The sequence below is a fragment of the Mycobacterium sp. OAS707 genome (assembly GCF_014873705.1).
Classification (GTDB): Bacteria; Actinomycetota; Actinomycetes; order Mycobacteriales; family Mycobacteriaceae; genus Mycobacterium.
Window position 1 is genome coordinate 1,254,003 of record NZ_JADBDS010000002.1, and the last position, 56,608, is coordinate 1,310,610.

Consider the following 56,608-nt stretch of genomic DNA (forward strand, 5'->3'; position numbering starts at 1 on the left):
CATCCAGGTATGCGGGGAATGTTCCTGATGGTCGAGGCCGTCAGGCAGCTTCGCGGGGAATGCGGGCCAAGGCAGGTGGACGACGCGCGGCTGGCCTGCGTGCACGGGATGGGCGGCTTCTTCACCCACAGCGCCACGATGATTCTCGGGAGGCATTGATGGCGAGCCCCGATAGGCCGATCGTCGACACTGACAGCGAATCCTGGTGGGCCGCTGTGCAGGATCGCCGACTGATGCTCAATCTCTGCACTGCATGCGGGCGCAATTCGTTGTATGTGCGGCCATTCTGTCCGCACTGCTGGAGCGAAGACGTCACGTTGACGCCTGCCAGCGGACGCGCCCGCCTCTACACGTGGAGCGTCGTTCACCAGAACGCCGCTCCCTTCGACGCCCACACGCCCTACGTGGTCGCGATGGTTGATCTTCTCGAGGGACCGCGGCTGATGACGGTCATCGAGGACTGCCCTTTCGAAAAGCTGCGCCCAGACATGGGACTCGCGATCGCCTTCCGCGAAGACGACGACGGCTTCGTCGTTCCCATCTTCCGGCCGGCAGGCGAGGACTGATCAGGCGAGGCGGTCGGCGAGCGCCCGCGGTCGTCCGGCAGAGCGAGCATCGAGCTTGTTGCGTTCCACCTTGCCGTTGGCGTTGAGCGGCAGCGGTTCATTCCAGAAGACGAGTTCTTCGGGCAGCTTGTATTTGGGCAGTCCCGCCGTCACGAGCGCGTCGGTGACGTCGGACAGCGTCAGCTCGACATCGGCGTCGAGCACCATCGCCACCGCCAACCGCTCGCCGGTGGTGGGGTCGGCGACCGAATACGCCGCGGCGTCGCGCACTCCGGCGATCCGCGTGACAGCCTCTTCGACTTCCGCCGCGGGGATCTTCAGACCATTACGGATCACGATGTCCTTGATGCGCCCGACGACCCGGACCCGGCCCTTGGAAATCTCGGCGACATCGCCGGTGCGAAACCACTCGCCGTCGAACGCTGCGGCGTCGTCATCTGCGTCGGTATACCCGAGGAAAGCGTGCGGACCACGGATGCAGCATTCGCTCGGATCGCCGGCCGACCCCACTCGCACGTCCACATCGTCGAGCGCAACCCCGTCGTCGGCATGACGCACCGCTCTTGGCTCGGCGCGCAATCCTGAGGTGCTCACCGGCACCTCGGATGACCCGTAGGCGCGCATGACGATGATGCCGAAGTCATCTTCGATGCGCTCGACGATGCGGCGGTCGAGCATCGTCCCGCCGAGATAGACGGCACGCAAGGGGATCTCGTCGCCGCGCGCGACTGCCTCGTCTAGCAGCCGCTCCAGCAGCCGGTCGGGTCCGCCGTACCATGTGGCACCGGACGACACGAGCAATTCGCTCGTGCCGGCCGGATCCCAGCGATCCTCGAGGATCACCGGCGCGATCAGCATCGGGCCGATGAACACCGCCTGCAGCACACCCGTCACCGACCCCAGCGGGCTGATCAGAAAGATCCGATCGTCGTCGGTCAGCCCCGCCGCGGCGATGTAGTTGGCCGAAGATTTGATCAGCGTGCTGAGCGAGTGGATCACGCCTTTGGGCGCCGAGGTGGTGCCCGATGTGTACAACACGAAACAGGGTTCGTCGGCGCCGCGCCGCGCCCGGTGCGATGTACCCGAGGTCCCGTCCGGCCCTATCCACATACACCGCCCCGACAGCTCGGATACCTGCGGCCAGTTCGGTGCCGTGCCAATGGCGGCGCCCGTGCGAGCCAGAATGTCGCCCACCTGCGCCGAGCCCGCGCTGCGCGGCACCAGCAGCACCACGGCATCCCGGCGCAAAGCTGCGTGGACCGCGATGACCGAATCCACATCGTTTCCGACCACGACGACGATCGGGGTTTCCGCATCGACGCCCGCCTGTGCCATGCCCTCGCACGCAGCGTCGACGCGTCGGTCCAGCTCGGCGTACGTGAGCTCACCGGTCCTGTCGATCAACGCGAGACGCTCACCAGCCCGCTCGGCGGCCGAGCGCACGACGTCGACGGGCTCATGGGTCCACAAGCCGGCGGACCGGTAGGCGTCCCTGCGCGCGACAGCGCGCTGCCGGGCCTGTCTCAGCAGGTCAGTCGGTCCGCTCATCCGTCCTCCGATGCAAATGATCGTTCTCTTTTAGGCAAATGTAGCCTCTCACCCATGGGTGCAATGACTTTCGATGATCAGGTAGCCATCGTCACTGGTGCTGGCGGTGGCCTAGGACGCTGTCATGCGCTGGAACTCGCGCGTCGGGGTGCCCGCGTAGTGGTCAACGACCTTGGCAGTGCTGTTGACGGCAGCGGCGGATCGATGTCAGCGGCCCAGCGCGTAGTCGACGAGATCACCGCCGCAGGAGGAACTGCGATCGTCAGCGGCGACTCGGTCGCCACCGAAAGCGGAGGGGCGGCGATCGTCTCAGCAGCGAAAGACGCGTTCGGACGCGTCGACATCCTGGTGAACAACGCCGGCATCCTGCGTGACGCGGCGTTCAAGAACATGACCGCCGAGCAGTTCGACGCCGTCATCGCCGTGCACCTCGCGGGGACATTCAACGTGACCCGCGCGGCGTGGCCGGTGATGCGCGAGCAGAACTACGGCCGGATCATCCACACTAGCTCGGGCACAGGGCTTTTCGGCAATTTCGGGCAGGCCAACTACGGTGCGGCGAAGATGGGCGTGGTCGGCATGATGCATGTGCTCGCCATCGAGGGTGCACGCAACGGTATCGCCATCAACGCGATCGCACCCATCGCCCGCACCCGCATGACAGAGACCATCATGGGTGAGGCCGGCAGGGCAATGGACCCTGAGCTCGTCACCCCCGTGGTCATCTACCTTTCTCACCGCAGCTGTGACCGCACTGCGCACATCTACTCGGTGGGCGGCGGGAAGGTGTCGCGGGTTTTCATCGGACAGACCAAGGGCATCGAGGATGTCGAACTCACCGCCGAGTCGGTGGCCGAGTCGATCGATCAGATCGATGACAGTTCCACGTTCACCATCAGGGGTGGGCCCAGCTAAAAACCCTGGAAACGCGGCTTGCGGCGCTCAGCGAAGGACCGCAGCCCCTCCTGCAGGTCGTCGGTGCGAGAAACCACCTCTGCAGCCCAGGCCTCCTGTTCGAACGCGCGGTCGCGGCCGGACTCCGACGACACCGAAAGCAGTCGCTTCGTCAACGCGAGCATCACCGTGGGCCCCCCTGCCAACCGGACCGCGATCTCGTCGGCCATGGCGTCGACCTGCTCCGGGGCGGCGAGCCGGTTGACCAGGCCGAGACGCTCGCAGGTCATCGCGTCCACCGGCTCGCCGAGCATCAGCAGTTCGGCCGCCTTGCGTAGGCCCACGATCCTCGTCAGTAGGTGGATCGCGCCCGAGTCGGGCAGGATCCCGCGGTGCACGAAAGCCTCGACAAGCGTTGCCTGCGTGGACATGACGACCAGATCGCATGCCATCACCAGACTTGCGCCCGCGCCGACTGCCGTCCCGGTCACGGCGGCGACGACCGGTTTGTCGCAGTCCAGGACGGAGCTGACCAAACGCTGCCAGCCGTGCTGCAGCATTCGGGCGATGTCGCCGGGACGCTTGTCGCGAACCGGTTGCGCGTCGGCAGGTTGCGAACCCAGCCCGGCGCCGGCGCAGAAGTGCCGTGTTCCTGCCGCCGACAGCAGCACCGCGCGGACTTCAGGATTACTGTCGGCTTGCACGAAGGCTTCGGTCAATGCGTCACGTGCCAAGGGTGACAACGAGTTTCCGACGTCGGGGCGATCAATGAGTATCCGTTGAACACCATCGTCGCCGACCGTGACAACGATGCCTGGTACTTCTTCTGTCATCTGTTCATCCCTGCGTTAACGGCGTTTCCGCTTTTCGGGTATCTTAATTTCCATGTCGGATCCGGGTCAGATAACCGACGAAGGGCTGGGCAGACTTCGAGCCAGCATCGGCATCGCCGTCCCGCACACCCAGTCGCCGCACTACCTTCGGCCCAACGAGGACACGTTCCGCCATGTTGCTGAGAGTTACGGCGACGCCAACCCCTTGTGGGCAGATCCGGAATACGCCGCCAAATCCGTATGGGCCGAATCGATCGCACCACCCGCGCTGGTCGGGGGGGACACGTTGATCGGCGAGGATGAGGTCACCGAACTATCCGATGAAGATCGCGCATTGACCAAAGGCGATCCGCTGCGCGGCGTTCATGCGTTCTACGCATCGTCCGCACGGGAGTGGTGGGCTCCCCTGCGGGCCAATCACCGGGTGTTCCGACGCAATGCTCTGGTCGCCGCACTCGACAAGAGCAGCGAGTTCGCGGGCCGAGCCATTCACGAGTGGTCAGCCCAGGTGTTCCGGGACGACGAGGGCACCATCCTCGGCGGCCAATACCGCAACATGATCCGTACCGAGCGCAGCAAGGCGCGGGGACGCAAGAAGTACGAGTCGGTCGAGCTAAAGAATTGGCCGCCCGACGAGATCGCCGAGATCGACGAGCGTTATGCCCGTGAGACGCCGCGCGGCGCCCAGCCACGCTGGTGGGAAGACGTCAATGAGGGTGACGCGATCGGGGCGCTGACCAAAGGTCCGCTGACTGTCACCGACATGGTGTGCTGGCACGTCGGCATGGGCACCGGCATGTACGGTGTGCGGCCATTGCGGCTCGCATGGCGCAACCGGCAACGCATCCCCCGGTTTTACACACCGAACGAACATGGCGTGCCCGATGTGCAGCAGCGCGTGCACTGGGACCCGATCGCCGCTCAGAATGCGGGCAACCCAACGACTTTCGACTACGGCCGGATGCGCGAGACGTGGCTGATTCACCTGTGCACGGACTGGATGGGTGACGACGCCTGGCTGTGGAAGCTCGACTGCGAGTTCCGGCTGTTCAACTACGTCGGTGATCTGCACACCATCACCGGCACGGTGGTGCGCAAATACCTCGCCGACGGCGACCGTCCGGCCGTCGACCTCGAACTCGCGGCGACCAATCACCGCGGCGAGGTCACCGCGCCGGGGCACGCCACCATCCTGCTGCCCAGCCGTGACCGCGGACCTGTGCGGTTACCCGATCCGCCGGGCGGGGCGACGAACTTGACCGACCTGCTCACTGCCGTTTCCGCCGAGTTCGCCGAACGCTGAGCCGACGATGAGCTACTCGAGCGTTCCCGGGCTTCGGGCAGAACAGCAGGGTCCGGTGCTGTGTCTGACCCTGGATCGCGCCGACCGCCGCAATGCCGTCAACGACGTGATGCTCGACGCGATGATCGAACACCTCGCCGCGGCGGGCACCGATGAAGCGGTCAGGGTCATCCGCATCGACGCTGACGGTCCCGACTTCTGCGCCGGTTCCGACCTCGTCGCCAACAACGCCAGGTCAGAGCGCAAACCACGAGTCGGCAGCATCCAGCGTCGGCTGCCAAACAAGGCGAACCGGCTCATCCCGTTGATGCTCGAGACTCAAGTGCCGATCGTCGCGGTGGTCCGCGGATGGGCGGCCGGCCTGGGCTTCCACATCGCGTTGTCGTCCGACTTCTGCATCGCCGCCGAGGACGCCCGATTCTGGGAGCCGTTCCTGGCGCGCGGTTTCACGCCGGATAGTGGGGCGGCTTGGCTCCTACCCCGCCTGATTGGCATGGTGCGCACCAGACAGCTGCTGATGCTCGGCGAAGAGATCTCCGGGACCACCGCCGCAGAATGGGGCATCATCCACGGCACCGCCGTCGCTGACCAATTGGATTTAGTCGCAAGCAAACTCGTCACCACACTCAGCGAGGCACCCACCGTCGCCCTCGGACTCACCAAGTGGCTGCTGCACAGCGGTCACGGGCTCGACCTCGACCGCCATCTTCAGAATGAGGCGTTGGCACTCGAACTCTCCAGCCGCAGTGACGATTTCAAAGAGGGCCTGGCAGCCTTCCGCGACAAGCGCGACGCGAAGTTTCAGGGCCGATGACGCTTTCCATCACCGCCGACACCTCCGCCGCCGACGCTGTCGACGCTGTACGCGAGTGGGTCGAGGAAGCGGTCCCGGTCGCCTGGCGTTCAGCCGCCGCCGAAGGACCTGCCGCACTACGAGCCGTACGCAGTCCAACCGACTACCGCGACTGGTACCCGGTATTCGCAGATTCGGGGTTGGTTGCGCCGACGTGGCTTCCCGAGCACGGCGGCCTTGGCATCGGAAACGACGTGGCGCGCGCCATTGACCAGGTGCTCACACCACTACGCCTGACACGGCTGAACCCGTTGGGGCTCAATAACACAGCCGCGGCCCTGTTCAGCCACGGAACAGAAGAGCAGCGTCTCCGCTTCCTTCCGCGCATCGTCCGCAACGACGAGAAGTGGTGTCAGCTCTTCAGCGAGCCCGGGGCTGGCAGCGATCTCGCATCGCTGGCAACCAGGGCGGTGCGCGACGGCGATCAATGGGTGATCTCCGGCCAGAAAGCCTGGACCACGTGGGCCGATGAGGCCGACTTCGCGATCCTGCTCGCTCGCACCGATCCCGAGCAGCCGAAGCACAAGGGCATCACATACTTCCTGCTCGACATGCATCAGCCCGGCGTCGAGGTGCGGCCGCTTCGCCAGATCACGGGTGAAGCGGAATTCAACGAGGTGTTTCTCGACGGCGCCCGGGTACCCGACGCGCATCGTGTCGGAGACATCAATGACGGTTGGCGGGTCAGCGCGTCGACGTTGTCCAGCGAGCGGCAGATGGTCTCGGGTTCAGGGTCGGGCGGCATGGGCCGCCTCGGTGGCTCGAGCGCAGAGCGCCTGATCTCCCTGGCCCGGGAAACGGGACGGTGGGACGACCCAGTCGTGCGGGCCAAAATCATGCGCCTGTGGGCTCAGGAGCAGATCCGTGGCTGGACCAACGCGCGTGTGCGCGCAGCGCTTTCGGCCGGCCAATCCCCCGGTGCCGCATCATCGATCGGAAAGGTGCATCAGGCCACGCTCAATCAGCAGATTCAGGATTTGATGGTTGACCTGTTGGGTACGACCGCGGTCGCGTGGCCCGCCACTGAAGATCCAGACGCGTTGCCGCGCGAGGTGCAGGGCATGATGCGCAGCTTGGCCAACGCCACCGAGGGCGGCACGACCGACATCAACAAGAACATTCTCGGCGAGCGGGTGCTCGGCCTACCCAAGGAACCCGACCCGTGGAAAGGCAAGCCTTGGAAGGACATTCCACGCTCGTGACCGGCTACGAGCGCCTGATCGTCGAAAGGTCCGACGGCGTCGGGTGGCTGATTCTGGACCGGCCGGACGCAGGCAACGCGTTTGATGCGCTGATGCTCGACGAACTCGAAGCGGCATGGGGCCAACTTGACGCCGACCCTGAGGTCCGCGTGATCGTGAACACCGCCAACGGCAAGGCGTTCTGCACCGGGATGGACGTGGTGCAGATCGCGCGCGACAAGGCGGCGATGCGACGGCACTCACGCCGGACTCGGGATGCGGAACTGAAGATCTCGTCGTGGCATTGCGAAGTCTGGAAGCCGGTGATCGCGGCGGTCAACGGGGTGTGTGCCGGCGGTGGTCTGCACCTCGTCGCGGACGCCGACATAGTGATCGCGGCCGAGGAGGCTTCCTTCGTCGACCCGCACGTTTCGGTGGGGCAGGCCGTCGCATACGAGGCGATCACGCTGCTTCGCAAGTCGCCGATGGAGGCGATCACCCGAATGGCGCTGAGCGGCAAGGGCCAACGAATCTCAGCGCGGCGCGCATACGAGTTGGGCATCGTCTCCGACGTCGTATCGGCCGATCGCCTCCGCGCGGCGGCCGGACACCTTGCGGCCGCCGTCGCCACCAACTCGCCCACCGCGATGCGCGCGACCAAGAAAGCATTGTGGCATTCCCTGGAGGTTGGTCTGTCGTCAGCCAGAGATAGTGCGGCCGAGGATATCTGGCGGTTGCGCAACCATCCCGATCATGCCGAAGGTGTTCAGGCTTGGCGCGAGAAGCGCCCGGCCAGTTGGCAGCCGCTGGAGGTGTCATGACGTATCAGAGGCTGATCGTCGAGCGGCGCGGCCCCGTGGGCTGGATCATCAACAACCGGCCCGAGCGACTCAACGCGTACGACGCGGTTATGCGCGAGGAGTTCGGAAAGGCGTGGACGGAATTGGACACCGACCCCGACGTGCGCGTCATCGTTCACACCGGCAACGGAAGGGCGTTTCAGGTGGGCGCCGACGTCGACGATCTCGACGGCGAGGCGGTGCAACAGTTTCAAGAGACGATGCGCACGCTGGACCTCAAGCTGACGGCCTGGCACTGCAATGTGGGTAAGCCTGTCATCACCGCTGTCAACGGAGTGTGCGCAGGTGGTGGACTGCACTGGATCGCCGACGCCGACATCGTCATTGCGTCGTCGGACGCCAGTTTCGTCGACCCGCACGTCTCCATCGGCCAGGTCAGCGCGCTGGAAACCATCGCGCTGATGCGAAAGATGCCCGCCGAGGCGGTATTACGGATGGCGCTCGTAGGCAGTCATGAACGTCTCAGCGCTCAGCGCGCCTACGAGCTCGGCATGATCAGCCAGATCGTTGACCCACCCGACAAGCTGCGCGACGTCGCGCAAGAGCTGGCCGAGAGGATTGCCAAGAACTCCCCGGCAGCGATGCGCGCGACCAAGCGCGCATTGTGGGGAGCACTCGAGTTCGGCCTGACCGATGCGTGCCGGGTGGGCGCCAAGCATTTGACCTCCATGTGGGGCCATCCCGACCAGGACGAGGGGCCGAAGGCGTTCGCCGACAAGCGGACTCCCGATTGGCAGCCGCTGGAGGCGGAGCCATGAGTCTCGCCGAGCTGCTCACCGATCTGCCCGACACGGCGGTGCATACATTGGTCGACGATGTCTCGCGCGAAGATCTGGTCGCTAGCGCGAATCGACTGAGTTCCATGCTCACCGATGCTGGGCTGGCGACCGGACAGGTGGTCGCGGCGATGCTGCCCAACGATGCCACCACGGTGGCCGCGCTGTTCGGGACATGGCGCGCGGGCGGCGTTTACACGGCGCTCAATCCAAGAGCCGCCGATGCGGAATTGGCTTCTCAACTTGCCACCCTGCGGCCGGTCGCCATCATCACGACACCCGACCTTGCGCAGCGGTTCTCGGAGTTCAGCCTGCCCGTCGTGTCGGGTGCCGAACTGAAGTGGTCCCTCATGCAGTCCTCCACGCAAGCGGAGGACTCGCGGCAGTACGACCCCGACGTGGCCCTTTTGCAATTCACCTCGGGTACCACGGGACCGCCGAAACCGGTGCCACTTCGGCATGCCACGGTGCTGGATTTGATCGACCGGCTGCTGGCCAAGCTCCGCGGCGCCAAACCTGGCGCGGCTCAGCCGAACCGCGCACCGATGCCCAATCTGGTCCCTCTCTCGTTGTCCTTATGGGCAGGCATCTACCAGGTGCTGTTCGCGTTCCGCGCGGGCTCCGGAGTCGTATTGATGGATCGGTTCTCACCGGCGGACTTCGCCGTGCTCGTCAAGCGACACCAATTGCGGTCCACGGTGTTGCCGCCCGCCGCGTTGACGATGGTCCTGCACGACGAGTCCGTCACAGACTTGTCGCCGCTGAAAATCGTCCGGTCGATCACCGCACCGCTGTCCCCTGTGCAAGCCGGCCGCTTCCGCGACAAGTTCGGCGTCATCGTGCTCAACTCTTACGGCCAAACGGAACTCGGCGGTGAGGTCGTCGGATGGTCAGCCGCCGATGCGCGTGAGTGGGGCGAGACCAAGCTGGGTTCTGTCGGGCGGCCGCTGCCTGGCATCGATGTCACGATCGCTGACGACGAGGTAATGGTTCGCACTCCGACGACGGCTGCCCGCAAGATCGACCCGGCTTTCCTCGACAGGCTCACCGTTGACGGCTGGTTCCACACGGGCGACCTCGGCTGGTTCGACGACGACGGGTTCCTGTGGCTGGACGGCCGGGTGTCGGACATGATCAACCGCGGCGGGCTGAAGGTGTTTCCGGGCACAGTGGAAGACGTCCTGCTCGCCGCCGACGGTGTCCGCGAGGCGGCGGTGGTGGGGATACCCGACGAGCGCCTTGGCGAGGTGCCATGGGCATTCGTTGCCCGTCAGTCCGACAAGCCATCCGAAAGCGATCTGATTGCGTGGTGCCGTGAGCACCTCACGCCATACCGCGTGCCCGTGCGAGTGATATTCGTCGACCAATTGCCGCGCAATGACGTCGGCAAGGTCGTCAAACGTGAACTCGTCACAATGGCCGACGCATGATCATTGTCGTCGGCCCCGGGGAAACGCTGTCGCGGGCGCTGGCCGATACGTTCGGCGATGTCGCTGTCATCGATGGCGACGCTGCGGTCGACGAGATCCTGTGGCACTGGTCAGACCCTCGGCGTCGACGGCGGGCATTTCATGAATCTGTGAACCCGGTGTCCGGTGGATACCGCCGTTTGCTATGTTGAGAATCAACATTCTCACACATGTTGGAGGCGCCGGTGGAGAACACGAGAGCATTCGAGGTCTGGGATGCCGACAACCACATGTACGAGACGATCGACGCATACACGAGGTACCTGCCGGAGAAATACTCGGAAGCGCTCAAGTTCGTTGACGTGAAGGGGCGCAAGAAACTGCAGATCCTCGGTGTCGTCACGGAATGCATCCCCAACCCGACCTACGAGGTGATCCCCACCCCCGGCGCATGGGCCGATTACTACCGCGGGATCAACCCCGAGGGCAAGACGCTGCGAGAGCTGGCGGAACCGATACGGTGCCCCGACGAGTTCCGGCGGCCCGACCTGCGGTTGGCGCTGATGGACCGTCAGGGCGTCGACGGCGCCGTGATGTTCCCGACCACCGCCGGCATGCTCGAGGAGCGGACGAAGTCCGACACCGAGCTCACTCATGCGGTAACCCATGCGTTCAACCGCTGGCTGCTCGAGGATTGGACGTTCAACTACCAGAACCGCATCTTCCCGGTGCCCGCGATCTCACTCAACGATCCGGCGTTGGGCGTCCGCGAACTGGAATGGTGTCTCGAAAACGGCGCGAGGACGGTCCTGATCCGGCCGGCACCGGTTCCGCGGGAGGACGGGACCTCGCGGTCGGCGGCGCTACCGGAGTTCGACGATTTCTGGCGACTGGTCGAGTCGTCGGGAATCTCGATGCAGATGCACAATTCGGATTCCGGTTACGACCGCTACGTCGACGACTGGGAAAGCCCCAGCGAATTTCAGGGCTTCGCACTCAGCAAGCTGCGGGGATTCATCTACGAGGAGAGCCGCAACATCTTCGACACGCTGGCGGCGTTCGTCGCGCACGGGGTGTTCGAACGGTTTCCCGGCGTGCGCATCGGCGTGGTGGAGAACGGCGGCTCGTGGGCGCATCGCCTGATGGATGTGTTCGACCGGGTGTATCGGAAGAAGCCGGGGGATTTCGGCGAGCATCCCTGTGACACCTTCCGCAGACACATCTGGGTCAACCCCTTTCACGAAGAGGACATGTCGCATCTCGTCGAGATCCTCGGCGCGGATCGCGTGATGTTCGGATCGGATTTCCCCCACCCCGAGGGGCTCGCGGAGCCGGCAGAGTTCATCAATGAACTCTCCGGTCTTCCTGCGGACACGACCGCACGCGTGATGGGCGGCAACTTGAAGGAACTGATCGGCATCTAGCGTTGCGCGCCGAAACGGGCACGCAATTCGTTCTTCATCACCTTGCCCGTGAGGTTCCGCGGCAGCGCCTCGATGATTTCTAGCCGCTCCGGGGACTTATGACGGCTGAGGCCCCGCGCTTGGCAGTGTTCGCCCAATGCGGCGAGCGTGATATCGCTACCGGGTTGTGTGACCACCACGGCGCAAACCCGTTCGCCTGTACGGAGATCCGGCACTCCGATGACCGCGACGTCGGCGACAGCCGGATGCGTCGCCAGTACCCCCTCGATTTCCAGCGCCGAGATGTTCTCAGCATTGCGGATGATCGCGTCCTTGATCCGACCTGTCACCACGACGTTGCCGTCGTCGTCGATGCGCCCCCGGTCACCGCTGCGGAACCAGCCATCGGCGTCGAATGCATCGGCGTTCAGCGTGTCGTCGACATATCCGAGGAAACATTGCGGTCCCCGCAGGCGCAGTTCGCCCTCCTCCCCCGCCGCGACCTCTCGTTCGGATTCGTCGACGACACGGACCGATACTCCGGGCACTTGGCGGCCGACGGTGTGGTCGAGCACGTCCGGTTCTCCGTCCGGCGGAGGCGACGTCGCGACAGGAAACTCGGTCAGGCCCCACGAGTTCGCCACCCCTGGCACCGAAAGCGTCTCGCGCACTTGCCGTCCCAGCTCGGCGGTGATCGGCGCGCCTCCACCGAGGCACCCGCGGAGATCCGGAAAGAGTGGCGCGGCGCCGTGCTCGCGCTGTGCGGCCATGAAAGCGACGAAGAAAGGTGTCGCAGAGCCCAGCAGTGTCGGCCGATGGGCAGCGATCGCAGTTGGCGTGCGCACCGGATCGAACTCGTCGAACAACACGATTCGCATGCCGGTCAGCAGGCTCGCCGCCAACATCGCCGCACCACCGATGTGTGAAACCGGAAACGCGATCGGGTTGACGTCATTGCTTGTCGCACCAACCATTCCCACCACCCCCGCCGACCCGGCGATCACAGAGCGGTCGCAGTGCCGCACACCTTTCGGCGCGGCGGTAGTACCGGACGAGTAATAAACCCACCGGGGGTCGGTTGCCGATGGCGGCGGCGGGGGCAGCGATGCGGGGTCGCCGGCGGGGAGTCGAAGACCGTCCATGGGGGCGTCGTGATCAACGACCACCACCGTCATCGGCCGGTCCCTTGCCAGCTCGTCGGCCAGCGCGACGTGGTCGAAGCCGCGCCACACACCCGGCACGATGATCATCTCGGTGCCGAGTTGCGCTGTCACGAACCGCACTTCGCTCTCGCGCCAGATCGGTAGGACAGGGTTTTGCACGGCACCGAGGCGGGTCAGCGCCACCATGACCACCATGGTTTCCAGCGTGGTCGGCAGCTGCCAGGAAACCATCGTGCCGTCGCCCACCCCGCGCTCCGCCAAAGCGGCTGCGGTGCGCTCCGACGCGTCGCGCAACTCTTCGTTTGTCAGACTTCGGCCGTAATCGTCGACGAGGACGATGCGTTCGGGGTGTGTCTGGGCCGCTGCTTCGACCAAGCCCCAATAGGTTCCAGACATCAGCCGCTCGGAAGCAACAACCGACGCTTGGCCAAAATGTTGCGCATCATCTCCGAACTCCCGCCGGAGACCGTATAGGCCCGCGACCACAACCAGGATTCGCGCAGCCGGGCTTTCGCCTGTGAAACAGTCGAATCGACAGCCTCGGTGCACACTGCCGGGGCGAGCTCGGCACCGTACGCCGAAACACGATGATAGGTCTCGGCGAAGCTCAGCTTGGCGATAGAGCCGTCGCCCGGCTGCTCTGCGCCTGCGATGAGTCGTTCGACGTGGTCGTCGATGAACGACTTCGCCACCTCGACTTCGACGGCCAACTCGGCCACTGTCTGCCGGATGTCGTCGTGCTCGAGAACGGGGATGCCTTCAAGGATGGCGTTGCGCGCGACCATCACCAGATCATCGATCAACAGCTCGAGCAGGACTACGTTTCCACCGATTCCGAAACGCTCGAAGTCCAGTCCCGCCATGATGATCGACCAGCCCTGGCCGGCTTCGCCGATCAGGCTCTCGGCCGACACGGTCACCCCGTCGAGGAAGACTTCGTTCACCTCGACCGCCTCGTTGATCGTCCGGATCGGACGAACCTCAACGCCGGGCGCCGACAGGGGGACGGTGAACACCGAAAGGCCATGGTGACGTGACGACGTGGGGTCGGTGCGGATCAGCGCCAATCCCATATCGGCCCAGTGGCCGTCGGTGATCCAAGTCTTCTGACCGTCGATCACCCACGTCCCATCCGGCTGCTGCACACCTCTGCTGCGGACTCCGGCGATATCGCTGCCGGCATCGGGCTCGCTGAGTAACTGACACCACACATGCTCGCTACGCCGCATCGGCGGCAGCAGTGCGGCCTTCTGGTCGTCCGACCCGAAGTGCATCAGCACGTGCGCCGCCAGGTTGACTTGGTCGACGGGCCGCGGGGCGCGAGCGCGCAGGATCTCCTCGCTGACGATGCGGTCGTGCAGCGGGTGGTGATCGGCGCGTCCACCGTGCTCGACGGGCCAGTCGGCGCCGACGAATCCGGCGTCGAACAACGTGGCGAACCACTTACGCAGTTGTGCTTCCTGCTCTGCATTTTCCGGCGCGCGGCGCCCTTCCCTCGCGTCGAACGGTGGTGCGTGTTCGGCAATATGCGCCCGGACGCGACGCCTGAATTCGGTCAACTGCGCTTCGCTGGGCCTGGCGCCGATTGCGCTCACCAGCCGGACCTCTCGGCAACGCGGGCACGGCTGGTGCGGGCCGTTCCGAGCAGATGGCTGTTGGTGAACACCCGACGCAATTCGTGGTGCAGCGGGTATTCCCAGGTGAATCCGATGCCGCCCGACAGTTGCATGCACTCGTCAACCGCAGCGGTCGCGTTGGCGGTGACGAATGCGTGTGCCACGTCGGATAACACAATCGCATCGTCAGGATCGCCGTCACTAGCCAGGGCACGGGCGGCCTTCATGATGACGGCCCGTGCCTTCGCCTCGAACACCACCAGATCCACCAACCGGTGTTGCACAGCCTGGAAACTCGCGATCGGCGCACCGAACGCGATGCGCTCCTTCAGATAGGCAACCAGCCGTTCGAACGTCATCGACACCGCGCCAAGGGAATCCGCGCTGAGCAGGACCCTGGCCGCCGCGAGCACCTGATCGGCTCGCTGCGGGCCCCCGATCAACACGCTGTCCGCGCCGGAGATATCCACCCGCCACGCTGCTCGGGTGACATCGAGAAGCTCATCGTCAGGACGTCTCGGCGTTGCGTCGGATACCTCGAACAGATGAATTCCATTGCGTCCCAGCGTGACCAGGATGTCGATGGCATCCCCACGCACGACGCGCACGGTGTCGCCGGCCAACGCGCAGCCCGCCATCGCGGTTCCGTCGAGCATCGCGGGCAGCCATCGGTCTCGCACTTCCGAGGGCGCCGAACTCAAGGCCGCACCCGACAGAACGCAGCCGAACCACGTCGACAAGTTCTGCGCGCGGCCGAGTTCTTCGGCGATGACCGTCGCCTCCACGGGTCGCCATCCGCTGCCGCCGAGATTCTCGTCGACGAGCAGCCCCGTCCAATCCATGCCCGCAAGCTCTTTGACGGAGTCGTGGGCCACACGGCCGGTCAGAAAATCACGCGCCGCTTCGCGCAACAGATCGAGGTCGACATCGGCTTCGCCTGTGTCCCCCATCGAGTACTAACTCCGCTTCATCATCTGGACAGCATTGTCACGCATGATCCGTTTCTTGGCGGCATCGTCAAGCGGGTCGAGCAGCTTGACGAAATCGGCAGGCTCGGCAAGGCCTTCCGCGTGCGGGTAATCCGAGCCCATCACCAGACAGTCGTCGTAGCCCAACCCGGCGACGATGGCAGGAATATCGTCCTCGGGGTACGGCACCACCCGCACGTATTGCCGGAAGACGGCCGACGGTTTCTCGGTCAGTTTCCCGCCGATCCATGGACCATTCCGGCCCATGCCGCGACTCTTGTCCATGTGCTTGGTGAAGAACGGCACCCACTCAGCACCGTGCTCGGCGACAAGCACATTCAACCCGGGAAATCGGCCGAAAAGGTTGTCGAAAATCAGGGCTGACAGGGTGTCTTCGATCGGACGCTGGCCGTATATGTTCATCCACTGCCATGCCGACATGTGCCACGAGGCAGGATCCGCGTTTTGCCCCCACGCAGGCGAGATCGCATCGAAGTACCAGAAGGGCATGATGTGGAAGACGAGGACGCAGCCTGCTTCCTGCAGTCGCGCATAAATCGGGTCAAAGTAGGGGTCGCCCGGCGACCTACCGTAGGCCGGGCCCGTTGGCAGCAGGACAAACTTCGCACCCTGGGCGATCAGTGCCTCCGTTTCGGCGACGGCCGAGTCCAGGTCGCGCAGTGAAAGCAGCCCGGTCGCGTACACGCGGTCCTCGAAATTGAAGCCCCATTCCTCGTCGAACCATCGATTGAACGACCGGAGGTTCGCGTATAGCGCTGCGGTGTCGTCAACGTAGTGCTCGGCGGCCAGAGCCATTCCGCTCGGATAGATGACCATCCGCTCGACGTTCTGCCTCTCCATGACCGCGAGCCGTGCTGAACGCTTGATGTACTCGGGCTGCATGGGCTGTGGTTCGTAGGACTCCTCTGGGTTGCCCGATCCCATCTGCCTCAGCATTTCTTTGAGCGACCCAGGGCGGTAAGCGACGTCCAGACCAAGCCCGCCTTCACTGTTGAAGGTCGCCACACGATGGCCCGCGAGGATGACCTCGACCCCATCCGCTCCCCGCACGGTGGTAATGGCTCGGTCGTGAAACTCTTTGGGCAGATAGCGGGTAAACGCGTCGCGCGTCTCGTAGCAGTGCGTGTCGCAGTCGAAGATCCCGTAGTCGAGTCTCGTGGCCACCGCGCTTCTCCTTCATGCGAGAATGTGCATTCTCCTATTTCAGAAAAGATACTATCCTCATCCGGGAATGCCTATCCCGGGTTGGGCCGGGCGCACCTGGAGGCAGCACAGCGATGAGTGAAGCCGACGACCTTCGGCACGCGGTGCGGGAGTTCCTGGGGGCGACATCACCGACGACTCGGGTACGCGACCTGATGACCACCGATGAGGGCTACGACCGGGCGCAGTGGCGACAAATGGCCACCGAACTGGGCCTGCATGGCATCGCGGTTCCCGAACAGTTCGGCGGCGCGGGCGCCAGCGTGGCCGAACTCGCGGTCGTCTTCGAGGAGATGGGGGCCGCGCTGTTGTGTGCGCCGTTCTTCTCCACCGTCGCCCTGGCCGCCCAAGCGATCCTCTGCAGCGGCGATACGGCCGCGATGCAGGACTACCTGCCTGCATTCGTCGACGGGTCGATGACCGCGACGCTGATCCTGAACGGCCGGCTCGACGCGTGGGATCCACGGGCCGTCACGCTGACCGCCCACGCCGACGGCGCAGGCCATCGTATTCGTGGGCACGCGGAATTGGTTCTCGACGGCTACACCGCCGATGTTGTTCTGGCCGTGGCGAACACGGACGCCGGCACGTCGCTGTTCGCCGTTGCCGCGGACGCCGACGGGCTGACGCGTGACCCATTGGCCACACTCGACCGCACGCGGAAAGTCGCCCGCTTGCGGCTCGACGATTCCCCGGCCCGACTGATCGGAACCGACGGTGAAGCCGGCCCGGCATTGGCCCGTACCTTTGACCTCGCCCTTGTCGCGCTGGCCGCCGAGCAGGTGGGCGCCGCGCAGCGCTGCCTTGACATGGCCGTTGGTTACGCCAAGGAGCGCATTCAGTTCGGGCGTGCCATTGGCAGCTTTCAGGCGGTCAAGCACCGGTGCGCGGACATGCTCATTCTCGTCGAAGGTGCCCGCTCGGCCGCCGTCCACGCCGCGCAGTCCGCAGGCAGTGACGAGCTGTCAGTCGCGGCGTCGGCGGCGAAAATGGCGAGTTCTGAGGCATTTCTACAAGTCGCGTTGGATAACATGCGCATCCACGGCGGAATCGGCTTCACGTGGGAGCACGATGCCCATCTGTACGTGCGTCGCGCCAAAGCCACCGAACTGATCTTCGGCAGCCCCGACCACCACGCCCAACGCTTGGCGGACCTCGTCACCTCATCGAGTCACTAGCCGGAAGGACGATCGTGCCCATCTCTTACTCCCTGGAACTGCCCACCCAACGGGTTGACGCGGTATCCGAGTTCGTCACCGCCGATGCCATCGCCGAGATCGCCCGTGCCGGCGAGGCAACCGGATTCTCAGCCGTGCATGTCACCGACCACCCTGCACCCGACGCGAAATGGCTCGATCACGGCGGACATCACGCCCTCGATCCCTTCGTCGCACTGTCGTTCGCCGCCGCTGCCACCACGGACGTGAAGCTCCTCACAAACGTCTACATTGCGGCCTATCGCAATCCCTTCCTCGGCGCCAAGTCGATTCAGAGTCTCGCGGTCCTGTCGGGCGGGCGGCTGATCCTCGGCACTGCAGCGGGGTATCTGAAGCCGGAATTCCGGTCGCTGGGAATCGATTTCGACAATCGTGGCGCACTGCTCGATGAGGCGTTGGACGTGTTGAACAAAGTTCTCACCGGCGATGACGTGGCCTACGAGGGCACCTCGTTCGCGGCCAGAGGGGTGCGCCTGTATCCCGTGCCAGCGACCCCACCTCCGATATGGGTCGGCGGCAACAGCAGGCCGGCGGTACGGCGCGCAGTGTCGCGCGCTCAGGGGTGGGCGCCGTTCAACACATTCGGTTACGCGACCGCGTCACGAACCGCGGAGATCTCGACGCTCGAGGAGTTGAGATCGGCGATCGCGTGGGCCAAGAAATATGCCGCCGAGATCGGCCGCACGGAGCCACTGGATATCTGCTTCTCTGCGGGCAACCTGCTCGACGACAGCAAGTCGACCGACGAGCGGCACGCGACGATCGCAACGCTCGAGGACATGGGTGTGACCTGGCTGACCGTCGCACCGCGGGGAGCCACGCGGGCCGAGGTGATCGAGAAGGCGCGTGCTTTCGCCGAGGAGTTCAACGCATGAGGCTGGCGGCCGCGAAGCCGTCGACGCTGATTCGCCGGTGTGTGAAGAGCCACTGCGCATCGACTGGAATCAAGACGTCGCGATAGGAGCCCCAGTGGTCGAGTCCGACATCGGTGTGGACGGCAAAGTAGCTGCTGACCTCGACACTTTCCCGCGTGACGGAGCGGAACCGAACACTCGAAACGTGATGGCGCACATGCGTTGGCCCCTGCCTGGTCGCGTCCGGTGCCATCGCGGCTCGTAGCCCGGCCTCGATGGCCGCGGGGCCGGTGAGCGGCTCGGCTCCGCCCGTGTATTCGAGGACTCCGTCAGGGCCGAAGCATGCAGCCAGAGCGCGAAGGTCGAACCGGTCGGTGGCCGCCGTGTAATCGGAAAGGGTCTGGCGCACCGACTCCCTGACGATGACCTCCCATGCATCCATCTGTTCTCCTCTGGAGCTGGAAAATGCATTCTCATACACGATAACGTGTGTTCTCATGCCACCACCGAGCCTGCTCGATCTGTTGAATCCTGCCACGACTGCTTTGGTCACCCAGGAATGCCAAGGAGGGGTGATCGGCCCGCAGGCCGGCCTGCCCATGCTGGCCGAGGAAGCCGGTCGTGAGGCGATTCCGAACATCGCCGCTCTGCTCGATGCCGCCCGCGCAGCAGATGTGTCGGTCGTGCACTGTCTGATACAGAAGCGCCCGGACAACCGCGGGTCGAACACCAACGCAAGGCTATTCATGGCTGGAAAGTCGTTCGCCGCCGATTTGACTCCGGGTAGCCCCGGCGCGTCGGTGCTGCCCGAGTTCGGGCCAGAGCCAACCGATCTCGTCCTCACCCGCACACACGGTGTTGGGCCTATGACCGGCACCGATCTGGACTCGGTCTTAAGGAACCTGGGGATCACGACCATTGTGGGAGTGGGTGTTTCAGTCAACATCGCAATTCAGAACTTCGTAATGGACGCGGTGAACCGCAGCTATCAGTTCGTACTACCGCGCGATGCCGTGGCCGGATATCCACGCGAGTACGCGGAGTCGATCATCGACAACACTCTCTCGCTTCTGACAACTGTGACCACCACTGATGCCATCGTGCGGGCATGGAAGAAACTCGCCGGATCCTGACCCCATCTGGATGTTGAAACCCCGAAGTGATAACGTCATTCTCACCTGGCGTAAACGGTCATATCCGCCGCTCTGAGGAGGGTTCGCCTCATGTCTCCCCGGTCACTGCCATATCCGGTCTTCGACATCGACAACCACATGTACGAAACCACGGACGCGTTGACGAAGTACCTGCCAAAGCAGCACAGGGGCAAGGTGGGCTACGTCGAAGTCAACGGGCGACCGAAGCTCGTCGTCAAAGACCACATCAGTCATATGATCCCCAACCCCACGTTCGAGCGGGTCGCCCGGCCTGGCAGCGCCGAGGACTACTTTCTGGGCAACAACCCGCAAGGTTTGAACTTCCGCGAATTCATCGGTGAGGCAATGGATGTCATCCCGGCCTACCAGGCGCCCGCGCCGCGGCTCGAGCTCATGGACGAGCTAGGCATCGACCAATGCGTGATGTACCCGACCCTCGCCAGCCTGATCGAGGAGCGCACCACCGACGACGTCATTTTGACTCACGCGATCATCCACGCACTCAACGAGTGGATGTACGAGCACTGGACGTTCAATTACCAGGAGAGAATTTTCGCCACGCCCGTCATCTGTCTCCCGCTGGTCGATGAGGCGATCAGGGAGTTCCATTGGGGCCTCGAGCGCGGTATGAAGACATTCCTGGTCCGGCCTGCGCCGGTGCCCAGCCGCTTCGGCGGTTCACGGTCGATGGGCCTGCCCGAGTTCGATCCGTTTTGGGAAGAGGTGGTGAGGGCCGGCATGCCGGTGACGATGCACGCCTCCGACAGCGGCTATCAGAAGCACCTCATGGAGTGGGAGGGCGGCGACGAGTACCTGTCCTTCAAGCCCAGCGCATTACGCGAAGTCGTGATGGGGCACCGAGCCATCGAGGACACCTTGGCCGCGATGATCTGCCACGGCGCGCTGTCGCGCTTCCCCGATCTGAAGATCCTCTGTGTCGAGAACGGCAGCGGCTGGGTGCGCAATCTGCTCGAGCAGCTCAACACCGCGTACAAGATCATGCCCAAGGAGTTCGACGAGCATCCCGTGGAGGTGTTCAAGCGCAACATCTACATTCATCCGTTCCTCGAGGACGACCTGAAGGGGATCATCGACATCATGGGTGAGGACCACGTGATGTTCGGTTCCGACTTCCCCCACCCAGAGGGCATCGGCGACCCATTGAGCTTTGTCGACCGGCTTGTCGATGTCTCTGACTCCGCGAAGGCAAAGATCATGGGTGGCAACGCCATTGAACAACTGGGGCTCAAGGTCCCCGCGTGAGCCGGGCGCCCACGATCTACGAGGGCATCGCAGCCTTTGAGGCACACATCGGTGAGCACCTCGGCTACAGCGACTGGCGTCAGGTGACGCAGAAGGAGATCGACCTTTTCGCCGAGGCGACCGGTGACCACCAGTGGATACACGTCGATCCAGAGAAGGCCGCAAACGGTCCCTATGGCAAGACGATCGCCCACGGCTATCTCACGCTGTCGCTGGTTCCCATTCTCGTGCAACAGATTTACCAGGTGACCGGGTTGTCGATGCAAGTCAATTACGGCGTCGACAAACTCCGTTTCCCGGCGCCGGTGCCTGTCGACTCCCGCATCCGGGCAGGTGCTGAACTCGTCAAGATCGAGCGGAACGACAAGGGCGGCCGAGCCACCGTACGCGTCACCGTCGAGGTAGAGGGGTCCGGCCGGCCGGCGTGCGTGGTCGACACCATCGCCGCAATGGTCGACTAGGCGTTGAGCAGTCGCTCGCCGATGACCTGATCGTCGCGTAAGGTCGACAGCTCGTCGTCGGACAATCCCAGCGTGCGCAGTACCTCGACGTTGTGCTGGCCGAGCGTCGGCGGTGCGGTGCGGTGGTGGCGCAGTGGTCCGGGACAGATGCGAAAAGGCCAGCCCGGGAATGTCTGTCGGCCCGCGAGGCGATGGTCGACTTCCTGGTAATAGCCGCGTGCCTCGAGTTGATCGACGTCATACATGCGGTCTGGCGTCAGTAAGCGTTCGGCAGGCACGTTGCGCCGACGCAGGGCCTCGGCGGCTTCCTCAGGTGGGTTGACACTCGTCCACGCGGTGAGCGTTTCGTCGAGCGCGTCGTGGTTGGCCAGCCGTGTTTCTTGGGTGGCATATCGCGGGTCGTCGCGCAGTTCGGGGCGACCCAGCGCATCCGCGATCGCTGCCCAATCCGCATCGTCACGTATCGAGATCGCCACCCACTGGTCATCGCCTGCGGCCGGGTAGACGCCCTGCGCGAAGTGGCGGTGCCGGTTTCCCTCACGCTCGCGCACCCGGCCCGTGAGCGAGTACTCGATGACGGGTTCCGCCATGACGGCCGCGCCGACCTCGATCTGGGCGACTTCGATCAGCTGACCCTCACCGGTTCTGCGCTTGTGCTCGAGCGCTGCAAGTAGAGCGACGGTAGCGTGCACACCGACGATCGGGTCTGCAGGCCCCTGCAGGTTGCATGGCGGCCCGTCGGCATAACCGGTGGCGGCTGACATACCCGACAGTTGTTCGAAATTCAGTGCCCAGCCGACGTATTCGCGCCACGGACCTTCCAGTCCCAGGCCCGGCATGCGGACCATGACGACGCCGGGGTTGATCTTCACCAGCGAGTCGTAATCGAGGCCGAACTGCTCGACGACACGCGGTGAGAAGTTCTCGACCACGACGTCGGCCTCCGCGGCCAGCTTCATCGCCAGCTCGCGGCCGGCTTCCGTGCCGAGGTTCAAGGTGATATCGCGCTTGTTGAGGTTGGTGCCCTGCCACATCGGTCCGATCTCATACCAGTCGTCACTGTTGCGCAGCAGCGAGCCGGAGTACCGATGTGCATCGGGACGTTGGATCGACTCGACCTTGACGACGTCGGCGCCGAAAGCTCCCAAATAGCACGTGAGATAGGCGCCCGACCAGAACGTGCTCAGGTCAAAAACCTTCAGACCGGCGAAAGGCACTGCCACATCGGCGGTTTGCGGTGTAGCTCCGGTGCCCCGTCGGCCTTCCCACGCGGTCGCCGCGGCGCCCAGATGAGGTGCCGGACGTGGTTTGCCCACCGGTGCCCTCGAGAACCGAAACGGTGCGCTTGGACGCTTGAATCGCCTAGTGGCATCTTCGATGAAGAATCCGCGCTCGCGGTATTGAGGACAATCCAAGATCGACTGCCCGTCGTTGACCGGTGCTGCAGGAATACGCATCGCCTGGCTCAACTCGACCAGGTCGGCCACTGTCATCGACTCCAGCCAAGGCTGCGCCTTCGCGAAGAACTCGTCACGTTCGGGGCCGCCGATCATGATGGCGATCTGGTGATCACCGAACTCGGGCAGTCCCACCATCGCGCAGACGTCAAGCCAGTGCTGACCGGTCAAGCAGTTGATTCCGACCCAGCCGTCGGCGGCCCGGACGATGCCCAGCATCGGCCCTGCTTTGGAATTCGGCGGCAAACCAAGGCTTTTCAGGCGCTCGGCCATCATCATCGGGTAGGGCAACGTGGATAACATCGCTTCAAAAGCCGAGACGTCGACTTCGACCACCTGGTCGACAGCAGCGTCGGCGACCCGTAGGGCTGTTAATGCGCCGAGTGCGGCGTAGCCGCCTGCGATGTACTCGGGAATACGGGCACCGGCCTGCACCGGCGCGCGGCCCAGTTCGCGAGTGTTCACCCAACCTGAGGCAGCCTGGAGGGTCAGGCCGGTTGACTGGCGATCCCGGCGAGGACCCTCCTGGCCGTAGTCGGAGATGCGAACAACGACCAGATTCGGGTTGATCCGCTGCAGGGAGTCGCGGTCGAGTCCCAAATCGAACCGGTCGGCGGATCCGGCGGGCAGATCCTCGACCAACAGGTCCGCTTTTGCGAGAAGTTCGACCAGCGCGTCGGGTGAAGTGGTCAGATCGACTGTCAGTCCGCGCTTTCCGGCGTTCAGGTACTCGAACAGACCGCCGGCTGTTCCCCAATTGCGTAGCGGATCACCGCAGGGCCGCTCGATCTTGTACACGTCAGCGCCGAGGTCGACGAGCAGCTTCGTGCAATACGGCGCAGCGATGTCAGTGCCGAGCTCGACTACGCGCAGGCCCGCGAGCGCACCCGTCACGCGGGCACTCCGATCGCCTTAAGCTCCATGTATGAGCGCAGTCCCATGACGCCGCCTTCACGCCCGATACCGCTCTGCTTGAATCCGCCGAACGGAGCATCGCCAGGGATGGTGCCGTTGATCGAAATCTGACCGGTTCTGATCCGCCGCGCGATGTCGACTGCCCGGTCGACGTCGGTGCCCCACACCGCGCCGCCTAGGCCGTAGGCCGAATCGTTGGCTATCGCGATGGCGTCGTCGTCATCGCGATACCGCAGCACCGTCATCACGGGCCCAAAAACCTCCTCCTGGGCGATGTATGATTCCGCTGTTGCATCGGTCAGGATCGTCGGCTCGAAAAAGAAGCCCTCCGAAGCATTTTCAGGTCGCCGACCGCCCGCGACGACCTTCGCACCGTCGCTCTCGGCACGCTTGACGAAACCCTCGACCCGCTCCAGATGCTGGCGGCTGATCAACGGTCCCATCCCGGTCGCCCCGTCGATGGGATCGCCAACGGTGACGTTGTGCGCCAACTCGACAAGGCGGCCGACGACATCGTCATGCAAAGCGTCGGGCACCAGGAGTCGGCTGTTGAGAATGCACGCCTGCCCCGCGTGCAAGGTGCAGCCTTCGAACAGGAGTCGCTCCAGCATTTCATCCGACAGCTCGACATCGTCGAGCAGGATGGACGCCGACTTGCCTCCGCATTCGAGCAGGATCCGCTTCATTGTCGTTGCGGCCCCGGCCATTACCTCCCTGCCGACCGCCGAGCTGCCAGTAAAACTGACCATGTCGACTCTCGGATCCAGCGTCAGCGTTCTGCTGGCCTCGACACCACTCGGCGTGACGACATTGACGACGCCAGGCGGGATGTCGGTCTCTTCATCGATTAACCGGGCGAGCGCGAGCCCGGCCAGCGGGGTCAGCGGCGAGGGCTTGAGCACGAGAGTGTTGCCTGCGGCCAACGCCGCGCCAAGCTTCATCACATTGAGGGTGTGCGGGAAGTTCCACGGCGTCATCACCGCCACCACACCCAGCGGCTCATAGCGCAACAGGGTGGTGCCCGCGGCTCCCCAGGCGTCCATCGGCGCCTCCGCCGGTTCCAGCGCAAGTTCCGCCGCATGTCCGACCATGAAGGCGGGGCCGTCGACATGGATCAGGCGCTCGTTTGATGTGCATCCCCACTCGGCTTGCGCGAGTGCGTAGATCTCGTCGCCGCGGGCCAGCAGCGCATCGCTCAGCTGTTGAAGACAGCGGGACCGCTCAGTCGGGTCCAATGCTGACCAGGATCCAGAGTCGTAGGCGGCACGGGCCGCACCGATGGCGTGTTCGACCTGCGTGACGCCCACGTCGGGTGCGGACGCGATCACCTGTTCGGTCGCGGGGTTGACGACGTCGTATCTCCCGCTGTCGGGCTCCACCCACTTGCCGTCGATATAGACGCCATAGCTGTCGATCAGGTTCGACTGGGCCATCCGATCACGCGACCTTCCTGGACGACATTTTGTTCAAGTGTGTACACCCGCGTTCAGGGTGTCGTCAACGGTTTAAGCCAATAACCAGTACCGACAGTCATTGACACTGTCGACGTCAGTGCGGTAGACACAACAGTACCGGACACTTTGTGAGATTATGTCCGATAAGTAGCTTTCGTCGAGGAAGGCCCGCGGTGCCCAGTACGCCCACTTCTGCGTTCCCCCTGCACTCGCCGGACTTCTATGCGGGCGACCCGTACCCGGCGTACCGGGAGCTGCGGAACACCACCCCGGTGGTCTACAACGACGTCACAAACTTCTGGGCCCTGACGAGATACGAGGACATCCGTTTCGTCTCCGGCCACCCCCACTTGTTCTCGTCGACAAAGGGCATCACCATCCCGGATCCGAGCCAGCCCGAGCCCGTTCAAGAAGGCAACCTGATCTTCACAGATCCGCCACGCCACCGGCAGCTGCGCAAGCTCATCAACTCCGGGTTCACCCGCCGCCAGGTCACACTGTTGGAGCCCAAGGTGCGCGAGATCGTCAAGCGCATCGTCGATGGCGTCGACCCGTCAGTGGAGCATGAGTTCGCCGAGGAAATCGCCGCTCCCCTGCCGACCCGCATGATCGCGGAGATGCTCGGTGCGCCGCCGGAAGACTGGGAGAAGTTCCGGACGTGGTCCGACGCAGCGGTCGGAACGGCCGATCCGGATATCGAGTTGGATCATCTCGTCGCACTCGGCGAGCTATACGAGTACTTCACCAAGCTGATCGAGGCGCGGCGCTCCGGTGCCGTCACCGGCCAGGATGACCTGCTCTCGATTCTGGCCGCCGCCGAAGTGGACGGCGAATGCCTCACCGATGCAGACCTCCTCAACTTCTCGTTCCTGCTTCTGGTGGCGGGCAACGAGACAACACGCAATCTGATCGCACTCGGCATGCAAGCCCTGATCGAGCACCCCGACCAGTTCGCGCTGCTGCGCTCGCAGCCCGAACTTCTACCCATGGCTGTCGAAGAGATGCTGCGGTTCACCAGCCCGGTGACCCACATGGCCCGCCAGGCGACCGAGGACGTCGAGATCCGCGGTCAGCAGATCAAAGCGGGTGAGACCGTGGTCATGCTGTATGGGGCGGCCAACCGTGATGAGGAGATCTTCGGTATCACCAGCGAAGAGTTCGACATCACCCGAAACCCAAACCCGCACATCGCCTTCGGTGCGGGCGAGCATGCCTGTCTTGGCGCGCAGCTGGCACGGCTGGAGGCCAGGGTGATGTTCGAGGTGCTCCTCGGTACCTACCCGACGATCGAACTGACCGGCGATGTGACGCGACTGCGGGCGACGATGGTGCCCGGCGTCAAACGCATGCCTGTGCGCATGGGAGCGAGTGTCTGATGGATTTCGACTACACCCCTGAGCAAGAGCAGCTCCGCAAGGAGTACCGCGAGCGCCTCGAGGCCGTCATGACTCCTGAGCGGCGCGCGGCCGTCGTCGGGAAGATGGAGGGCGGTGCCGCCGTCGTAGAGGCGCGCCGGGCGCTCGGCGAGGCCGGTCTGCTCGGTGTCGCATGGCCGGTCGAGTACGGCGGTAGTGGACTCACCGCACTCGAGCAGTACATCTTCGCCGAAGAAGCGCGGCGGGTGCACGCACCGCTGCCGTTCGTCACGCTCAACACCGTCGGTCCAACACTTATTCAATACGGCACCGAAGAGCAGAAGCAGAAGTTCCTTCCTGCAATCCTCAACGGCACCGTCGACTTCGCCATCGGGTATTCCGAGCCGGGAGCAGGCAGCGATCTGGCGTCGCTGCGGACCACCGCGGTGCGTGACGGCGACGAGTTCGTGATCAACGGCTCCAAGATGTTCACCAGCGGCGCCGAGTTCGCCGACTATATCTGGCTGGCTGCGCGCACAGACCCAGAAGCCAAGAAGCACAAGGGCATCACCGTGTTCATCGTGCCGACCGACTCCCCCGGATTCTCCTGGAAGCCGCTGCACACAATGCCCGGGGTGTCGACCTACTACACCTTCTACGACGACGTGCGCGTTCCGGAGAACGCCATCGTGCTCGGGGAGAACCAGGGCTGGAAGCTGGTGACCAATCAGCTCAACCTCGAGCGTGCCGCAATGGGTAACCTCGGCGCCCTGGAGCCACTGTTCGAAAAGACCCTGCAGTGGGCCAAGACAACGGAACTCGACGAGGGGCTCGTCATCGATCAGCTATGGGTGCAGCAGGCTCTCGCGCGGGTGGAGGCACAGGTCGCTGCATACCGGCTACTCAACCTCCGGGTGAACACCAACATGAGTTCCGGTGCACTGGGCATGGGTGAGGCGTCGGCGGCAAAGGTTTTCGGCACCGAGCTCACCCAGCAGGTGGCCCGCGAACTGCTCGACGTGGTGGGCCAAGCCGGCCTGCGCAAGGACGCGACGGCTCCCATCAAGGGTGAGCTCGAAAGCGCCTACCGATTCGCCGTCATCAACACATTCGGTGGCGGGGCGAATGAATTGCAGCGCGACATCATCGCCATGGCCGGCTTGGGAATGCCACGCGCACCCCGCGACATGCGAGCGTCGACGAAAGGAACCGACATCCGTGACTGAACTGACCAAAGACGAACTGCACGAGCGCCTTCAAGCGCTAATTGGAACGCCCACTGACGGGGTGGGCAAGCCTTCTCGCGCCCCAGATCCGGTCAACGCCGCGATGATTCGGCACTGGGCGTACGCGCTGGACGACATGAACCCGGCCTACCTTGATCCCGAGTTCGCGGAGAGCTCCCGCTACGGCGGCTTGGTTTCGCCGCCGGTGATGTTACAGACCTGGACGATGCCGCCGCCGAAGCTCGCGGGCATCCACGAGCGCGGTGGTGTCCCGATCGAAATCAAGACGAACCCGCTGCAGTTCCTCGCCGACGCCGGGTACACCGGCATCATCGCGACGAACTCGGAGTTCGAGATCGAACGCTACCCCAGGGTGGGAGACCAGATCTCCGCCGAGACCGTCTTCGATTCGATCTCCGACGAGAAGAAGACCGCGATGGGCAACGGCTTCTTCGTCACCTGGGTGACCACCTACCGTGATCAGAACGACGAAGTCATCGGCCGTCAGTGGTTCCGCACTCTGCGATTCAAGACAGGAAGTTGATGGCTAGCCGACTCGCGCCTTCGATCAGCCCCGACACCGAGTTCTTCTGGTCAGGTCTGAAGGACAACGAACTTCGCATCCAGCGATGCACCGACTGCACGGCGTTGCGGGTTCCACCTCGTCCGATGTGCGGAAAGTGCCAATCGCTCAATTGGGACTACGTCGTGTCCTCGGGCCGCGGCACCGTGTACAGCTTCGTGATGCCGCAGTATCCTCCGCTGCCGTTTCTCCAATACCCATACGTCGTTGCGCTCATCGAGCTCGACGAGGGTGTTCGCATCGTGTCGAACCTCTGCGACATCGAGCCCGCCGCCATCGAAGTCGGAATGCCCGTCGAGGTCTTCTTCGAGACCTTCGAAGCCCTCCCGAGCGGGGACGAGTTGGTGCTGCACCAATTCCGGCCCGCTACCTGAACCGAAGGTAAGCAATGGATTTCACGTTCAGCGAAGAACAAGAAACCGTCGGCAAAGTAGCACGCCAGCTGTTCGAGGCTCGTGCGACGCCGGAACGCCTCACCGATCTCGAGACCGGCACCACGCGCTATGACCCCGCGTTGTGGAACGAACTGGCCTCCTCCGACCTGCTCGGTATCGCCCTACCCGAGTCCGTCGGCGGCAGCGGCGGCGGATTCCTCGAATTGGGCGTGCTGCTCAGCGAGGTCGGGTTCAGTGTCGCACCCGTCCCGGTGTACGCCACGCTCGTGCTGGGCGCGGACACCATTGCACGCCACGGTGATTCCGAACTTCAACAGAAGTACTTGCCCGGCGTGGTCGATGGCAGCACGATCCTCACCGCGGCGCTCGCGGAGCCGAGAAACTCCGACCCGACCGCACCGCGTACCACCGCACGCGCTGACGGAGAATCGTGGAGGATCGACGGTCACAAGGAACTTGTTCCTGCGGCACAACTCTCGGCGGCCATTGTCGTGTCCGCGCATACCGACGACGGCCCCGGACTGTTCGTCGTGGATACCGGAACCGACGGCGCGGCCATCACACCGGTGCAGACGACCAACGGCGAACCTCACGCCGACATCGCGTTCAGTGGCGCTATCGGTCACCGGCTCACCGAGCACGGCGGTACGGACATCATCGGCTCCCTCTACTCCAGGGCGCTCGTCGGCCTCTGCGCGATCCAAATCGGTGTCGTGGAGCGGGCATTGAAGCTCGCCGCCTCGTATACGAGCGAGCGCGAACAGTTCGGCCGTCCCATCGGATCGTTCCAAGCTGTCCAGCAACGGTTGGCCGACGCGTTCATCGACGTCGAGGCCATCCGATGGACGACGTGGCATGCGGCGTGGCTGATCGCCGAAGGCAGGCATGCCGATCGCGAAGCGGCGATCGCCAAGTTCTGGGCGGCAGAGGCAGGCGCCCGTGTCGCCGCATCAGCCCAACAAGTCCACGGCGGCATGGGCATCGACGTCACGTATCCACTGTCTCGTTATTTCCTGTGGGCCAAGCAAAACGAACTCGCACTCGGGTCGGCGTCACAGCAGCTTGCCCGGCTCGGCAGCACGTACTCGGAAGGAAGCGGCACATGACATCCACACTCAAGCGCACCAGTACTCTCGCCTGGGACACGATCAACGTCGGCGACGAGGTCACACCGATGGATGTGAATGTCACCACCACGCTGATCGTCGCCGGCGCCATCGCGTCACGCGACTACATGCCGGTGCATCACGACCGCGACTTCGCCAATTCCCAAGGGTCCAAGGACATCTTTCTCAACATCCTCACTACGAACGGGCTGTGCGTGAAGTTCCTGCACGACTGGGCTGGGCCGGAGGCGATGGTCAAGAAATTGTCCATTCGCCTCGGCGTGCCGGCCTACCCGAACGATCCGATGCGCTTCGAAGGCAGCGTCACGAACAAGTCTTCGGCCGATGGCGAGGGGTTGGTCGAAATCACATTCAAGGGCACAAACAGCCTGGGCGATCACGTCTCCGGCACGGCGGTGCTGAGCCTGCTCGACGGGGTTGATGAATGAAAGACGGAATCGGCGGTAAGGCTGCGCTCGTCGGCTTCGGCCAGACCGAGTTCTCGAAGGAATCCGGACGAACCGAAATGCAGTTGGCCTGCGAGGCGGTCAAGGCGGCCATCGACGATGCGGGCCTGCGCCCCAGCGACATCGACGGCATGGTCACGTTCACCGTCGACGAGAACGAGGAAATCGAGGTCGCACGCAACGTCGGCATCGAGAACCTGTCGTTCTTCACCAGAGTTCCGCATGGCGGCGGGGCCGCGGCCGGCACCGTGATGCAGGCCGCGATGGCTGTCGCGACGGGCGCCGCGGAAGCAGTGGTGTGTTATCGAGCCTTCAACGAGCGTTCCGGTTTCCGGTTCGGTGGCGCAGGCCGCCAACCCGGCGTGACTCCGTTGTGGATGGCCCCGTACGCCCCATTCGGGTTCATGACGCCCGCCGCGTGGGTGGCTTTGCACGCTCAGCGGTACATGTCGACCTACGGGGTGACGAATGCCGACTTCGGCAAGATCTCGGTGATCGATCGCAGGCATGCCGCGAACAATCCCGATGCTTGGTTCTACGGAAAGCCCATAACCATTGAGCAGCACCAGGAATCGCGCTGGATCATCGAGCCGGTGCTGCGGCTGCTGGACTGCTGTCAGGAAAGTGACGGCGGCGTCGCGATGGTGGTGACGAGCGTCGAGCGAGCGCGCGATCTGCCTAATCCGCCGGCTGTGATCACAGCGGCCGCACAAGGAGCGGCGTACGACGGCGAGGTCATGACGAGCTACTACCGGGAAGAGATCACCGGGCTTCCCGAGATGGGTGTGGTTGGCAACAAACTGTGGGGCGCCTCCGGACTGAAGCCGGACAACATCTCGACGGCCTTCCTCTACGACCACTTCACCCCGTTCGTGTTCACTCAGCTCGAAGAACTGGGCTTCTGCGGCCGCGGCGAGGCGAAGGATTTCGTATCCGTCGACGAGATGTCACTTGGTGGCCGCATGCCGATCAACACCAACGGCGGACTGCTGGGCGAGGCCTACATCCACGGCATGAACGGCATCACGGAGGGTGTCCGTCAGGTACGCGGTACGTCGTACAACCAGGTCGAGGGTGTCGAACATGTGCTCGTCACGTCCGGCACCGGTGTCCCGACCAGCGGGCTGATCATCTCGCCCGACTCGTGAGGAGCGGCACCGCTACCCTCATCGGGAGCTAGAAAGGGGTCCCTATGACGCAGGCGACGGCGACCGATACCCGGGATGCCATCATCTCGGCGGCCTTTGCCTGCTTCCGGACCCGCAGTTTGGCCAAGACGACCATCGTCGACATCGCCAGGGCAGCTGATGTCTCGCGCAGCACGTTCTATGAATACTTCCGCGACAAGGAGACGGTCGTCGAGGCCTGCGCCGAGGCGGCCTCGCAGCGGTTCTACCGCAACATGGCCAAGGCGATCGACCGTCACGGCGGTAGCACCCTTGAAGGGCGGCTCGTCCGCGCGGCCGTCTTCGTCACGCAGGCACGTCAAGTCGTCGAACCCGAGGCGTACTTCGACGAGGCCGAAGTCAACCTGATGATGACGAAGAACGCGGCAACACTTCTGAAGGAGTGCACCGAGTTCCTTGCACCGTATGTGTCGGCCGCCAGACTGACCGGCGAGGTTCGAAGCGATCTCGATGTCGCCTCTGCCACCGAATGGTTCGCGCGGATGCTGTTCTCGCTGTTCACCACTCCATCACCGACGATCGACATGCGCGATGACGATGCCGTCGCCGAGTTCGTGCGCGCCTACGCCGTGAACGGATTCGTCGAGGGCCGCCCTCGGCGGCGGTAGGAGACTTCAGATGCGAGTGCTTCCCTGCCGCCCGGACTCGTGAAAACGTATATTCTCATAATTGAAACGACCTATTATCACGCAGAGGAGAGGTCCCGTGAAACAGACCGCGGCATCCGCATTGGACGGCCCCGTACCACGGCAACCACGACCTCGCCCCGCGAACCGAGGCAGAGCGACGCCACATCAACTGCTCGTCGCGGGGGTCGATGCCGCAGACATCGTCACAGGGGCGGGCGGACTGATCTGCGACTCGGTTCGCGCCGGCTTGGAAGTCAAGGTCTACCTGGAAATCAATGGTGACGAACGGGCGCTGCGGATACTCGGTGTACACGCAAGCGAGCTGCCTGCTCGTTTCGACTTCGAATCGGAGTGGCCCGACGCTGTCCTCTTTACGGCCGGTTTGCACAAGCGACATCAGGGCATTCGCCGCTTGGTCGCCGATGCCGTTCGGCGCCGCCGGGCCGACGTGGGGGTATGGGGCGGCACGTGGCCAATGGAGGATGCGACTGGGGTCGGTATCGAGCACCGACTCAGCACCGCCGCACGCGCATTCAAATCGCACGCGATGCTGGCACTTGGGAAACCAGCACACATTTCGCCGACCGAGCCATTTCGGAGCGGCGTGCGAAGCCTTGTCGACGTTCCGTCGCCGTTACCGCGACGTTAGTGCTGGGCGCAGATCTCAAAAGACCTTTCGCACTGGCACATTGGAATAACCGCACACGTTGGACATTGCCACCCTTCGCAACCCAGCGCGATCGACCTCGTAGTCGGGAATGAGGTCGAGCAATGCCTTGAGCGCGATACGACTCTCCATCCGCGCCAGCGCGGCGCCCAGACAACTGTGCACCCCATATCCGAACGCGAGATTGAAGCCCATTTTTCGCTCACGATCGATGTCCAAGCGATCAGGATCGTCGAACATCCGCTCGTCTCGTGTCGCCGAACCGGTGACGAGAAGTACCGCGCTACCGGCGGGAATCGTCGTCCCGTAATACGTGACGTCACGTGTCGCGGTCCGGACCTGGTACTGCGAGGGCGCCTCGTAGCGCAGTAGTTCCTCGACGGCTGCGGGAACTTTGCTTCGATCCTCGACGAGTTTGCGCCACTGGTCGGGAAAGTCGGCGAACGCGACCATCGCATTGCCCACCAACTTCGTGACGGTTTCGGCACCCGCACCGCCGAGCATCGTCGCGAAACCTGTGATGTCCACATCGGTGAGTTTCTCGACCACGCCGTCACGCTCGATCTCCGTCTCGATCAAACGGCTGATCATGTCGTCTCCAGGCTCCGCCCGCCGCTGCTGCACCAGGCCGTAGTAATAGAGCCCAGTATTGACCGAGGCCTCGTATCCCCTTTTGGTGGTGGCGATCTCACCCGGATGGCGCTCCAAAAGCAAATCCAGCCACTGTCGGATCTGGTCGCGATCCTGTTTCGGAACGCCGAGCATGGTGGTGATGACCTCGTTGGGAAAGAGCGCCGAGAAGTCGGCGACGACGTCGAACGATTCGGGGTTCAGCGCGTCTAGTCGTTCGTAGACCTTCTCGCGCACCATGTCTTCCAGCGCAGCGATGGCCCGAGGGGTGAATACGTTGCTCACCAGCCTGCGCATCTTCTGATGCTCCGGCGGATCCATGGAGATGATCACCTTGGGCACCGGGATGGCATCGTCATGGGCCTTGACCATGTCAAGGGTGGCGCCCCTGGCCGACGAAAAGGTTTCGTGGTCCTTTGTCGCAGGTGCGACGTCGTTGTAGCGCGTCAGTGTCCAGAAGTCCCATTTCTCGTTGTAGTACAAGGGCGCCTGGTCACGAAGCCGGCGATAGGTGTCATAGGCACCGTTGAAAAAATCCATTGAGAACGGGTCGAATTCGATGGAGTCGTCTGCAAGCTCGGGCGTCGCCGAATTCACAGGATCGCCCCCGATTCCTTGTACTTCTCGATGACATCCCAGTCGATGCCCGCGTCGATCAGTATCTCCTCCGTGTGCTGGCCATGCTCCGGTGCCCCCGGCGGGACCACGGCCTGCTCGTCGAACTGAACGGGGTTGGTGGGCAGTGAGAATGGCGTCCCGTGGACAGTGTGAGTGTGCGCGACGTAGCCATTCGCAGTGACCGCCGGGTCTGCGCAGAGCTCAGCGGGCGTCTGCACTATCCCCCACGCTCCCGAGAGCGACGCCAGCGTCGCGCGCCACTCAACAAGCGTGCGCTGGGCGAACGCCTCGTCGAGCAATGCGATCAGCGCGGCCCGGTTCTCGTATCGCGAGGCTGGATCGGCGAAGCGCGGATCGTCGACCAACTCACCGACGCCGATCACGTTCATAGCCTCGGCGTAGAACTTGTCGAGCTGCAGCATCATCAGCTGGACGTAGCGATCGTCTTTGGTTCGGTAGGTGCCCACCAAAGGGTTGGGTGCGTCGGCGTGCCCGAACTTGGGAATGGCACTGCCACCGTGGATCTGACTCACCGCGACATCGGGGCTGAGGTTCCATGCGGCCAGGCCCAGAAGTGAGACGTCGACGACGGAACCCTTCCCCGTCGTCGCCTTCTTGTACAGCGCTGCAGCGATGCCGCCCGCGATGGTCATTCCTCCGAGTAGGTCACCAAAGGCCGGACGCGAACGCACCAGCTCGTCGGCGTCCTCCGTCAGCACAGTGGCGATACCGCCGCGCGCCCAGTAGGACACGCCGTCGTAACCGGGCCTGTCAGAGTCCGGCCCCTTCGGGCCGTGCCCCGATCCGCGCACGTAGACGATGTCCGGGTTGGCGGCCCTGATGTCATCGACGTCGATGCCGAGTTTCTTGCGCCGTTCCGGCAGATAGCTCGTCAAAAACACGTCGCAGGTTTTCGCCAACTCGCGAACCACCTCCTGCCCTCCTGGCGTGCTCAGATCCACACCGATCGATTTCTTGCCGCGATTAGGGATCTCGATCATGTAGTTGACCGCACCACCGCCGTCGTCGACGATGCCCATCGTGACGAGGCCGCGCTGCGGATCGCCCCCATCCCGCGGCTCGACCTTGATGACCTCCGCGCCCCATTCTGCGAGGACTGCTCCTGCCGACGGGACGAACGTCCATGCGGCAACCTCTAGGACACGGACCCCGCTGAGTACTTTGTCGTCGGAAATGACGCCCTCCTGCGATAACGGTCATTTACGGATATGAGAATTGCACTTTCACGTTGGATTGTAAAACGGCTACGGACGCCGGGAGAGCCGCTCGGGCAGCGTCGGGTCGCCGCGTTCCCAGAACGCCCGCCAGGTGGGCATGCGGTGCGGCATCGCCGCTCGAAGTGTTATATCGGTGGGCCACCGCACGAAGTCCGGCCCGGGACGCTCGGTGACGTCGACGGAGTACCAAGGATGTTCACGACGCTTCACGAAGCACCACTGACCGTCGCGCCGTTCATAGACATCGTCATAGCGCATCGTGATGACGTACCAGCCGTCACCGTCCTCGTGCTCGGCTCGACAGTAGATCGAGCCGGTGGCGTGGTCAGCGTCGAGGAAGTCGAACTCGTGGCCGCAGATCAGGTGGATGCTTCGGTAGAACCGCCGCAGGACGACGTCGTACCAGCGCTTCAGCGCTTCCCGCCCTCGGCCCTGCTCACCCGCGTCGACGTCGTCGACGAACAGCGCCACCAGCGCGTCCAGGTCCCGAGCATCCAGCGCCATCGCGTAGCGACTGGGCAGCTGGCTGATTGCCTGGCTGGATTCGATCCGGTCCAGACGATCGATCGACATGGGTGGAGTGTAATTGTCTGCTGAGTGATGCGAGAACCAGTGTTCTCGTATAGCGGAAAAGCAACTATCCTGTTGGGCGATGCCCTTCCCGACGATCACGCCCACGATTCCCGCGCTTGTGCGATCGTCTGCGACCCGGTTCGGCGAGAAGCCGTTCCTGATCGCCGACGGCAAGGTGCTGAGCTACCTCGGCCTGGATTTGCGGTCGTCACGGTTGGCCAGAGCGCTGCTAGGGGCCGGGATCGGTAAGGGCGACCATGTCGGAATCCTGATGCCCAACAGTGTCGAATGGGCGATCGCGTGGTTCGCGACCACCCGCATCGGCGCGGTCGCCGTTCCCCTCAACACGTTCTACAAGGCCGCCGAACTGGCGTGGACGGCCCGTCACGCGGATCTGAAAGCGATTCTGGCGACGTCGACTTTCCGCAATCACGATTTCATGCAGCGACTCGAGGAGGCGCTGCCCGGCCTCGCCGATCAAAGCGATCCAGGTCGCATTGTCGTGCGGGGCACGCCATCTCTGCGGATGATCGCGGTGTGGGGATGGTGTGACCGGACTTGGGCGACGGCCCTCGATGAGGTAACCATGCCAACGGGTATCGACGCCGACTTCTTGGTCGATGTCGAATCCTGCGTGACGCCCTCGGACGACGCGATGATCATCTACACCTCTGGCAGCACCGGTGACCCGAAGGCACCGATACACACGCAGGGCACCCTGGTTCGCCACACGTACAACCTGACCTTCCACTACGGCGTCACCACCGACACGGTGATGTTCACCGCTATGCCGTTTTTCTGGGTCGGTGGGCTGATCACCGGGGTGCACGCGGTGATCCACCACGGTGCAACCCTGGTCACCCAGCCGGCGTTTGACGCGGCCGAGGCGCTCGAGTTGATCGAGCTTCATCGCGCAACCATCGCGCTCGGTTGGCCACAACAGGGGAAAACCCTTGCAGAGCATCCCGATTTCGCGACGCGTGACCTGAGCTCGCTCAAGCGCACCAGCATGCCTGCGATCGTGCCGCCCGAACGTCGACCGCGCGGACCCAACGCTTTGGGGATGACCGAACTGTGCGGCAATCACATCGGCGTCGACCCGTACCCCGCGCAACCGCCCGACCGCGCCGAAACCGGCGGATTCTCGATCGACGGCCTGTGCCATCTGCTTGTCGACCCCGAAACGGGATCACCGGTTCCTACCGGAACGGACGGCGAGATCTGGGTTCGCGGTTACTCATTGATGCAGCGGCTGCACAAGCGCGAACGCGAAGAGGTGTTCACCGAGGACGGCTACTACCGGACAGGTGACTTCGGCGTGCAATACGACGACGGCTGGATCAAATTCACCGGTCGGTTGGGTGACCTGATCAAGACCGGCGGCGGGACGAACGTCACGCCGAGCGAAGTCGAACTGGCGCTGGCGGATTGTGACGGTGTGCTCGAGGCGTACGTCGTCGGTGCGGACGACGGAGACAACGGCACCGTCGTCGCCGCCGCCGTCGTTCCGCGTGGTGATACCGAACTCGACGGCGAGGACTTACGTGCCCAGTTGCGCAGTCAGCTTGCCGCGTACAAAGTGCCGAAATTCATCTGGGTCACGCCGAAGGACGTACTGCCGTTTACCGCGACCGGCAAGGTCAAGAAATCCGACCTCGCCAAACAGTTGAGCGGTCTGATGGCCGAGCGCTGAAGCGCGAGAGGAGAAGCGTGTATCGGGTAGCGGTGATTTCCACCGGTGGTGTCGGCAGCCTCGCATTGCGCGCGATCGTTCGCCGACGGCACCTGGACCTCGTGGGCGTGTGGGTGCACAGCGCGGCGAAGACCGGGCGCGACGCCGGTGAACTGGTCGGACTGGGGCCGATCGGAGTGACGACGACGAACCACCTCGACGACATCATCGCCCTCAAGCCTGACTGTGTCGTCTATACCGCGGCAAGCGCCGAAATGGACGCCGCCGCGGTGCGCGACTATGTGCGCATACTCAACGGCGGAATCAATGTGGTCACGACCAACACTCCGGGAATGATGTTCCCCGACAGGTGGATTCCACAATTCGCCGAACAGGTGCGCTCCGCTGCGTTGGCGGCCGGCGTGACCATCTACACCTCGGGTATCGAGCCGGGCTTCGCCGGAGACCAATTCGCCGTGTTGCTGTCGACGTTGTCTAACACGATCCGATCCATTCGCGCGCAGGAGATCTTCGACTATTCGGCATATCCCAACCGGGACCTGATGGTGGACGCCATGGGCTTCGGTCGGCCGTTGGACTTCACCCCACTGCTGGAACTCGAAGGCGCACAGCAGTTCGCTTGGGGTCCGCCGATCGGCCTGGTGGCCAGGTCTCTTGGTGTCGAGCTCGACGACATCACCGAGAAGTATGAACGCGTCCCCACACCGCGTGACCTTCACGTTGCGTGCGGAACCATTCCTGCGGGCACCTGTGGTGCCGTCCGCGCCGAAACCACCGGCGTGGTGAGTGGGCATCAGGTGATCACCATCGAGCACATCAACCGAATGGCTCCAGATCTGGCTCCACAGTGGGCATCAGCGCCGAACGGCACTTACCGCCTTGTCATCGAGGGCCAACCGCATATTGAGTGCGACCTACGTCTCGGCACTGAGGACACGCCTCGGTCGGCCAACGACAACGCCATGGAAGCGACGGCCATGCGCGTCGTCAATGCCATCCCCTATGTTGTCGACGCAGCACCGGGCATCGCCACATCGATGGATCTGCCGATTACGGCGCCGCGCAACGCCATCGATGTCGGCTAGCCGTCACGGCTTATTCGCCGCCTGGCGCTCGTTGTGAATTCTGACGAGTTCACGGAATCCGACGTGGGGATACTGCGGTACCGGCTGAATTCCCCACTGGTCCTTCGCCGTCTGCTGGCCGGCGGCTTCGGGCGCGGCGCCGAACGGCGGACCCGAAAGGGGATACGGCTGAGTGCATTCCAGTGTGTCGTCCGAGTACCGCACCTTCATGAGTTCGCTGCAGATCTCGGTCAGCGAAAGGGTCGGCCAGCCATACCAGACCGCGATTACGGGCACAGTCAGCGCGCCCTCGATGACAAGGCCGAACAGGCAGGCGAATAGGCCCCGCTTGAGCCACTTGTGCATGCGCGCGAATGCCGGAGTGGTCCCCAACGGCAGGTCGGCGGACGAGGCGCTGCCTTCCTTTGACGCGTTTTCGATCACGATCTGTCCTCTTTCGAATGCGGCGTCAGTCGGAGAAGATCTCGCGATTCACGGTGTGCAGATACGGAATCGCCAAGAACGGGGTGATGTAGAAGATGTTGTAGAGCCACCAGCCGATCACCGGCAGTGCGACGCCGGCGTAGCGGACATCGGCGTACATCGTCATGTTCAGGATGTAGCCCATCCAACTGATCACTCCGAACCAGCAGGTGACGATCGTCCACTGATGTCCCCACCGCTTCATCTGCAGAAGACCGATTGCGGCGGCAATGCGCATCGGGAAGACGACGACGATGCACACAATGATCCATGCCTTCTCGCCAGGTGCGCCGGCACCCCCGATCCACAATTCGTTGTAGTGCCAGAAGTATCCGCCGTCCATCAGGTTGCCCCACGCCGTGAAAATCGTGCGGGTGATCAATGCGTGATTGGCGAAAACGTCCAGGCCCCAACCGATGCTGTTGATAGCGGCATCCAGGATGACAACGTAGCCGATCAGCGTGACCATCATCGGCCGCACCGTGAGGCCGGCCTGCTGTGCACGGCGCAAGAGGTACACACCGCGACAGAAGAACGGCAGTCCGACCGGTCCGAGCACCAGCGTTCCCATCAGGACGGTGCCTACGATCAACCATTTATCGGCCTCACGTTGGACACGACGGCTTTCGTCCTGGTGCTGGTCCAGGGTCAGCGAGTCCATGCGCCGCCTACCAATCCTTGACCATCAGCATCTGCAGCTGGATGAGGAACATCGCGAGCAACGCGCCATAGACGAAGATCTGGAATGCGATGAGTGCCCTGCGTCGGCGCCTATCTTGCTCGTTCATCAGAAGGTGCCCAGGTTGGACAGCAGCCAGTACCAGAACCAGACGATTCCGGCCATCGCGGCCCACGCGAAAGCCAGGCGGAAGACTTCTGTAAGCAACGACTCCTCCTCGGCCTCTGCGGCAGCCACCGGCCGCCACTCACCGCGATGGTAACCTATCTTCTCGATAGTGAGAACCTAGGTTTTCACAACCGGTTGCTGCGCGCCTGCCTACTGACGATCGACGGTCCCGACAATGGCTGCGCGATTACTCCTGCCGGTGCGCCGACGACGTCGGGGATCGCGTTGACCGCTGCCATCGCCGTGACCGCGACACCTGGGTTCACGCGATCTGCCGGCGAGCGCTCGAGGTGCAACTCGAGGCTCATATTCGGGTTGCCCTCGACACGGAATACCATGCCGCCTTCGCCTTCACGCGCAGGCTTCGGCCAACGGTCCGGCCACGGTGTCGTGCTGACAGTCGCGAAGTATTGGACCGCGACTGCAGGCCGCGTGCCCACCATTCCGGCGAGTTGCCACCGGTGGGCGCAGATGGTCCCCTGGGGGATGACCCCGATCGCGGTCTGAAGATCAGCGGGCGCGAGCAGGGTCTCCCAATCGAGATCAATCCGGTCGAGTTCGAATCCGAGGATGTCGGCGATGTAGCGCACGACGGTTTCCCAGTCCTTGTTCACCTTTCCCGACGCGATGCGAATCGGCACATGACCGTCCGGTTTTCCAAAACCCATCGACTCATGCAGGACGTCCCAGATGGGATATGACTTGTCCAGGTCTACCGCGTACTCGTCCATTCGGTAGGAGTCGACGCGGCCTGCTCCCGCGAGCAACGCGGTAGGGATGTTCAGGCTGATGAAGCCGGGCTCGCTGCCGGTCGCATAGAATGTCGAATTGCCTTTGACTGCTGCACTTTCCAATGCGTCGAGCCACTGCGCTGGAGCGGCGGCAGGATAGACCATCGGAATCGTTGCGAATGTCACCACGTTGATGCCCGCCTCGAGGTAGGCGACGATATCCGCGATCGCTTCGTCTTCGCGTCGGACTGCTGTCGCGCAGTATGCGACGCAGTCCGGTGCCAGTTCCAGGACCGTCGACAGGTCGCCCGTGGCCAGTACGCCGACATCTGTTGTGCCGCACAGTCGACCAGCATCGGTGCCAACCTTGTCCTGCGTCGACACCTTGACACCGACGAGCTCCAGGGCAGGATCGTCGATGATCGCGCGTAACGCCTCGCGGCCGGTCAGTCCGGTCCCGCTGTGAACCACCCGATAGCGCCTCATTTGAAGAATGGTCCTGGCTTGCCGGCTTCTTCGAGATGTCCGTACGGGTCGTACACCTTGACGTTGGGATATGGGTTCTTGTCGTAGGCAGGCTTCGACAACCCTGCATCGCGAAGACCGGCGAGCACGGCGAGCGGAAGTGCGAACGACACCAGACCTACCGTCACCGAGACGAGCAGCTGACGAGTCAGCGTCACCATGTCCCGCCCGTGACGTGCGGGCAGCCACCGCGCGATCCGATTGATCAGCAGCAGTTCACCGTGCTCGTCACGCACGCACATGACGGCGACCATGCCGAAGATCACGGCGTCATAGGCCGCCATGATCAGCGGAAAATGGATGTGGCCGATCTGCAGAACGGGCCCGACCGCTTCTGTGTAAAAGAAGATGCCGGCCCGCATCCAGGTGAACTGGATGACGCCGTTGATCGGGACGGCGATGATGGTCGCGCCAATGAAAACCCTGACTAGGCGATGGGCGGCAAGCCAACTCATGCGCCGCATCAACGGCTCGAAGAGCCGGTCGTGAAGCTGCAGAAAGCCCAGGCCGTTGAGCAGGTAGTAGGCTGCGTATCCGCCCAAGAACGCCAGCGCCGGCTCGAGATTCGGCGAGATGTTGACGTAGGGCCATGACAGCGGAAAGTGCAGCATGCGGGGGTCGAAGATCGCGAACGTCGCCCAGTTGGCGAGCGGATCGAGCGCACCGGTGATGAGTCCGGCGAACGCGATGATGACTGCCCAATGAACTTTGCGCCGGCGCCAGGACAGCCAAGCCAGTACAGAGATCAGTCCGACCGCCATCGGTATCGAACTGATGGCAACCGCCAAAGGCCAGGAGTCGAAGCCGAGAAACGACGGGTACGGCGCGGGGCCTGGGTTGGGGTTCGTGCGTGTCGGATCGCCGTGCAGACCCGACTGCATGGTCGCGACTGTTACGACCGCAAAGACCAAATAGGCGACGCCGAAGACCCCCCATCCGAAGCGCGCCGGCCGCGAGGACGACTCAGATCCGGCTTTCTCAGCAATGCGGGAATCTAGCTTGGCATCAACGGAATTGGTCATGACACGCTCACCGGCAACGTCGCCCATCCGCGGACACTTGTGGTGTGTGCACGCTTGGCCCTGTCATAGTCGACGGCCCAGTCCGGCCAGCGGGTGAGCACTTCCTCCAGTGCGATGCGCGCTTGAATCCGCGCAAGCGCGGCACCGAGGCAGAAGTGAATCCCGTGCCCGAAGGAGAGATGAGCGGCCTTTCGGCGGATGTCGAATCGGTCTGCGTCATCGAACTGTCGTTCGTCGCGGTTGGCGGATCCGTTGAGCAACAGCATTATCGAACCTTCGGCAACCTTCTGCCCATAATGCTCGACGTCCCGGGTGACGTAGCGAGCCTGCACGGGTGAGGGTGCTTCGTAGCGCAACACCTCCTCGATCGCGTCGGGAATGAGGCTGAAATCGCCCGCGAGCTCGCGACGCTGGTCGGGATGATCGGACAGGAGCTGTCCGGCGAAGCCGATCAACCGCGTCGTCGTTTCGTTTCCCGCGCCGACGACGGTGCCTGTGTAGGTCAAGACCTCACCGCGCGTCAGCCGCCGCTTGCTGCCGTCCGGCTCCTCGACTTCGGCATTGACCAGTTCAGTCATCAAGTCGTCGGACGGGTGGTCATAACGCCAGTCGATGAATTCCTCCAGCATCGAGCCGGTGCTCGTCAGCGCGTCCTCAGCGACATCCACAAGCCCACCGTCGTCAAGCTCGAGCATCCGGTCGGTGTTCTGCCGGATCGCGACCTGTCGATCCTCGGGGATGCCGAGCAGGTATCCGATGGTGCGCATCGGCATCCACGCCCCGAGGTCGGCGATGAAGTCGAACGTGTCTGTCTCGGTCAGGGGTTCCAGCGCACGGCGACAGAACTCTCTCGCCAAAGGCTCGATGGCCGCCATCCGGCGCGGAGTGAACACTCCGGAGAGCAGGCGACGATGCAGGTCATGAATCGGCGGGTCTTCGAAAAGAATGATCCCAGGCGGCACGTCGACGCGGTTGAGGATGATCTCGATGGTCGTGCCCTTGCCGGATCGATAGTCCTTCCAATTGACCAGTTCACGGGCGACATCCGAGTGCCTGCTCAGTGCATAGAAGCCGTACTTGTCGTTGTAGTAGAGGGGGGCGTCGTCCCGCAGCTGCTTCCACACGGGATAGGGGTCGTCGTCGATGTCGAAGTCGAACGGGTCGTAGTACGGCTCAACCTTCACCCTGTATGTCACACGATGAGAATAGGCGCTGCGCCAACTCAACGTCCACATTGTGAGAACATTGATTCTCATCTGCGAGAATCGCGTTGACGGATAACTAAACCCACATAGGGGAAGCAAGGTATGACCGATCGGCACTCCAACCTCGAGGGGACTCGGATGCTCGTCATCGGGGCGTCCTCCGGCATCGGGCAAGCTCTCGCGCGCGCCGCTCACGCCAGAGGGGCGGATGTCGCTCTCGCAGCCAGGCGCGTGGAATTGCTTTCCTGCCTTGCCGAAGAGCTGGGTGGTTCGGCGCATGCACTTGACGTATCCGATCCGCTTGCAATCGAGCGTGTGGTCGGCGAAGTCGGATCGACGTTCGGTGAGCTCGACGTGGTCGTATTCACCAGTGCCGTGGTGCCTTTCGCTCTAATCGAGGAAACCGACGTGACGACGTGGCTGCATGCATACGCAGTGAATGCCGTCGGGGCGTCACACGTCTTGCGCGCGACACTCCCCCATCTTGCCGACAACGCAGTCACACTTGTCGCGTCAAGCCACGACGTCGGCCGGCCTCGCGCCGGTGTCGCGGCATACCACGCAAGCAAGGCTGCGCTGGATGAGATCTTGCGATCCTGGCGGGCCGAACATCCCGAGCTGGCGGTCATTCGAGTCAGTGTCGGTCCCACCGAGGGCACCGAGATTCTCCGCGGCGCCGACCGCGATCTCCTGGCCGAGCTATATAGAGCATGGGCGCAAGAGGGTCAGATCCCCGCCAAGATGTCCGCGGTCGACGACGTTGCCAATGCCATGTTGTCGTTGATCGCCGTATCGCGGGCGAATCCGACGGTGGTCAGCGACATCGTGCACCTGGCACCCCGAATCAGCAACGGATAACGAGTAAAGCGCTCAGCCCTTCCTCGACATCTCGTCGGCCGCGGTATCGGCCCACTGTGCCTGATGGCGCCCCATGGTCATCGCGCCATTCCAACCACCATCGGTCCACAGCACGGCGCCACCCACATAACTCAATCGTGTACTGCCCAGACATACCAACGGCCAGGCCTGCTCCTCGGGCGTCGAGTACCGCCCGACCGGCCCGATCGATTGGTCGACGACCTCCTTGCCTGCGAAGTCCTGGAAGGCCGGCATCATCGCCGTTTCTGTGGGGCCGGGGTTGATGCAGTTGATCCGGATGCCTTGCCGCGCGAGTTCGGGATACCACCAGCCGACCCACGCATCGATGACGTACTTGGAGTACGCGTACCCGCTCCACGACCACTGCTTCTCGTTGTCTTTCAGCCACGCGACCGCGCCGTCGAAACCGGTTGTCTCCAGCAGGCCGCTGATCACCTTGACGTGGTCTTGCCAGCCGATCGCCGCCGAGGAGGAGATCACGCTGATCGCCGAACCCGGTGACATCTTGGGCACCAGTTGTTCGGCCAAGTGACGGGCGCCGACGAAGTTCACCAGGATGGTGTCCATTTCGCTGAACGGAGGTCCGGGTAGTCCCGCGCAGCTGAAGAGGCCGTCTACTGGACCGTCGATCGATGCGGCGACCTCCTCGATGTTCGCGCGGTCGCGCAAGTCGATCTGCAGCGCGCGGGCGACGGAGACTGTCGTCGGTTTGATGTCGACAGCGGTCACTGCGGCACCGAGGTCGACGAGGATTCTCGCCGTGGCCTGACCCATGCCGGAGGCCGCTCCCGTCACGACGACGGTCTTGCCCTGGTATCCCAACACGTCATTCATGGGCTTGCCCTCCGAGTGTCGATCGATATGAGAAACTCTGTTCAACGATTCTGAGAAGCGACATTATCACTGATGAAAGAGCCGCCCAGTGACCACCGACAACCGACCGCTCCGAGTCATCCAATGGGCCACCGGTGCGGTAGGCACCGAGATGGTCAGGACGATCCTGGATCACCGGCGCGACATCGAATTGGTCGGTGCGCGCGTCTATTCCGACGCCAAGAACGGTGTCGACGTCGGAACGCTTGTCGATAGGAAGCCCATCGGTGTCACGGCGACGACCGACACCGCAGAAATTCTCGCCCTCGACGCCGACCTCGTACTGTATGCGCCATCATTCACCAACCTCGACGACGTCTGCGCGCTGCTGGAGAGCGGTAAAAACGTCGCGACACCGTCATTCTTGTTTCGTCCGCGGCGCATACCCGGTGCCGAACGCGAGAGATTGTCGGCGGCCTGCGAGAAGGGCAACAGCACCATTCACGGCAGTGGGCTCAATCCAGGCAATCTCTCCGGTGTGCTGCCGCTGGCGCTTTCGGGGATGAGTCGCACGATCGAGCGGCTGACCCTACAAGAGCGAGCCGATTGGACGCTATGGGAAAGCACTGAAATCACCTTCGACGGAATGTGGTTCGGCCGCCCGACCGAAGAGGTCACACCTACGGCGAACCAGTACCTCGGCTTCTTGACGAAGCTGTTCGTCGAGCAGGCCTGGTTCATCTCGGACACACTGAACGCCGACATCGACGACGTGTCGGTCAGCTTGGAAACCGTTCCCGCGAGGAAGGACCTGCAGATCTTCGACCACGTGGTCAAGGCAGGCACGACCGCCGGGCAGCGCTGGAACTTCGTCGGCCATCGCAACGGCGAGACGCTGATCGAATTCGAGACACTATGGACCGTCGGCGGCGAATATCCCGACCACTGGCCCAAACCCCTCGACGGGTGGACGCTGACCATCGAAGGTGATCCGTCCATGCGTACACACTTCTTTCCGTTGGCCAGTTTCTCGCGTGAAGCCACGATCGAAGAGCACGTGAAAGCAGGGCTGATCACTGTCGCCATGCAGGTTGTCAATGCCATTCCAGCTGTGTGCGCGGCACCTGCCGGCTTCGCGACGATGGCGGATCTACCCCTCATCCGCAGCTATACAGGCTTCGGCAACGGCGGTTGAGCGATTGTGTGCGTCTTGTTGCGCTGAGCGCTCCCAAACGCACACAAATCACCCGTTCGTCCAGTGCGCAACGAACGGCGTGATCGTCGAGAGGTCGTATAGCCCGGGTTGCGCGGCAAGCACGGTGGGTATCGCATTGACAGCGTGCATCGCCGTCGCGAGGCAGCCCTGTTTCGCGTGATCCTCGTCGTGCGAACCGATTACGAGGTGAAGCCTCATATTTGGTTCCCCGTCGAACGCTACTTCGTAACCGATCTCGGTCGGCCAGTCTGGAGCGAGGTCGTCGGCCATCCGGGTTAGATGCTCGACAGAAAGTGTGGTGTCGCCACAATCGACTTCGACACCGAAACGCATGGCGCCGACTGTGCCCGCCGGGATCTCACCTGCGGCGACCGTCAGGGCACGCGGCGTCGTGGCGACCTCGCGGAAGCCCGTGACCGACTTGATCTGCAGGCCGAGCGATTGCGCGATCACTGTGGCACTGCCGATCCACGCGCTCGCCGCGTAGTCGGTGTTGGTCAGCAGCGGCGAGGTGTCCTCAGGAGTATGCCCGAAGCCCATCGCATTGAAGATCAGATCGTAACTGGCGTACGTCGAGTAGTTCAGCACTTCACGGACGCTGATGCGCCCAGCGCGCGCAGTTAGCCGCGACAGGACAAGCGTAAGAGACTCGCCGAAGAAGCCCGGATAGAGTCCGAGCCCGAGGAACGAGGAATGCCCTGCGCGACAGGCATTCTCGATGCTATCAGCTAACGAGGGATGCAGCGACCGCGGATGGATGAATCGGCTACCCGTTGCGACCACATTCTTGCCTGAGGCGAGCAGATCACACACATCGGAGAAGCAACCCGCGGTGTCGGTTTCCACCTTGCCCATGTACAGCACCACGTCGGCATCGGTGCCGATGATCGCGTCGCGATCGAGAGTGGTGCGTAATCCGATTTCTCCTGCGCCGCAGAGCGCCCCGGCATCTACACCGGCCTTCGCTTCGTCGTAGACACGCACGCCGACCAGCTCGAGATCGGGCCGCCCGATCACGTGACGCAGCGACATCATGCCGGTTACGCCTGTCGCCCACTGAATCACCCGCGTCATGTCACACCCTATTCAGTCCCATACCGCGTCAAGTCGTGGCGGCGAACGGAACATCGCGCCGGTGATGTACGGCGGCGGCGCGTCCGGGTCGAGCCGCAAGTTCGGCAGCTCGTCGAACAACGCGTTGAAGATCTTCATGCTCTCGAGTCTGGCAAGGTGCATACCCAAGCACACATGAGCGCCATGAGCGAATCCGATATGCGGCTTGCGTTCGCGGAAGATGTCGAACTTTTCTGGTACTTCCCAACGCGTTTCATCGTGGTTGGCACTGCCGAGGCTGAGCATCATCGTGGCGCCCTTTGGCACCTGCACGCCACCGATTTCGGTGTCGCAGGTGACCTCTCGCATGAAGTTGAGCAGCGGGGTTTCCCAGCGAATGCCTTCTTCGATGGCCTGCGGGAGGAGGCTGCGATCGTCACGCACAGCGTCGAGTTGATCCGGGTGTGTCAGCAACGCGAAAGCAAGACTTGCTGTCGAGCGTGACGTCGTCTCGGCTCCGGCGGGCAGCAGGTTACGCATGAAGCCGTAGATCTGCTCGTCCGACATCTTCACGCCGTTGATCTCCGAGCCTGCGAGGATCGACACCATGTCGTCCTTGGGCGCCTTCCGCCGATCGGCAAGTATCCCTACGAAGTAGTCCTTCATCTTCGCCGACGCCCTCATCGCGCAATCCATGTCGCCGCGAAAACCGAGCAGGTCGATGGCGAGTCGGTGAAATTGGAGCACGTCGGAATCCGGAAGCCCCAAAAGGGCCGCGATCACCCGCACCGGAATCGGCATGAACACCGCATCCACCAGGTCGGCCCGCTTGGCGTCTTTGAACTTCGCGATCGTGCTGTCCACCAAGGGACCGACCAATTCGGCGTCCCACCGTTTCATCGACGAACGGGCGAATGCGAACTCGTGAAGCTTTCGGTAGACCGCGTGTTCTGGCTCCTGCATCTCGAGAATCGTCGGACCCTGCAGCGGCCGAACGATGTCTTCGTAGCAGCGGGTGCTGAAGGTGACGTTGTCGGTGAAGATCGCCTTGACGGTGTCAAACGTGTAGGCGGTGAAAGTCTGCGGTCCGTCGCCCGAATTGCCAGCCATCCCCATCTCAGGCCAGCCGGCGTGCACCGGCGCCTGCGCACGCAATTCCTTGAGCAACGGATAGGGGGTGGCATCACCATCGGCACCCATACCCTGGTTGAACTTGTCCTGCGCGTCCCGAATGCTCTGCTCGAGCTCCTCGGCGGTCGCCGATTCAAACATGTGGCTCCTCGTTGATCGACCGCAACCAACATACACCCTGGTGGTTGCAAACCTACATGATGTAGGTTGAGGCGAATTGACATCGCGTTTATCGCGAAAAGGCAGTCGGGAGCTATCGATTGGCTATTCGAGTCGCACAATGGGCCACAGGTGCGGTGGGGCGGGCGGCGCTTCAAGAACTGATTGAGAATACTGATTACCAGCTGGTGGGCGTCCTGGTGTACGACCCGGCCAAGGCTGGCCAGGACGCGGGTGCGCTGTGCGGACTTCCCCCCACCACCGGCGTGCTGGCCACCTCGCACAAGGACGAGATCCTGGCCCTGGCACCCGACGTCGTCGTGCATGCCGCCAGCAAGGCCCACGCCGTCGAGACCAACGCCGAGGACATCTGTCGGCTCCTCGCGGCGGGTATCAGTGTCATCACGACAACCTCGTACAACCACCTCGCGACGTACGGGGTCGAAACGGAGGCGGCATTCGTCGAAGCCTGTCGCGCAGGGCAATCGCGCTTCCACGCCGCAGGCGAGAACCCGGGATTCATGTTCGAACGGCTCGTCGCGACGGTGACAGGGCTGAGCAAGACCATCGACCGCATCGACCTCTACGAGGCGACTGATGTGTCGGCGGTCGACAGCAGGCCGATGCTCGTCGATTTGATGGGTATGGGCCGACCACCCGAGGACGTCAGCATCGATTCGCCGATCATCAAAAAGCTCGACATGGCTTATCGCCAAGCGCTCAACGCCACTGCGGACGTCCTTGGCATCACGCTATCGCATGTGGAGGTGTCGGTGGACGCCACCACCCTCGATCGCGATATCGAGGTTCTCGCCGGCACGATTGAGGCGGGAACTGTAGTGGGACAACGTTTCTCATGGGTTGGGCACTGGTCTGGCCGCCCGCTGCTCGCCATTCACGAGGAGTGGGTGCTCACCCGCGACCTCCCGCAGTGGGGGCTCAAGCCGCTCGGCAGCGGGGAGAAGGCCCCGCTGATCCGCGCTGTCATCAAGGGTGTGCCCAGCTTCGAGCTAGCACTTGACGTCGGCTGGGACGGCCAGCCGCCGACGGGACAACATGCGCAGCCAGGGCACCTGATGATTGCGATGGGGGCGGTCCGTGCCATCCCCGACGTGCTGGCTCAACCGCCGGGAATCGTCACCGCACCGGTGTTCGGCGCGATCCGGCTAGCCGGAGCCTCGAGGAGTCAAGCCCACCGCGCGTGACATGTTGTCGCTGGGTGCCGCGTGAAAGACGTGCCCGCTCCCGTCGGGCAGCACTCGGCGGGCAATCAAGTAATCCGACCCCAGCCAGCCCTGCCTGATGTGACGACCGAACCGCAGGAAAGTCCCCGGCGCTCCGCTGGCCGACGGAACGAGTTTCACCTGTTCGATGCCGTCCTTCACCCCCGCGCCGGTCAGCGGCCGCGCCGCCGCCAGCGCCCGCACGATCACGGTGGCCACGTCGTGGCAGAGCCCGGGCATCGAGTGTGTCGGTCGGCGACCGTAACGCACCTCGAATCGGTCCAAGAACGCCTGCCCGACGACGTTGCGTTCGTCGTAGCTGTCGAGCCCGATCCAGCCGCGCAGATGGTGCATCCACTCGGCGCTGATGTGCGCCATCTCGAAGGCAGTGGTGGTATAGCGCGGCGGATCCCAACCCGCGGCGAGCAGCGCGTCGGAGAAGCCCCACAACCCATGGCCGAAGCCGACATGTACGAGCGCGTCGGGATCGGCGGACCGCAGCTCGACGACGACCGCGGACTTCTCGGCTTCGACCTGGGGAATGGCGACTGTCGTCACAACCTTCAAACCTGCTGCCGTGTATGCCTTTTCGGCGAAAGAAAGATATTCCTTGCCGATCAGCGATGCCTCGTAGGCGATGGCAATGCGCGACCGTCCATCCCCGAGCATGACCGCGGCGAGCATCACCGGCTCCTCCGGCATCGATCCGTTGTTCAGCGCGAAGGTCCATTCACTGAGTGCGCCTTCTGAGCCCGACAGAATGATGTTGGGAACCTTGCCGACACGCTCGGCGTGCGCGGCCAACGGAACCGCGTTGTCGGACACGTAGGGCCCGAAGATCGCCAGGCATCCCTCGGTAACCAACTCGTCGTACCCCTGCTCGACAGCCTGATAGGTACCGTTCGGCAGGCCGACCACATTGCGCTCCACCAACTCGATGGGCCGGTCGACGAGGCCGGACGCGATCGCCTCGTCGAACACCAGCCGAAGCGTGTCCACGGTGTCGTTGTCCGTTCCGGTGCGGGTCGGATAGTCGTTGAGCAAGCCGACTTTCAGCGGTGCCACCGAACCATACGCACGAACCCCGTCGCCAGCCATTACCGCAACATACAGTATGAATGTTGTTAGGATGCCCGGCATGGCCAAGCGCGGTGGCACCGACATCGAACGTCGGGCACGGGGCGATCAGACGCGACGCGACTTGATCGACGCCGGCCGCGCCTTATTCGTTGAGAAGGGCTACTTCAACACCAGCATCGGTGATCTGGTGACCACCTCAGGTGTCGGCACTCGTGGCGCCTTCTATCACCACTTCAAGGACAAGGCCGAGTTGTTTCGCGCGGTGTTCGAAGAGGTTGAGCGCGATCTCACGCTGAGGTCCCTGGCTTCTCCCCCGTCCGGCGCCGACTCGTGGGAGCGGCTCTCGGCCGGACTACGCGGATTTCTCGAGTCCGCCCTCGAGCCCGAGGTGCAGCGGGTCATGCTGCTCGACGGCCCCGTGGTACTGGGCTGGCAGACTCTGCGCGCCATCCAGGAAAACAACAGCATCGCTCTCATCAACGAGATGGTGGCCGCGGCCATCGCGGAGGGCATCATCGACGACCATCCAGTGGGCGAACTGACACACATGCTGGTGGCCGCCGTCGAGGAGGGCGCGCTTCTTGTCGCGCATGCCAAGAGTCCAGCGCGGGCACGCACTCGGGCGGCGCGAATCCTCGACCGCCTCCTGCTGAGCTTTGCGATCGAGCCTCGGAAAGTGCTGAGACGGTAGCCGTTTGCTATTGCTATCCGACTGGTTGACAACCCTGCGGAAATGGACATTTTCAATAACCGATTAGAGGGCTTCTACAGAAATGATAATGTTGCTCTCACCCTGATCTCAAGGAGAACCGATGCCTGACGCGCCGCGGATGCGAGTTGCCGTTGTCGGGGCGTCCGCGGGCCTGGGCCGCTGCATCGGAATGGGGCTTGCACAGCGGGGAGCACGGGTGGCCTTCCTCGCCCGACGACGCGATCGTCTGATCAACGCGGCGCAGGAAGCCGATAACGGCGCACTTGCGGTCGCCTGCGACGTCACCGACAGCGTCGCATGTCAGAGTGCCGTGGCGGAAGTCGTCGAAAACTTCGGCGGTCTGGACGCAATGGTGTACACCACCGGCGTAGGCGTACTAGCGCCACTGACCGATGTCAGCGGCGAGCAATGGGCAAACCTGTTCGCTACTAACGTCACTGGTGCGTCGCTCTTTACGGCGGCGGCTGCACCGCACCTGGCCGCCGCTGCCGGCTCGGCGGTCTACCTCTCGTCGTTGAGCGCGTCGTACTCGGCTCCGTGGCCCTTGCTGGGCGCCTACGCGGTGTCAAAGGCGGCGCTGGACAAGCTCGTCGAGGCGTGGCGCATCGAACACCCGAACATCGGCTTCACCCGGCTTGCGGTCGGCGACTGCTTCGGCGGTCAAGGCGACTCTCAGACGGAGTTCAACAAGGCCTGGGATCCCGCAGCGTTGGAGAACGCGATCCGTTACTGGATGGAAAACGGCTACATGCAGGGTGGCCTCGTCGAGGCAGATCACCTTGTGGGCGTGGTGCACTCCGTACTTGCCTGCGGCAACAGCAGTTTCATTCCCTACCTGACATTGGCTCCCCGGCCATCCGGCGCAGTAGCCGAACTTCGACAATGGTGAAGGAAGTCTCACGGTGACGCACGAAACCCGCATGCTCATCGACGGCAAGCTCGTCGAGTCCGAAACGGGCCGACAATTCAGCAACATCAACCCGGCGACCGAGGAAGTGCTCGGTGGCACCGCCGACGGGACGCGGGCTGATATGGAGCGCGCGATAGCAGCCGCGCGTCATGCCTTCGATCACACGGACTGGTCGCGCAACGGCGAAGCAAGAGCAGCGGGTCTTCGTCAGCTCCAGGCGGCACTAGAGGCTGAGCGGGAGGAGATCCGCAACGAGCTGATCGCCGAAGTCGGCTGTCCGCTGCTGAGCACGTTCGGACCGCAGCTTGACGTACCGCTCAAAGAGGCACTGAGCTGGCCCGCCGACATGATCAGCCAGTTCCCTTGGAAGCGTTCACTTCCAGATAAGGACGCGTTCGGGATGGGAACACCGGCAGCCCGCGAAGTCTGGAAGGAACCGATCGGCGTGGTCGGCGTCATCACACCGTGGAACTTCCCCTTAGAGATCATCCTCAACAAGATCGGGCCGATCCTGGCGATGGGCAACACAATGGTGCTCAAGCCTGCTCCGGACACCCCATGGAATGCCACCCGGCTCGGCCGGATCATCGCCGAGCAGACCGATATTCCCCCGGGCGTCATCAACATCGTCACGTCGTCGGATCACCTTGTTGGCGAAGTGCTTTCGACGTCGTCGCTGGTCGACATGGTGGCATTTACCGGGTCGACGGCGACCGGCCGGCGCATCATGAAGGCCGCTTCCGACACGATAAAGCCGACCTTCCTGGAACTCGGCGGCAAGTCGGTGTACCTGGTGCTCGAGGACGACGGAGATATCAACGCGACGGTCGGCGGGAGCGCGTTCATCATGATGCACGCGGGCCAGGGGTGCGCGATGCCCACTCGACTGCTGGTGCCGAACTCCCGTTACGCCGAGGCCGTCGAGATCGTCAAAGTCGCGATGGAGAATAACAAGTACGGCGATCCAACGGATCCGTCTGTGCTGCAAGGCCCGCAAGTCTCCAAGAGACAACAGGACCGGGTGTTGGGCTACATCGACAAGGGCATACAGGAAGGCGCCCGCCTTGTCACCGGCGGCGCCGTACCGAAGCATCTGCCGAAGGGATACTTCGTCGAGCCGACGGTGTTCGCTGATGTGGACAACCGAATGACTATTGCGCAGGAGGAGATCTTCGGGCCGGTGCTGTCGGTGATCGGCTTCGATGATGACGACGACGCGGTGCGCATCGCCAACGACTCCATCTACGGGCTGTCGGGCGTCGTGTTCGCCAACGACCTCGAACGGGCCAAATCCGTCGCCAGCCGGATCAGAACCGGAACGCTCGGTATCAACGGTGGCCTCTGGTATGGCGCCGACGCCCCGTTCGGCGGCTACAAGCAGTCCGGTGTCGGCAGGCAGTGCGGCATGGAGGGTCTCGAGATCTTCACCGAGACCAAGACCGTCGGCTGGCCCGCATCATGAGATCCAAGGCGGCAGTCTTACGCGGGGTCGGCGTGGATTGGGAAGTCACCGAGGTGGACCTCGACCCACCACATGCGGGCGAGGTGCTGGTCAAGATGGCCTACGCCGGTGTCTGTCACTCCGACGAGCACTTCTACACCGGTGACAGCGTGCCTAGTGCGGAGATGGAAGAGATGATGCGGGCGTCCGGCGTCCCCGTGCCCGAATGGTTCCCGATGCTCGGCGGCCATGAAGGATCCGGCATCGTCGAGGAGGTCGGCCCAGAGGTCAAGACCCTGAAACCCGGTGACCACGTGGCTATTTCGTTTCTGCCCGCGTGCGGTAGCTGCCGATGGTGCGCAACTGGACACACCTATCTGTGCGACGTCGGAGCCGACATCTACAGCAAGGCGATGACCACCGACGGCACGCGGCGGCGCCATCTTGGCGACGAGGATCTGATGGCCATGATGCAGGTCGGGACCTTCTCGGAGTATGTGGTCGCTTCGGAGCGGTCGTTGGTCAGGGTCCACGACTGGATCCCGCTGGAAGCGGCATCACTGGTTTCTTGCGGGGTGACAACGGGGTTCGGGTCGGGTTCGGTTGCCGCGGGTACCAAGATCGGTGACACCGTCGTGGTAATTGGTGTGGGCGGAATTGGCATGAACGCCGTCCAGGGCGCGAAAGCGGCTGGCGCCAAGTACATCGTCGCTGTTGATCCCAACGAGTTCAAGCGCGACATCGCACCGACCTTCGGTGCGACGCACACCGCGGTCGACGCAGGCGCCGCGCTGGAACTCGTCAAGGAGATCACGTGGGGCGCCATGGCCGATCGTGTCGTCCTCACCCCGGGTGTGGTGCCGGTCGACTTGGTGATGGTCGCCATGATGCTGCTGCGCAAGGGCGGTACGTGCGTGCTCACCGGCATGGCCAAGGTGAGCGACATGATGGTGCCGTTGATCCTGCCCGACATGGTCAGCTCTTGTAAGACGCTGAAAGGCGTGCTGTACGGCGAGATGAACCCACGCGACGCAATGCCAATGCTGCTGTCGATGTATGAGGCGGGCGCAATCAAACTCGACGAGCTGGTTACTCAGAAATACAAGCTGGACGACATCAACGAGGCGATGAAGGATCTGCGCGCAGGTAAGAACATCCGAGGGGTCATAGCCTTCGACTGATTCACGGCAAAACCAGCCGCAGCCTTTCCCAGCCCCGGACTGTCGACGTCGGCGCGAGTTCCGCTGTCTCGTAGTCGATGTCCCACTCGGGCCACCGGTTGAGCAGCTCGTCGAGAGCGACGCGGCCCTCCAGCCGCGCGAGGTTCGCGCCGAGGCAGTAGTGCACACCCTTTCCGAACGTCAGATGCGAGATGTTGTCGCGATGGATGTTGAACGCCTCGGCGTCTTCATAGCGCCGGGAGTCTCGGTTGGCCGCACCGAACAACAGCAGCATCGCACTGCCCGCCGGCACAGTGGTGCCGTAGCACTCGAAATCTCTTGCCATCCAGCGTGCTACGTGTGGACCGGTCGGCTCGAACCGCAGCGTCTCATCAACCGCGCGCGTCAGGAGCGACCGATCCTGCTCGACGTCACGGCGCTGATCCGGATGCTCGGCCAGCACCTTGGCCAGCCAGCCGATCAGTCGTCCCGTCGTCTCGTTTCCGGCACCTGCGACCACCTGCGTGTAGCGCAGGATCTCGTCGCGGGACAGCTTGCGCGTCACCCCGTTCTCGTCTTCGAACTCGACGTTGAGCAACGCAGTCATCAAGTCGTCCGACGGATTCTTTGCGCGCCAGTCGATGTAATCGGCGTAGATGCGGCCGTCGGCGATCTTGTCGGCGGTGATCACCTTCATCGGTGCGCCGGGCTTGGTGCGCAGGTTCGCGTCGTTGGCATCGCGGACCTGGACCTGCTCCGACTCAGGAATGCCAAGCAGCATGCCGATCACGCGCATCGGCATCATCGACGCAAGCTCGGCGATGATGTCGAAACCGTCCGAACCCACATGCGGGTCAAGGCAGTTGACGCAATACGCGCGGATCTGGTCTTCGATCTCGGCCATCCGGCGCGGCGTGAAGACCCGCGACATCAGCCCGCGCAGCATCGTGTGCACGGGCGGATCCTCCATCATCATCACGCCCTTGGGCATGTCGAAGTTCGACTGAACCAGCTCGAGAATGTCGCCGCGGCTGCTCGAGAACGTCTCCCAGTCGGCCAGCGCCTTCTCCACGTCGGCATAGCGCGAGATCGCCCAGAAGTCGTAACGCTCGTTGTAGTAGATCGGCGCTTCGTCCCGCAGTCGCGCGTATACCGGATAGGGATCGTGGACAATGCCAACGTCATAGGGGTCGTAGTAGACGTCGTGCGCAATCG

Annotated in this window: 56 protein-coding genes (2 of these 56 only partly in view); 33 read left to right on the forward strand and 23 right to left on the reverse strand. The window is 63.4% G+C overall.

What is annotated here, in order from left to right; all coding sequences use genetic code 11:
- Both GGC64_RS16880 and GGC64_RS16885 read left to right on the forward strand, forming a co-directional pair.
- Positions 1–159, forward strand: the end of a protein-coding gene (locus GGC64_RS16880; protein ID WP_192723623.1) for an acetyl-CoA acetyltransferase. It extends 987 nt beyond the left edge of the window; 159 of the gene's 1,146 nt are visible here — the last part of the coding sequence; its start codon lies off the left edge, out of view; it ends in the stop codon at positions 157–159.
- Positions 159–566 (forward strand): Zn-ribbon domain-containing OB-fold protein, encoded by a 408-nt coding sequence (locus GGC64_RS16885; protein ID WP_192723624.1) that lies wholly within the window; start codon positions 159–161, stop codon positions 564–566. The genes GGC64_RS16880 and GGC64_RS16885 overlap by 1 nt, the downstream gene beginning before the upstream one ends.
- On the opposite strand, the gene GGC64_RS16890 is transcribed toward GGC64_RS16885, so the two are convergent.
- On the reverse strand, positions 567–2,114 hold the full coding sequence (locus tag GGC64_RS16890; protein ID WP_192723625.1) for a class I adenylate-forming enzyme family protein: 1,548 nt from the start codon (positions 2,112–2,114) through the stop codon (positions 567–569).
- Between the two features lie 54 nt (positions 2,115–2,168).
- On the opposite strand from GGC64_RS16890, the gene GGC64_RS16895 reads away from it, so the two are divergent.
- Positions 2,169–3,029, forward strand: coding sequence for an SDR family NAD(P)-dependent oxidoreductase (locus GGC64_RS16895; RefSeq protein WP_192723626.1), 861 nt, complete (start codon positions 2,169–2,171; stop codon positions 3,027–3,029).
- On the opposite strand, the gene GGC64_RS16900 is transcribed toward GGC64_RS16895, so the two are convergent.
- Entirely contained in the window at positions 3,026–3,841 is an 816-nt protein-coding gene (locus tag GGC64_RS16900) for an enoyl-CoA hydratase/isomerase family protein (RefSeq protein ID WP_192723627.1), read from the reverse strand. The genes GGC64_RS16895 and GGC64_RS16900 overlap by 4 nt on opposite strands.
- 52 nt (positions 3,842–3,893) lie before the next feature.
- Between GGC64_RS16900 and GGC64_RS16905 the strand changes: the two genes are divergently transcribed.
- Genes GGC64_RS16905 through GGC64_RS16940 form a run of 8 tightly spaced genes read left to right on the forward strand, consistent with a single transcriptional unit; the run spans position 3,894 to position 11,647 of the window.
- Entirely contained in the window at positions 3,894–5,144 is a 1,251-nt protein-coding gene (locus tag GGC64_RS16905) for a hypothetical protein (RefSeq protein ID WP_192723628.1), read from the forward strand.
- Positions 5,145–5,151: 7 nt separating this feature from the next.
- The gene (locus GGC64_RS16910; RefSeq protein WP_192723629.1) at positions 5,152–5,958 is read left to right on the forward strand and encodes an enoyl-CoA hydratase/isomerase family protein; all 807 of its coding nucleotides are present in this window, start codon (positions 5,152–5,154) and stop codon (positions 5,956–5,958) included.
- Positions 5,955–7,199 carry an acyl-CoA dehydrogenase family protein gene (locus GGC64_RS16915; RefSeq protein ID WP_192723630.1) on the forward strand — a complete coding sequence of 415 codons (1,245 nt, stop codon included), beginning with the start codon at positions 5,955–5,957 and terminating at the stop codon, positions 7,197–7,199. Before GGC64_RS16910 ends, GGC64_RS16915 begins: the two co-directional genes overlap by 4 nt.
- Positions 7,196–7,999, forward strand: coding sequence for an enoyl-CoA hydratase/isomerase family protein (locus GGC64_RS16920; RefSeq protein WP_192723631.1), 804 nt, complete (start codon positions 7,196–7,198; stop codon positions 7,997–7,999). The genes GGC64_RS16915 and GGC64_RS16920 overlap by 4 nt, the downstream gene beginning before the upstream one ends.
- On the forward strand, positions 7,996–8,796 hold the full coding sequence (locus tag GGC64_RS16925) for an enoyl-CoA hydratase/isomerase family protein (protein WP_192723632.1): 801 nt from the start codon (positions 7,996–7,998) through the stop codon (positions 8,794–8,796). The genes GGC64_RS16920 and GGC64_RS16925 overlap by 4 nt, the downstream gene beginning before the upstream one ends.
- The gene (locus GGC64_RS16930; protein WP_192723633.1) at positions 8,793–10,244 is read left to right on the forward strand and encodes a class I adenylate-forming enzyme family protein; all 1,452 of its coding nucleotides are present in this window, start codon (positions 8,793–8,795) and stop codon (positions 10,242–10,244) included. Before GGC64_RS16925 ends, GGC64_RS16930 begins: the two co-directional genes overlap by 4 nt.
- Positions 10,241–10,435 carry a hypothetical protein gene (locus GGC64_RS16935; RefSeq protein ID WP_192723634.1) on the forward strand — a complete coding sequence of 65 codons (195 nt, stop codon included), beginning with the start codon at positions 10,241–10,243 and terminating at the stop codon, positions 10,433–10,435. Before GGC64_RS16930 ends, GGC64_RS16935 begins: the two co-directional genes overlap by 4 nt.
- An 18-nt stretch (positions 10,436–10,453) precedes the next feature.
- The gene (locus tag GGC64_RS16940) at positions 10,454–11,647 is read left to right on the forward strand and encodes an amidohydrolase family protein (protein ID WP_192723635.1); all 1,194 of its coding nucleotides are present in this window, start codon (positions 10,454–10,456) and stop codon (positions 11,645–11,647) included.
- Here GGC64_RS16940 and GGC64_RS16945 read toward each other — a convergent pair.
- Genes GGC64_RS16945 through GGC64_RS16960 form a run of 4 tightly spaced genes read right to left on the reverse strand, consistent with a single transcriptional unit; the run spans position 11,644 to position 16,558 of the window.
- Positions 11,644–13,185, reverse strand: a complete 1,542-nt coding sequence (locus tag GGC64_RS16945) for a class I adenylate-forming enzyme family protein (protein WP_192723636.1) — start codon at positions 13,183–13,185, stop codon at positions 11,644–11,646. The two genes, GGC64_RS16940 and GGC64_RS16945, sit on opposite strands and share 4 nt — an antisense overlap.
- Positions 13,185–14,384 carry an acyl-CoA dehydrogenase family protein gene (locus GGC64_RS16950; protein ID WP_192723637.1) on the reverse strand — a complete coding sequence of 400 codons (1,200 nt, stop codon included), beginning with the start codon at positions 14,382–14,384 and terminating at the stop codon, positions 13,185–13,187. Before GGC64_RS16950 ends, GGC64_RS16945 begins: the two co-directional genes overlap by 1 nt.
- Positions 14,381–15,355, reverse strand: a complete 975-nt coding sequence (locus tag GGC64_RS16955) for an acyl-CoA dehydrogenase family protein (protein ID WP_192723638.1) — start codon at positions 15,353–15,355, stop codon at positions 14,381–14,383. Before GGC64_RS16955 ends, GGC64_RS16950 begins: the two co-directional genes overlap by 4 nt.
- A 6-nt stretch (positions 15,356–15,361) precedes the next feature.
- Entirely contained in the window at positions 15,362–16,558 is a 1,197-nt protein-coding gene (locus tag GGC64_RS16960) for an amidohydrolase family protein (RefSeq protein ID WP_192723639.1), read from the reverse strand.
- 113 nt (positions 16,559–16,671) lie between these two features.
- On the opposite strand from GGC64_RS16960, the gene GGC64_RS16965 reads away from it, so the two are divergent.
- Together GGC64_RS16965 and GGC64_RS16970 are read left to right on the forward strand one after the other, a co-directional pair.
- On the forward strand, positions 16,672–17,775 hold the full coding sequence (locus GGC64_RS16965) for an acyl-CoA dehydrogenase family protein (RefSeq protein WP_192723640.1): 1,104 nt from the start codon (positions 16,672–16,674) through the stop codon (positions 17,773–17,775).
- A 14-nt stretch (positions 17,776–17,789) separates the two neighbouring features.
- A complete protein-coding gene (locus GGC64_RS16970; RefSeq protein ID WP_192723641.1) occupies positions 17,790–18,689 on the forward strand; it encodes a TIGR03619 family F420-dependent LLM class oxidoreductase in 900 nt (299 codons plus the stop codon).
- Here GGC64_RS16970 and GGC64_RS16975 read toward each other — a convergent pair.
- Positions 18,679–19,110 carry a nuclear transport factor 2 family protein gene (locus tag GGC64_RS16975; RefSeq protein ID WP_192723642.1) on the reverse strand — a complete coding sequence of 144 codons (432 nt, stop codon included), beginning with the start codon at positions 19,108–19,110 and terminating at the stop codon, positions 18,679–18,681. The genes GGC64_RS16970 and GGC64_RS16975 overlap by 11 nt on opposite strands.
- Before the next feature lie 55 nt (positions 19,111–19,165).
- On the opposite strand from GGC64_RS16975, the gene GGC64_RS16980 reads away from it, so the two are divergent.
- The 3 genes from GGC64_RS16980 (at position 19,166) to GGC64_RS16990 (ending at position 21,546) form a co-directional block, all read left to right on the forward strand.
- A complete protein-coding gene (locus GGC64_RS16980) occupies positions 19,166–19,801 on the forward strand; it encodes an isochorismatase family protein (protein ID WP_192723643.1) in 636 nt (211 codons plus the stop codon).
- Positions 19,802–19,891: 90 nt separating this feature from the next.
- Positions 19,892–21,085, forward strand: a complete 1,194-nt coding sequence (locus GGC64_RS16985) for an amidohydrolase family protein (RefSeq protein ID WP_192723644.1) — start codon at positions 19,892–19,894, stop codon at positions 21,083–21,085.
- Positions 21,082–21,546, forward strand: coding sequence for a MaoC family dehydratase (locus tag GGC64_RS16990; protein ID WP_370582143.1), 465 nt, complete (start codon positions 21,082–21,084; stop codon positions 21,544–21,546). Before GGC64_RS16985 ends, GGC64_RS16990 begins: the two co-directional genes overlap by 4 nt.
- On the opposite strand, the gene GGC64_RS16995 is transcribed toward GGC64_RS16990, so the two are convergent.
- Complete coding sequence (locus GGC64_RS16995) at positions 21,543–23,897, reverse strand: CoA transferase (RefSeq protein WP_192723645.1); 2,355 nt, start codon at positions 23,895–23,897, stop codon at positions 21,543–21,545. The genes GGC64_RS16990 and GGC64_RS16995 overlap by 4 nt on opposite strands.
- The gene (locus GGC64_RS17000) at positions 23,894–25,351 is read right to left on the reverse strand and encodes an aldehyde dehydrogenase family protein (RefSeq protein ID WP_192723646.1); all 1,458 of its coding nucleotides are present in this window, start codon (positions 25,349–25,351) and stop codon (positions 23,894–23,896) included. Before GGC64_RS17000 ends, GGC64_RS16995 begins: the two co-directional genes overlap by 4 nt.
- Before the next feature lie 224 nt (positions 25,352–25,575).
- Here GGC64_RS17000 and GGC64_RS17005 point away from each other — a divergent pair, with 224 nt between their 5' ends.
- Genes GGC64_RS17005 through GGC64_RS17040 form a run of 8 tightly spaced genes read left to right on the forward strand, consistent with a single transcriptional unit; the run spans position 25,576 to position 32,299 of the window.
- On the forward strand, positions 25,576–26,748 hold the full coding sequence (locus GGC64_RS17005) for a cytochrome P450 (RefSeq protein ID WP_192723923.1): 1,173 nt from the start codon (positions 25,576–25,578) through the stop codon (positions 26,746–26,748).
- Positions 26,748–27,953 carry an acyl-CoA dehydrogenase family protein gene (locus tag GGC64_RS17010; protein ID WP_192723647.1) on the forward strand — a complete coding sequence of 402 codons (1,206 nt, stop codon included), beginning with the start codon at positions 26,748–26,750 and terminating at the stop codon, positions 27,951–27,953. Before GGC64_RS17005 ends, GGC64_RS17010 begins: the two co-directional genes overlap by 1 nt.
- Complete coding sequence (locus tag GGC64_RS17015) at positions 27,946–28,497, forward strand: MaoC family dehydratase N-terminal domain-containing protein (RefSeq protein ID WP_192723648.1); 552 nt, start codon at positions 27,946–27,948, stop codon at positions 28,495–28,497. Before GGC64_RS17010 ends, GGC64_RS17015 begins: the two co-directional genes overlap by 8 nt.
- Complete coding sequence (locus tag GGC64_RS17020) at positions 28,497–28,910, forward strand: Zn-ribbon domain-containing OB-fold protein (protein ID WP_192723649.1); 414 nt, start codon at positions 28,497–28,499, stop codon at positions 28,908–28,910. Before GGC64_RS17015 ends, GGC64_RS17020 begins: the two co-directional genes overlap by 1 nt.
- Before the next feature lie 14 nt (positions 28,911–28,924).
- A complete protein-coding gene (locus tag GGC64_RS17025) occupies positions 28,925–30,037 on the forward strand; it encodes an acyl-CoA dehydrogenase family protein (RefSeq protein ID WP_192723650.1) in 1,113 nt (370 codons plus the stop codon).
- Complete coding sequence (locus GGC64_RS17030) at positions 30,034–30,486, forward strand: MaoC family dehydratase (RefSeq protein WP_192723651.1); 453 nt, start codon at positions 30,034–30,036, stop codon at positions 30,484–30,486. Before GGC64_RS17025 ends, GGC64_RS17030 begins: the two co-directional genes overlap by 4 nt.
- Positions 30,483–31,652 (forward strand): lipid-transfer protein, encoded by a 1,170-nt coding sequence (locus GGC64_RS17035; RefSeq protein ID WP_192723652.1) that lies wholly within the window; start codon positions 30,483–30,485, stop codon positions 31,650–31,652. Before GGC64_RS17030 ends, GGC64_RS17035 begins: the two co-directional genes overlap by 4 nt.
- A 44-nt stretch (positions 31,653–31,696) precedes the next feature.
- Complete coding sequence (locus tag GGC64_RS17040) at positions 31,697–32,299, forward strand: TetR/AcrR family transcriptional regulator (RefSeq protein WP_192723653.1); 603 nt, start codon at positions 31,697–31,699, stop codon at positions 32,297–32,299.
- Positions 32,300–32,984: 685 nt separating this feature from the next.
- Here GGC64_RS17040 and GGC64_RS17045 read toward each other — a convergent pair.
- The 3 genes from GGC64_RS17045 to GGC64_RS17055 all read right to left on the reverse strand — a co-directional run bounded on the left by GGC64_RS17045 (position 32,985) and on the right by GGC64_RS17055 (position 36,031).
- Positions 32,985–34,157 carry a cytochrome P450 gene (locus GGC64_RS17045; RefSeq protein WP_192723924.1) on the reverse strand — a complete coding sequence of 391 codons (1,173 nt, stop codon included), beginning with the start codon at positions 34,155–34,157 and terminating at the stop codon, positions 32,985–32,987.
- A 53-nt stretch (positions 34,158–34,210) separates the two neighbouring features.
- Positions 34,211–35,431 carry a CoA transferase gene (locus tag GGC64_RS17050; protein ID WP_192723925.1) on the reverse strand — a complete coding sequence of 407 codons (1,221 nt, stop codon included), beginning with the start codon at positions 35,429–35,431 and terminating at the stop codon, positions 34,211–34,213.
- A gap of 69 nt (positions 35,432–35,500) precedes the next feature.
- Positions 35,501–36,031, reverse strand: coding sequence for a nuclear transport factor 2 family protein (locus GGC64_RS17055; RefSeq protein ID WP_370582171.1), 531 nt, complete (start codon positions 36,029–36,031; stop codon positions 35,501–35,503).
- 94 nt (positions 36,032–36,125) lie between these two features.
- Between GGC64_RS17055 and GGC64_RS17060 the strand changes: the two genes are divergently transcribed.
- Together GGC64_RS17060 and GGC64_RS17065 are read left to right on the forward strand one after the other, a co-directional pair.
- Positions 36,126–37,739 carry a class I adenylate-forming enzyme family protein gene (locus tag GGC64_RS17060; protein WP_192723655.1) on the forward strand — a complete coding sequence of 538 codons (1,614 nt, stop codon included), beginning with the start codon at positions 36,126–36,128 and terminating at the stop codon, positions 37,737–37,739.
- A gap of 17 nt (positions 37,740–37,756) precedes the next feature.
- Positions 37,757–38,824 carry a dihydrodipicolinate reductase gene (locus tag GGC64_RS17065; protein WP_370582144.1) on the forward strand — a complete coding sequence of 356 codons (1,068 nt, stop codon included), beginning with the start codon at positions 37,757–37,759 and terminating at the stop codon, positions 38,822–38,824.
- 3 nt (positions 38,825–38,827) lie between these two features.
- Here GGC64_RS17065 and GGC64_RS17070 read toward each other — a convergent pair whose 3' ends face one another.
- From GGC64_RS17070 to GGC64_RS17090, 6 genes are all read right to left on the reverse strand, one after another.
- The gene (locus tag GGC64_RS17070; protein ID WP_192723927.1) at positions 38,828–39,169 is read right to left on the reverse strand and encodes a hypothetical protein; all 342 of its coding nucleotides are present in this window, start codon (positions 39,167–39,169) and stop codon (positions 38,828–38,830) included.
- 103 nt (positions 39,170–39,272) lie between these two features.
- Positions 39,273–39,947, reverse strand: coding sequence for a hypothetical protein (locus GGC64_RS17075; RefSeq protein WP_192723656.1), 675 nt, complete (start codon positions 39,945–39,947; stop codon positions 39,273–39,275).
- Positions 39,948–40,073: 126 nt separating this feature from the next.
- Positions 40,074–40,202: a hypothetical protein gene (locus tag GGC64_RS35050; RefSeq protein ID WP_255528890.1), complete on the reverse strand. Its 129-nt coding sequence runs from the start codon at positions 40,200–40,202 to the stop codon at positions 40,074–40,076.
- A gap of 56 nt (positions 40,203–40,258) precedes the next feature.
- On the reverse strand, positions 40,259–41,350 hold the full coding sequence (locus GGC64_RS17080) for a dihydrodipicolinate reductase (RefSeq protein ID WP_192723657.1): 1,092 nt from the start codon (positions 41,348–41,350) through the stop codon (positions 40,259–40,261).
- On the reverse strand, positions 41,347–42,411 hold the full coding sequence (locus GGC64_RS17085; protein WP_192723658.1) for a spirocyclase AveC family protein: 1,065 nt from the start codon (positions 42,409–42,411) through the stop codon (positions 41,347–41,349). Before GGC64_RS17085 ends, GGC64_RS17080 begins: the two co-directional genes overlap by 4 nt.
- Positions 42,408–43,646, reverse strand: a complete 1,239-nt coding sequence (locus GGC64_RS17090) for a cytochrome P450 (RefSeq protein WP_192723659.1) — start codon at positions 43,644–43,646, stop codon at positions 42,408–42,410. The genes GGC64_RS17085 and GGC64_RS17090 overlap by 4 nt, the downstream gene beginning before the upstream one ends.
- 72 nt (positions 43,647–43,718) lie before the next feature.
- Between GGC64_RS17090 and GGC64_RS17095 the strand changes: the two genes are divergently transcribed.
- Entirely contained in the window at positions 43,719–44,474 is a 756-nt protein-coding gene (locus tag GGC64_RS17095; protein ID WP_192723660.1) for an SDR family oxidoreductase, read from the forward strand.
- Positions 44,475–44,486: 12 nt separating this feature from the next.
- On the opposite strand, the gene GGC64_RS17100 is transcribed toward GGC64_RS17095, so the two are convergent.
- Positions 44,487–45,329 (reverse strand): SDR family oxidoreductase, encoded by an 843-nt coding sequence (locus GGC64_RS17100; RefSeq protein WP_192723661.1) that lies wholly within the window; start codon positions 45,327–45,329, stop codon positions 44,487–44,489.
- A 151-nt stretch (positions 45,330–45,480) separates the two neighbouring features.
- Between GGC64_RS17100 and GGC64_RS17105 the strand changes: the two genes are divergently transcribed.
- Positions 45,481–46,503 carry a dihydrodipicolinate reductase gene (locus tag GGC64_RS17105; protein WP_192723928.1) on the forward strand — a complete coding sequence of 341 codons (1,023 nt, stop codon included), beginning with the start codon at positions 45,481–45,483 and terminating at the stop codon, positions 46,501–46,503.
- A gap of 48 nt (positions 46,504–46,551) precedes the next feature.
- On the opposite strand, the gene GGC64_RS17110 is transcribed toward GGC64_RS17105, so the two are convergent.
- Positions 46,552–47,598 carry a dihydrodipicolinate reductase gene (locus GGC64_RS17110; protein WP_192723662.1) on the reverse strand — a complete coding sequence of 349 codons (1,047 nt, stop codon included), beginning with the start codon at positions 47,596–47,598 and terminating at the stop codon, positions 46,552–46,554.
- 12 nt (positions 47,599–47,610) lie between these two features.
- A complete protein-coding gene (locus GGC64_RS17115) occupies positions 47,611–48,849 on the reverse strand; it encodes a cytochrome P450 (protein ID WP_192723663.1) in 1,239 nt (412 codons plus the stop codon).
- Between the two features lie 119 nt (positions 48,850–48,968).
- Between GGC64_RS17115 and GGC64_RS17120 the strand changes: the two genes are divergently transcribed.
- Positions 48,969–50,072, forward strand: coding sequence for a dihydrodipicolinate synthase (locus GGC64_RS17120; RefSeq protein ID WP_192723664.1), 1,104 nt, complete (start codon positions 48,969–48,971; stop codon positions 50,070–50,072).
- Here GGC64_RS17120 and GGC64_RS17125 read toward each other — a convergent pair.
- Positions 50,034–51,188, reverse strand: a complete 1,155-nt coding sequence (locus GGC64_RS17125) for an ABC transporter substrate-binding protein (protein ID WP_192723665.1) — start codon at positions 51,186–51,188, stop codon at positions 50,034–50,036. The genes GGC64_RS17120 and GGC64_RS17125 overlap by 39 nt on opposite strands.
- Before the next feature lie 40 nt (positions 51,189–51,228).
- On the opposite strand from GGC64_RS17125, the gene GGC64_RS17130 reads away from it, so the two are divergent.
- From GGC64_RS17130 to GGC64_RS17145, 4 genes are all read left to right on the forward strand, one after another.
- On the forward strand, positions 51,229–51,861 hold the full coding sequence (locus tag GGC64_RS17130; RefSeq protein ID WP_192723666.1) for a TetR/AcrR family transcriptional regulator: 633 nt from the start codon (positions 51,229–51,231) through the stop codon (positions 51,859–51,861).
- Positions 51,862–52,000: 139 nt separating this feature from the next.
- Positions 52,001–52,771 (forward strand): SDR family oxidoreductase, encoded by a 771-nt coding sequence (locus GGC64_RS17135; RefSeq protein ID WP_192723929.1) that lies wholly within the window; start codon positions 52,001–52,003, stop codon positions 52,769–52,771.
- A 31-nt stretch (positions 52,772–52,802) separates the two neighbouring features.
- On the forward strand, positions 52,803–54,254 hold the full coding sequence (locus GGC64_RS17140; RefSeq protein WP_192723930.1) for an aldehyde dehydrogenase family protein: 1,452 nt from the start codon (positions 52,803–52,805) through the stop codon (positions 54,252–54,254).
- Positions 54,251–55,414 (forward strand): NDMA-dependent alcohol dehydrogenase, encoded by a 1,164-nt coding sequence (locus tag GGC64_RS17145; protein WP_192723667.1) that lies wholly within the window; start codon positions 54,251–54,253, stop codon positions 55,412–55,414. Before GGC64_RS17140 ends, GGC64_RS17145 begins: the two co-directional genes overlap by 4 nt.
- Before the next feature lies 1 nt (position 55,415).
- Here GGC64_RS17145 and GGC64_RS17150 read toward each other — a convergent pair whose 3' ends face one another.
- Positions 55,416–56,608 carry the 3' portion of a cytochrome P450 gene (locus tag GGC64_RS17150; RefSeq protein ID WP_192723668.1) on the reverse strand. 4 nt of this gene lie beyond the right edge of the window, so 1,193 of the gene's 1,197 nt are visible here — the last part of the coding sequence; the start codon falls outside the window, past its right edge — the gene reads right to left on this strand; it ends in the stop codon at positions 55,416–55,418.

Excerpts from the sequence above, each read along its gene's own strand:
- GGC64_RS17130 (WP_192723666.1), top strand. The coding sequence starts at position 51,229 with ATGGCCAAGCGCGGTGGCACCGACATCGAACGTCGGGCACGGGGCGAT.
- GGC64_RS16910 (WP_192723629.1), top strand. The coding sequence starts at position 5,152 with ATGAGCTACTCGAGCGTTCCCGGGCTTCGGGCAGAACAGCAGGGTCCG.
- GGC64_RS16980 (WP_192723643.1), top strand. The coding sequence starts at position 19,166 with ATGCCACCACCGAGCCTGCTCGATCTGTTGAATCCTGCCACGACTGCT.
- GGC64_RS17060 (WP_192723655.1), top strand. The coding sequence starts at position 36,126 with ATGCCCTTCCCGACGATCACGCCCACGATTCCCGCGCTTGTGCGATCG.
- GGC64_RS17145 (WP_192723667.1), top strand. The coding sequence starts at position 54,251 with ATGAGATCCAAGGCGGCAGTCTTACGCGGGGTCGGCGTGGATTGGGAA.
- GGC64_RS17030 (WP_192723651.1), top strand. The coding sequence starts at position 30,034 with ATGACATCCACACTCAAGCGCACCAGTACTCTCGCCTGGGACACGATC.
- GGC64_RS16930 (WP_192723633.1), top strand. The coding sequence starts at position 8,793 with ATGAGTCTCGCCGAGCTGCTCACCGATCTGCCCGACACGGCGGTGCAT.
- GGC64_RS16955 (WP_192723638.1), bottom strand. The coding sequence starts at position 15,355 with ATGGGGGACACAGGCGAAGCCGATGTCGACCTCGATCTGTTGCGCGAA.
- GGC64_RS16940 (WP_192723635.1), top strand. The coding sequence starts at position 10,454 with ATGTTGGAGGCGCCGGTGGAGAACACGAGAGCATTCGAGGTCTGGGAT.
- GGC64_RS16890 (WP_192723625.1), bottom strand. The coding sequence starts at position 2,114 with ATGAGCGGACCGACTGACCTGCTGAGACAGGCCCGGCAGCGCGCTGTC.
- GGC64_RS17140 (WP_192723930.1), top strand. The coding sequence starts at position 52,803 with ATGCTCATCGACGGCAAGCTCGTCGAGTCCGAAACGGGCCGACAATTC.
- GGC64_RS16905 (WP_192723628.1), top strand. The coding sequence starts at position 3,894 with ATGTCGGATCCGGGTCAGATAACCGACGAAGGGCTGGGCAGACTTCGA.
- GGC64_RS17090 (WP_192723659.1), bottom strand. The coding sequence starts at position 43,646 with ATGTGGACGTTGAGTTGGCGCAGCGCCTATTCTCATCGTGTGACATAC.
- GGC64_RS17075 (WP_192723656.1), bottom strand. The coding sequence starts at position 39,947 with ATGGACTCGCTGACCCTGGACCAGCACCAGGACGAAAGCCGTCGTGTC.
- GGC64_RS17020 (WP_192723649.1), top strand. The coding sequence starts at position 28,497 with ATGGCTAGCCGACTCGCGCCTTCGATCAGCCCCGACACCGAGTTCTTC.
- GGC64_RS17010 (WP_192723647.1), top strand. The coding sequence starts at position 26,748 with ATGGATTTCGACTACACCCCTGAGCAAGAGCAGCTCCGCAAGGAGTAC.
- GGC64_RS17125 (WP_192723665.1), bottom strand. The coding sequence starts at position 51,188 with ATGGCTGGCGACGGGGTTCGTGCGTATGGTTCGGTGGCACCGCTGAAA.
- GGC64_RS17025 (WP_192723650.1), top strand. The coding sequence starts at position 28,925 with ATGGATTTCACGTTCAGCGAAGAACAAGAAACCGTCGGCAAAGTAGCA.
- GGC64_RS16985 (WP_192723644.1), top strand. The coding sequence starts at position 19,892 with ATGTCTCCCCGGTCACTGCCATATCCGGTCTTCGACATCGACAACCAC.
- GGC64_RS17035 (WP_192723652.1), top strand. The coding sequence starts at position 30,483 with ATGAAAGACGGAATCGGCGGTAAGGCTGCGCTCGTCGGCTTCGGCCAG.
- GGC64_RS17080 (WP_192723657.1), bottom strand. The coding sequence starts at position 41,350 with ATGAGGCGCTATCGGGTGGTTCACAGCGGGACCGGACTGACCGGCCGC.
- GGC64_RS16945 (WP_192723636.1), bottom strand. The coding sequence starts at position 13,185 with ATGTCTGGAACCTATTGGGGCTTGGTCGAAGCAGCGGCCCAGACACAC.
- GGC64_RS16915 (WP_192723630.1), top strand. The coding sequence starts at position 5,955 with ATGACGCTTTCCATCACCGCCGACACCTCCGCCGCCGACGCTGTCGAC.
- GGC64_RS17095 (WP_192723660.1), top strand. The coding sequence starts at position 43,719 with ATGACCGATCGGCACTCCAACCTCGAGGGGACTCGGATGCTCGTCATC.
- GGC64_RS17045 (WP_192723924.1), bottom strand. The coding sequence starts at position 34,157 with ATGGATTTTTTCAACGGTGCCTATGACACCTATCGCCGGCTTCGTGAC.
- GGC64_RS17070 (WP_192723927.1), bottom strand. The coding sequence starts at position 39,169 with ATGCACAAGTGGCTCAAGCGGGGCCTATTCGCCTGCCTGTTCGGCCTT.
- GGC64_RS17105 (WP_192723928.1), top strand. The coding sequence starts at position 45,481 with ATGGTCAGGACGATCCTGGATCACCGGCGCGACATCGAATTGGTCGGT.
- GGC64_RS16885 (WP_192723624.1), top strand. The coding sequence starts at position 159 with ATGGCGAGCCCCGATAGGCCGATCGTCGACACTGACAGCGAATCCTGG.
- GGC64_RS17040 (WP_192723653.1), top strand. The coding sequence starts at position 31,697 with ATGACGCAGGCGACGGCGACCGATACCCGGGATGCCATCATCTCGGCG.
- GGC64_RS16900 (WP_192723627.1), bottom strand. The coding sequence starts at position 3,841 with ATGACAGAAGAAGTACCAGGCATCGTTGTCACGGTCGGCGACGATGGT.
- GGC64_RS16975 (WP_192723642.1), bottom strand. The coding sequence starts at position 19,110 with ATGGATGCATGGGAGGTCATCGTCAGGGAGTCGGTGCGCCAGACCCTT.
- GGC64_RS17110 (WP_192723662.1), bottom strand. The coding sequence starts at position 47,598 with ATGACGCGGGTGATTCAGTGGGCGACAGGCGTAACCGGCATGATGTCG.
- GGC64_RS17085 (WP_192723658.1), bottom strand. The coding sequence starts at position 42,411 with ATGACCAATTCCGTTGATGCCAAGCTAGATTCCCGCATTGCTGAGAAA.
- GGC64_RS17135 (WP_192723929.1), top strand. The coding sequence starts at position 52,001 with ATGCGAGTTGCCGTTGTCGGGGCGTCCGCGGGCCTGGGCCGCTGCATC.
- GGC64_RS17100 (WP_192723661.1), bottom strand. The coding sequence starts at position 45,329 with ATGAATGACGTGTTGGGATACCAGGGCAAGACCGTCGTCGTGACGGGA.
- GGC64_RS16925 (WP_192723632.1), top strand. The coding sequence starts at position 7,996 with ATGACGTATCAGAGGCTGATCGTCGAGCGGCGCGGCCCCGTGGGCTGG.
- GGC64_RS17000 (WP_192723646.1), bottom strand. The coding sequence starts at position 25,351 with ATGGCCCAGTCGAACCTGATCGACAGCTATGGCGTCTATATCGACGGC.
- GGC64_RS16965 (WP_192723640.1), top strand. The coding sequence starts at position 16,672 with ATGAGTGAAGCCGACGACCTTCGGCACGCGGTGCGGGAGTTCCTGGGG.
- GGC64_RS16935 (WP_192723634.1), top strand. The coding sequence starts at position 10,241 with ATGATCATTGTCGTCGGCCCCGGGGAAACGCTGTCGCGGGCGCTGGCC.
- GGC64_RS17115 (WP_192723663.1), bottom strand. The coding sequence starts at position 48,849 with ATGTTTGAATCGGCGACCGCCGAGGAGCTCGAGCAGAGCATTCGGGAC.
- GGC64_RS16895 (WP_192723626.1), top strand. The coding sequence starts at position 2,169 with ATGGGTGCAATGACTTTCGATGATCAGGTAGCCATCGTCACTGGTGCT.